This is a genomic window from Winogradskyella tangerina (assembly GCF_003260205.1).
Taxonomy (GTDB): Bacteria; Bacteroidota; Bacteroidia; order Flavobacteriales; family Flavobacteriaceae; genus Winogradskyella; species Winogradskyella tangerina.
In genome coordinates, this window is the sequence record NZ_QERF01000003.1 from 57672 (window position 1) to 115342 (window position 57671).

At 37.1% G+C, this 57671-nt stretch carries 43 protein-coding genes and 1 pseudogene (2 of these 44 cut by a window edge); 26 read left to right on the forward strand and 18 right to left on the reverse strand.

Annotation, left to right across the window (positions count from 1 at the left end):
• The 4 genes from hemC to DDY94_RS05800 all read left to right on the forward strand — a co-directional run.
• Positions 1-598: the 3' end of a hydroxymethylbilane synthase gene (hemC, locus tag DDY94_RS05785; protein WP_111683111.1), read on the forward strand. It extends 980 nt beyond the left edge of the window; 598 of the gene's 1578 nt are visible here — the last part of the coding sequence; its start codon lies off the left edge, out of view; its stop codon occupies positions 596-598.
• A 99-nt stretch (positions 599-697) separates the two neighbouring features.
• Positions 698-1723, forward strand: a complete 1026-nt coding sequence (gene hemE, locus DDY94_RS05790; RefSeq protein ID WP_111683366.1) for a uroporphyrinogen decarboxylase — start codon at positions 698-700, stop codon at positions 1721-1723.
• Between the two features lie 78 nt (positions 1724-1801).
• Positions 1802-2584, forward strand: coding sequence for an EI24 domain-containing protein (locus tag DDY94_RS05795; protein WP_111683112.1), 783 nt, complete (start codon positions 1802-1804; stop codon positions 2582-2584).
• Complete coding sequence (locus DDY94_RS05800; RefSeq protein WP_111683113.1) at positions 2584-3135, forward strand: GNAT family N-acetyltransferase; 552 nt, start codon at positions 2584-2586, stop codon at positions 3133-3135. Before DDY94_RS05795 ends, DDY94_RS05800 begins: the two co-directional genes overlap by 1 nt.
• On the opposite strand, the gene DDY94_RS05805 is transcribed toward DDY94_RS05800, so the two are convergent.
• The gene (locus tag DDY94_RS05805; RefSeq protein ID WP_111683114.1) at positions 3122-4960 is read right to left on the reverse strand and encodes a hypothetical protein; all 1839 of its coding nucleotides are present in this window, start codon (positions 4958-4960) and stop codon (positions 3122-3124) included. The two genes, DDY94_RS05800 and DDY94_RS05805, sit on opposite strands and share 14 nt — an antisense overlap.
• A gap of 180 nt (positions 4961-5140) precedes the next feature.
• Between DDY94_RS05805 and hemF the strand changes: the two genes are divergently transcribed.
• On the forward strand, positions 5141-6043 hold the full coding sequence (hemF, locus tag DDY94_RS05810) for an oxygen-dependent coproporphyrinogen oxidase (protein ID WP_111683115.1): 903 nt from the start codon (positions 5141-5143) through the stop codon (positions 6041-6043).
• Here the strand turns inward: hemF and DDY94_RS05815 are convergent, their stop codons facing one another.
• Positions 6044-8680, reverse strand: coding sequence for a DEAD/DEAH box helicase family protein (locus DDY94_RS05815; RefSeq protein WP_111683116.1), 2637 nt, complete (start codon positions 8678-8680; stop codon positions 6044-6046).
• Between the two features lie 68 nt (positions 8681-8748).
• On the opposite strand from DDY94_RS05815, the gene hemB reads away from it, so the two are divergent.
• The 10 genes and pseudogenes from hemB to DDY94_RS05865 all read left to right on the forward strand — a co-directional run bounded on the left by hemB (position 8749) and on the right by DDY94_RS05865 (position 17382).
• The gene (gene hemB / locus DDY94_RS05820; protein ID WP_111683117.1) at positions 8749-9738 is read left to right on the forward strand and encodes a porphobilinogen synthase; all 990 of its coding nucleotides are present in this window, start codon (positions 8749-8751) and stop codon (positions 9736-9738) included.
• Between the two features lies 1 nt (position 9739).
• Complete coding sequence (locus DDY94_RS05825) at positions 9740-10135, forward strand: c-type cytochrome (RefSeq protein WP_111683118.1); 396 nt, start codon at positions 9740-9742, stop codon at positions 10133-10135.
• Positions 10136-10498: 363 nt separating this feature from the next.
• Positions 10499-11896 carry a sensor histidine kinase gene (locus DDY94_RS05830; RefSeq protein ID WP_111683119.1) on the forward strand — a complete coding sequence of 466 codons (1398 nt, stop codon included), beginning with the start codon at positions 10499-10501 and terminating at the stop codon, positions 11894-11896.
• 12 nt (positions 11897-11908) lie between these two features.
• Complete coding sequence (locus tag DDY94_RS05835; protein ID WP_111683120.1) at positions 11909-12595, forward strand: response regulator transcription factor; 687 nt, start codon at positions 11909-11911, stop codon at positions 12593-12595.
• 107 nt (positions 12596-12702) lie between these two features.
• On the forward strand, positions 12703-13323 hold the full coding sequence (locus DDY94_RS05840) for a hypothetical protein (protein WP_111683121.1): 621 nt from the start codon (positions 12703-12705) through the stop codon (positions 13321-13323).
• 66 nt (positions 13324-13389) lie between these two features.
• Positions 13390-14511: a CNNM domain-containing protein gene (locus DDY94_RS05845; protein ID WP_111683122.1), complete on the forward strand. Its 1122-nt coding sequence runs from the start codon at positions 13390-13392 to the stop codon at positions 14509-14511.
• Positions 14511-14984, forward strand: a complete 474-nt coding sequence (locus DDY94_RS05850; protein WP_111683123.1) for a methylated-DNA--[protein]-cysteine S-methyltransferase — start codon at positions 14511-14513, stop codon at positions 14982-14984. The genes DDY94_RS05845 and DDY94_RS05850 overlap by 1 nt, the downstream gene beginning before the upstream one ends.
• Positions 14984-15499, forward strand: a complete 516-nt coding sequence (locus DDY94_RS05855; protein ID WP_111683124.1) for a DUF4442 domain-containing protein — start codon at positions 14984-14986, stop codon at positions 15497-15499. Before DDY94_RS05850 ends, DDY94_RS05855 begins: the two co-directional genes overlap by 1 nt.
• Before the next feature lie 15 nt (positions 15500-15514).
• On the forward strand, positions 15515-16657 hold the full coding sequence (locus tag DDY94_RS05860; RefSeq protein WP_111683125.1) for a serine hydrolase domain-containing protein: 1143 nt from the start codon (positions 15515-15517) through the stop codon (positions 16655-16657).
• Between the two features lie 13 nt (positions 16658-16670).
• Positions 16671-17382, forward strand: a pseudogene (locus DDY94_RS05865) (3'-5' exonuclease).
• A gap of 51 nt (positions 17383-17433) precedes the next feature.
• Here DDY94_RS05865 and DDY94_RS05870 read toward each other — a convergent pair.
• The 3 genes from DDY94_RS05870 to DDY94_RS05880 form a co-directional block, all read right to left on the reverse strand.
• Entirely contained in the window at positions 17434-22449 is a 5016-nt protein-coding gene (locus tag DDY94_RS05870; RefSeq protein ID WP_111683126.1) for an immunoglobulin-like domain-containing protein, read from the reverse strand.
• A 210-nt stretch (positions 22450-22659) separates the two neighbouring features.
• The gene (locus tag DDY94_RS05875; protein ID WP_111683127.1) at positions 22660-27777 is read right to left on the reverse strand and encodes a GEVED domain-containing protein; all 5118 of its coding nucleotides are present in this window, start codon (positions 27775-27777) and stop codon (positions 22660-22662) included.
• Between the two features lie 185 nt (positions 27778-27962).
• The gene (locus DDY94_RS05880) at positions 27963-31829 is read right to left on the reverse strand and encodes a M14 family zinc carboxypeptidase (RefSeq protein ID WP_111683128.1); all 3867 of its coding nucleotides are present in this window, start codon (positions 31827-31829) and stop codon (positions 27963-27965) included.
• Positions 31830-32052: 223 nt separating this feature from the next.
• Between DDY94_RS05880 and DDY94_RS05885 the strand changes: the two genes are divergently transcribed.
• Both DDY94_RS05885 and bglX read left to right on the forward strand, forming a co-directional pair.
• On the forward strand, positions 32053-33744 hold the full coding sequence (locus DDY94_RS05885) for an ABC transporter ATP-binding protein (protein ID WP_111683129.1): 1692 nt from the start codon (positions 32053-32055) through the stop codon (positions 33742-33744).
• A gap of 3 nt (positions 33745-33747) precedes the next feature.
• Positions 33748-36048, forward strand: coding sequence for a beta-glucosidase BglX (gene bglX, locus DDY94_RS05890; RefSeq protein ID WP_111683130.1), 2301 nt, complete (start codon positions 33748-33750; stop codon positions 36046-36048).
• A gap of 26 nt (positions 36049-36074) precedes the next feature.
• Here bglX and DDY94_RS16305 read toward each other — a convergent pair whose 3' ends face one another.
• The 6 genes from DDY94_RS16305 to DDY94_RS05915 form a co-directional block, all read right to left on the reverse strand.
• On the reverse strand, positions 36075-36200 hold the full coding sequence (locus DDY94_RS16305) for a hypothetical protein (protein WP_262627054.1): 126 nt from the start codon (positions 36198-36200) through the stop codon (positions 36075-36077).
• A gap of 249 nt (positions 36201-36449) precedes the next feature.
• Positions 36450-37103, reverse strand: coding sequence for a 3-oxoacid CoA-transferase subunit B (locus DDY94_RS05895; protein ID WP_111683131.1), 654 nt, complete (start codon positions 37101-37103; stop codon positions 36450-36452).
• Between the two features lie 77 nt (positions 37104-37180).
• Positions 37181-37882: a CoA transferase subunit A gene (locus DDY94_RS05900; RefSeq protein ID WP_111683132.1), complete on the reverse strand. Its 702-nt coding sequence runs from the start codon at positions 37880-37882 to the stop codon at positions 37181-37183.
• A gap of 92 nt (positions 37883-37974) precedes the next feature.
• Positions 37975-40329 carry a penicillin-binding protein 1A gene (locus tag DDY94_RS05905; RefSeq protein ID WP_111683133.1) on the reverse strand — a complete coding sequence of 785 codons (2355 nt, stop codon included), beginning with the start codon at positions 40327-40329 and terminating at the stop codon, positions 37975-37977.
• An 8-nt stretch (positions 40330-40337) separates the two neighbouring features.
• A complete protein-coding gene (locus DDY94_RS05910) occupies positions 40338-40838 on the reverse strand; it encodes a gliding motility lipoprotein GldH (protein ID WP_111683134.1) in 501 nt (166 codons plus the stop codon).
• On the reverse strand, positions 40822-42006 hold the full coding sequence (locus DDY94_RS05915; RefSeq protein WP_111683135.1) for a PSP1 domain-containing protein: 1185 nt from the start codon (positions 42004-42006) through the stop codon (positions 40822-40824). The genes DDY94_RS05910 and DDY94_RS05915 overlap by 17 nt, the downstream gene beginning before the upstream one ends.
• Positions 42007-42209: 203 nt before the next feature.
• Here DDY94_RS05915 and DDY94_RS05920 point away from each other — a divergent pair, with 203 nt between their 5' ends.
• Entirely contained in the window at positions 42210-43622 is a 1413-nt protein-coding gene (locus tag DDY94_RS05920; protein ID WP_198658920.1) for a peptidoglycan DD-metalloendopeptidase family protein, read from the forward strand.
• A 47-nt stretch (positions 43623-43669) separates the two neighbouring features.
• On the opposite strand, the gene DDY94_RS05925 is transcribed toward DDY94_RS05920, so the two are convergent.
• From DDY94_RS05925 to trhO, 3 genes are all read right to left on the reverse strand, one after another.
• Positions 43670-44557, reverse strand: a complete 888-nt coding sequence (locus DDY94_RS05925) for an RHS repeat domain-containing protein (protein ID WP_111683137.1) — start codon at positions 44555-44557, stop codon at positions 43670-43672.
• Between the two features lie 101 nt (positions 44558-44658).
• Entirely contained in the window at positions 44659-45630 is a 972-nt protein-coding gene (locus DDY94_RS05930) for a hypothetical protein (protein WP_111683138.1), read from the reverse strand.
• Between the two features lie 169 nt (positions 45631-45799).
• Positions 45800-46870, reverse strand: a complete 1071-nt coding sequence (gene trhO, locus DDY94_RS05935; RefSeq protein ID WP_111683139.1) for an oxygen-dependent tRNA uridine(34) hydroxylase TrhO — start codon at positions 46868-46870, stop codon at positions 45800-45802.
• Positions 46871-47273: 403 nt separating this feature from the next.
• On the opposite strand from trhO, the gene recA reads away from it, so the two are divergent.
• The 4 genes from recA to DDY94_RS05955 all read left to right on the forward strand — a co-directional run bounded on the left by recA (position 47274) and on the right by DDY94_RS05955 (position 50929).
• Positions 47274-48278 (forward strand): recombinase RecA, encoded by a 1005-nt coding sequence (gene recA, locus DDY94_RS05940; RefSeq protein WP_111683367.1) that lies wholly within the window; start codon positions 47274-47276, stop codon positions 48276-48278.
• A gap of 96 nt (positions 48279-48374) precedes the next feature.
• Positions 48375-48794 (forward strand): hypothetical protein, encoded by a 420-nt coding sequence (locus DDY94_RS05945; RefSeq protein WP_157957261.1) that lies wholly within the window; start codon positions 48375-48377, stop codon positions 48792-48794.
• 51 nt (positions 48795-48845) lie between these two features.
• On the forward strand, positions 48846-49391 hold the full coding sequence (locus tag DDY94_RS05950) for an RNA polymerase sigma factor (RefSeq protein ID WP_111683141.1): 546 nt from the start codon (positions 48846-48848) through the stop codon (positions 49389-49391).
• A 2-nt stretch (positions 49392-49393) separates the two neighbouring features.
• On the forward strand, positions 49394-50929 hold the full coding sequence (locus tag DDY94_RS05955) for a hypothetical protein (RefSeq protein WP_111683142.1): 1536 nt from the start codon (positions 49394-49396) through the stop codon (positions 50927-50929).
• A 60-nt stretch (positions 50930-50989) separates the two neighbouring features.
• Here DDY94_RS05955 and DDY94_RS05960 read toward each other — a convergent pair whose 3' ends face one another.
• Positions 50990-51754, reverse strand: a complete 765-nt coding sequence (locus DDY94_RS05960) for a lysophospholipid acyltransferase family protein (protein ID WP_111683143.1) — start codon at positions 51752-51754, stop codon at positions 50990-50992.
• 93 nt (positions 51755-51847) lie between these two features.
• Between DDY94_RS05960 and trpS the strand changes: the two genes are divergently transcribed.
• Positions 51848-52819 (forward strand): tryptophan--tRNA ligase, encoded by a 972-nt coding sequence (gene trpS, locus DDY94_RS05965; RefSeq protein ID WP_111683144.1) that lies wholly within the window; start codon positions 51848-51850, stop codon positions 52817-52819.
• Between the two features lie 180 nt (positions 52820-52999).
• Here the strand turns inward: trpS and dprA are convergent, their stop codons facing one another.
• The gene (gene dprA, locus DDY94_RS05970) at positions 53000-54109 is read right to left on the reverse strand and encodes a DNA-processing protein DprA (protein ID WP_111683145.1); all 1110 of its coding nucleotides are present in this window, start codon (positions 54107-54109) and stop codon (positions 53000-53002) included.
• 107 nt (positions 54110-54216) lie between these two features.
• Here dprA and DDY94_RS05975 point away from each other — a divergent pair, with 107 nt between their 5' ends.
• The 3 genes from DDY94_RS05975 to DDY94_RS05985 all read left to right on the forward strand — a co-directional run bounded on the left by DDY94_RS05975 (position 54217) and on the right by DDY94_RS05985 (position 56310).
• On the forward strand, positions 54217-55155 hold the full coding sequence (locus DDY94_RS05975) for an HU domain-containing protein (RefSeq protein WP_111683146.1): 939 nt from the start codon (positions 54217-54219) through the stop codon (positions 55153-55155).
• A gap of 98 nt (positions 55156-55253) precedes the next feature.
• Positions 55254-55763 carry an acyl-CoA thioesterase gene (locus DDY94_RS05980; protein WP_111683147.1) on the forward strand — a complete coding sequence of 170 codons (510 nt, stop codon included), beginning with the start codon at positions 55254-55256 and terminating at the stop codon, positions 55761-55763.
• A gap of 328 nt (positions 55764-56091) precedes the next feature.
• A complete protein-coding gene (locus tag DDY94_RS05985) occupies positions 56092-56310 on the forward strand; it encodes a DUF6515 family protein (RefSeq protein WP_111683148.1) in 219 nt (72 codons plus the stop codon).
• Here DDY94_RS05985 and DDY94_RS05990 read toward each other — a convergent pair.
• A complete protein-coding gene (locus DDY94_RS05990; protein ID WP_394347010.1) occupies positions 56307-57524 on the reverse strand; it encodes a murein hydrolase activator EnvC family protein in 1218 nt (405 codons plus the stop codon). The genes DDY94_RS05985 and DDY94_RS05990 overlap by 4 nt on opposite strands.
• Before the next feature lie 5 nt (positions 57525-57529).
• Positions 57530-57671, reverse strand: partial view of a DUF4292 domain-containing protein gene (locus tag DDY94_RS05995; RefSeq protein ID WP_111683150.1) — the 3' end only. It continues 650 nt past the right edge of the window; the window shows 142 of its 792 coding nt (coding positions 651-792); the start codon falls outside the window, past its right edge; it ends in the stop codon at positions 57530-57532.

Sequence of the window (57671 nt, forward strand, 5' to 3'; positions counted from 1 at the left end):
GGTTGTGGCTGAGAGTAACGATGCTATAAAAATTAGTCTCAATCGCCTTTCGAAGAGTATTATTAGAAATGAGATAGAACATGTCATCATCACTAGTAAGAATGCTGTTGAGTCTTTACTCACTAACTATTCTACTCCCGAATTGCAATTCAAAAATATCTACTGTGTAGGTCGAAGAACCAAACGTCTGATAGAGAAGCGTATCGGTAAAGTAACGCATACAGAAGCGAATGCTAAAAAGCTTGCGTCTTATTTGGTAGAACAATCTAACGTGAAAGAGGTTACCTATTTCTGCAGTGATCTTCGATTAGATGATCTGCCCAATATTCTTAGTGAAAACAACATTTCTGTCAATGAAATAGAAGCGTATCAAACAAAATTTGATGCCGATAAAATTGAAGGTCAATTAGACGGTGTTATGTTTTACAGCCCTTCTACTGTTGAAAGTTTTCTGAAGCAAAACAAAGCCCATGGTATTGCATTTTGTATTGGGGAAACTACCGCTAAAGCTGCGAGTGCATATTTTGAAGAGGTGAGAGTAGCTAAAGTACCAACCGTGGAAAGTGTGATTGAATTAGTTAATGAATATTATGTATAGCTGTCATTCCTGCGCAGGCAGGAATCCAAAATGGCTGTTGGTAAATAAATTTAGATTCCTGCTTTCGCAGGAATGACAAAATATGGGATTGAAAGTAAAATGATAAAAAACGATTTATACTTAAGAGCACTAAAAGGAGAAACAGTTGAACGTCCACCAGTATGGATGATGCGTCAGGCTGGTCGTTATTTACCTGAATTCATGGAAATAAAGGCGAAGTACGATTTCTTTACACGTTGTCGCACTCCAGAATTAGCCAGCGAAATTACTGTACAACCTATCCGTCGTTATGGAATGGATGCTGCTATATTATTTTCTGATATTTTGGTGATTCCACAAGCTATGAATATAGAGGTGGAGATGAAACTTAATTTCGGACCATACTTACCAAATCCGGTACGCACTCAAAAGGATGTAGATAATGTTATTATTCCAGATGTACACGTAGAACTCGACTACGTAATGCAGGCTATTAAAGCTACCAAGGAACTACTCAATAATGATATTCCGTTAATTGGATTTGCAGGTTCACCTTGGACTATACTCTGCTACTGTGTGCAAGGACAAGGCAGTAAAAACTTCGACAAAGCCAAGCAGTTCTGCTTTACAAACCCTATCGCTGCTCATCAATTGCTTCAAAAAATTACAGATACAACCATTGCCTATTTAAAGGCAAAAGTTGCTGCAGGATGTAATGCCGTACAAGTTTTTGATTCTTGGGGAGGCATGCTGTCTCCAACCGACTATCAAGAATTTTCATGGCAATACATAAATCAGATTATTGAAGCCTTAAAAGATGATGCGCCAGTTATTGCCTTCGGAAAAGGGTGCTGGTTTGCCTTAGGTGAAATGGCAAAATCTAATGCCGCTGCTCTAGGCGTTGACTGGACCTGCTCGCCGCAAAATGCGAGATATCTCACAGGTGGAAATATTACACTTCAGGGTAATTTTGACCCTTCACGATTATTCTCACCACCTTCAGAAATTAAAAAAATGGTCACCGAAATGATAAATGCTTTCGGGAAAGACAAATACATTGTAAATTTAGGTCACGGTATTCTACCTAATATTCCGTTAGATAATGCAAAGGCCTTCATTGATGCTGTTAAAGAGTATAAGGCTTAATTTCGGAATTAGCGACGTAACAGAATGGAATTTCATGCGTCTTGATTAGTAGTTAATACTGTCAACTAAAACTGAAAAATGATTCAAAATATATTTAGAGGTCTTCAGGTGTATTCAGGAGCCTACGGATTAATTTCAAAATTGAAATTATGGAAGTACTTCGTTATTCCGGTGCTCATTAGCTTTGTAGTTTTTGTATTGATCTTTGTCTCTGCTTACGGTCTTTCCGATAATCTTGGAGAGTGGTTTGCTCAGATCTGGATCTGGGAATTTGGCAAAGAAACATTCACTGCCATTTCTACATTTATTGGAGGTATTATCATATTTGCCATTGGGCTGATAATGTATAAACATATCATTATGGCCTTATCTTCGCCATTTATGGCTCCGGTTTCAGAAAAGATCGAGGCCTATTTTACAGGTAAACCTGCCCAGAATTATGTGAACACAAACTTTACTAAACAACTGGTTAGAGGGATTAGAATTGGTATGCGCAATTTGTTCAGAGAGTTACTTTATACCATTCCTATTTTACTTCTGAAATTTATTCCGGTAGTTAATATTTTTTCAACAGCACTGTTGTTTTTAGTACAGGCCTATTATGCCGGATTTGCAAATATGGACTACACGCTTGAACGCCATTTTAAATATAAAGAAAGTGTTGCGTTCATTAGAAAACATAGAGGTCTTGCTATTGGAAATGGCATTGGATTCTTACTCCTTTTATTCATCCCGGTGATCGGAGTTATTTTAGTACTCCCATTAAGTGTAACCTCTGCTTCGGTTATTGCAGTTGATTTGTTATTCGACGATGATGAGGAAATTGGCTTTGAACCTTTCGATAAGATAGACCTTAACTAATGATCGCTGCGTTCGATGGTTTTGAAATAAGTGCAGTTCACGGAGGTGATGCCTGGAAAATCTGCAACCTCATGGTAGCTAATGAGGAACGTTTCAAACGGTACTTTCCAAAAACATTAGAACAAAACTTATCACCTACCTTATCCCAGTTATTTGTTGAACAAAAAGTGAAACAATTTGAAAGTAAGGAAGAATTTCTATTCACATTAAAACATTCTGAAACCAGAGCACTGGCCGCACTTATCTACATTAAAGAGTTAGACTGGGAAAAGGGCCAAGGCGAATTTGCCTATTGCATCGGCTATACTTTTGAAGGTCGCGGACTAATAACTAAGGCCATCAAGTTTTTAACGGTATATGCTTTTGACGAATTGGGGCTAAAAACGCTTCAAATCATTGTGAATAAGGATAATCCGGCAAGTATAAAAGTAGCCCTAAAAAATGATTTTGAATGGCAAAAAACACTAGCAAAAGCCTATGCACCTCCCGGCGAATCTCCGCTAGACATGGAATTATATGAACGTTACAAATCTGAAGTTAAAAGCTCATAATGTGCTTTTCTAAATCGTCCTTAGAAGAAAGTTCTAGTTTTTTTCGAAGCCTATATCTCGCTTTCTTTACGCCTTCAGTCGAAATATTTAACAAGGAGGCGATAGCGTTTGAGTCATATTTCATCTTTAATAATGCAATTAATCGAATATCATTTTTCGTTAAATTGCTGTAAAGCTGAGTGATATTTTTGAAGAAATCTGGATTCATTTCCATAAACTGGGTTGTAAACTGCTCCCAATTGTCATCGATCTGTTTATCGATATGTAGCTTTCTTATCAAGTGATTTACACTATTACTATTGCTGTCTTTTTTTAGCTGATTGAGATCGCCTTTAAGTTCGTTTAGCATTTCGTTTTTCTGAGCAATATGAAGCGCTTTAGACGCTAACTCTCGTTTTTGATATTCAATTTTTTGATTCAGGTTTTCATTTTCTAATTCCTTAACCTTGGTGATGGCTTTTTGTTTTGTTGCCTTCAGTCTGAACTTATTAATCAAAGCATAGGCAATTGCTGCCAGCAAAAACAATGTGATCAATAAAGCAATGTTTCGATTGTTAGCTGCTCTATTCTTTACCGTTAATAAGTCGTTTTCTTGCTGTTGGATCTTAATTTGATTTTCGCGCTTTTCAGCTTCATAGAATTTTTCTAAAGCGGCAATTTCTTTCAATTTTTCCTCTCCTAGGAGACTGTCTTTTAGTTCAATATAGTCTAAAAATGCGCTGTGACTTTCTTTGTTTTTATTTACTTCATAACTCGATTTTGCAAGAGTTAATAAGCTTTTCAACCGATCATAGCTATTACCAATAAGCACTGACACCGAATCAGATTTTAAGGCGTATACATAGGCCAGTTCTTTATTGTTTTTGGCCTTATAAGATTGCACCAAAAAGTTATATAAGTTCACATTGAGACCACTATCATCAATGGTTTTATTGACTTCTAAACCCTTTTTAAGATCCTTGATCGACTGATCGTATTTACCTAATTGATAATTCAAATTTCCATAGTGTTGATACACATATGCATTGGCCAATTGATGTCTGTTTTCAACAATTTTGTGTGCTATTGGTAAGTATTTAACAACACTGTCGGTCTCTTTCATGTCGAGATAAGACGAACACATATCTATGAGAGCCACAGCATAGTTAAGATCGCGTTTCGCATTTTTATAAATAAAAGCAGCTTTCTTGGTAGCCTCAATAGAGCGAACCTTTTCTTGCAAATTAGAATACACAATAGCTAAATCGAGATTTACCATGGCAATGCCCAAGGAATCCTTTATAGAGCTATAATTCTTTTCAGATTCCAAAAGGTTTTTAAGTGCATTTTTATAATCGGCATCGGTGATATAGGCTGCGCCGACAAAAGATTGCGCGTGTGCTATCTGTTTTAAATCGCCACATTCTTTCGCAATTTTCAAGCCGTGGTTGGCAGATTCAAGTAATTCCGGACTGTCTTGAAATAAGGCAAATCGGGTTAAGTTGAATTGGCTTATTGCAAGTTTACAATTGTCGCCAGACGCTTCAACCCTATCATAACCCATTTTATGAATACCTCTTGAAATACTATCCCAGCGCCCCATATCTAACCTTAAATTGGCAAATTTGTGATAGAAATCTCCAGCTATGGTATCGTTTTTAATTTTTGAAATGGATGGGATGGCACCATCGATCTTTTGAAGTGTTGAATCACTGCGGTTAAGGTTTGCTTTTAGCGATTCGTATAGGTTGTCTAATTCGGCTTTATTATAGGTTTTGTCTTGCGACCAACTCGTTAAAATTGAAAAACAAAAAACTACACAATAAAAAAATCTATTGACAAACATGTATACCTGACCTTAATTAATAGCTCTTTTAAAAATACAGTTTTTTATACAAATGAAAGAAGAACGCTTCAATGCATAACTTCCTATTAGAAATTCAGTCCTATTTTACTCTATTATCGTAATTTTGCAACATTAAATTTTTAGGAGCTAAACGCTCATGCTAACGGTAGAATTATACCCATGAAAGACCATTTTTTCAAATATATACACGAACTTCAAGACACAATTACTTCAAAGCTAGAAGCCATTGATGGTAAAGCTAAATTTAGAGAAGATCTCTGGGAGCGCCCAGAAGGTGGCGGCGGAAGAACTCGTGTTATAGAACATGGAAATGTGTTTGAAAAAGGCGGCGTTAACATCTCTGGTGTACATGGTAAATTACCCGAAAGCATGCAGAGTTACTTCGGTGTAAAGGATGCTGATTTCTTCGCTTGTGGGTTAAGTTTGGTGCTTCACCCTAAAAGTCCAATGGTCCCAACAGTACATGCCAACTGGCGCTATTTTGAAATGTACGATCAGGATGGAAACATTGTAGATCAGTGGTTTGGTGGCGGACAAGATCTAACACCCTATTATCTCTTCGATGAAGATGCCACCCATTTTCATCAGGTTTGCAAAACTGCATGCGACAAACACAATGGAGAGTTTTACGAGACCTACAAAAAAAGATGTGACGATTATTTCTACAATTCTCACCGGAAAGAAGCCCGCGGGATTGGTGGTTTATTTTTCGATTATTGCAAAAAAAGCGACACCATGAGCATGCAAAATTGGTACGATTTTGTGACTGAAGTCGGCAATAGTTTTTTAGAAGCTTATGTTCCTATCGTTGAAAAACGAAAAGACCTCAACTATTCTCAAGCACAGCGCAATTGGCAAGAAATTCGTCGGGGACGTTATGTTGAATTTAACCTTGTACACGACAAAGGAACTTTGTTTGGATTAAAGACTAACGGCCGCATTGAAAGTATCCTCATGAGTTTACCACCTCATGTGCAATGGGCTTACGATCATCATCCTGAAAAAGGAAGTGAAGAAGAGCGCTTGCTTAAGGTTTTAAAAGCACCTGTAGATTGGGTATAACTACTCCCACGCCGTTAAGGTGTCGTGGTCCTTTTTTTGCTCATTGGTGTGGCTGTACAACCTCGCTCTTAATAAAGCACGCCGTCCTTCTTTTTGCCTTGTAAAAATAAGTTCGCTCTTGCCCATTTGTCGTTTCCAATGTTTATGAAAAATTTCAGCAGTTTCTTTGTTCTTTCCAAAGGCTTCTGGGACCGGATAAAAATTTTCGATATTGAATCCTTTTTTAAAAAAATCAGATTTTACAATTATATATCGGGGAGATTTTACGGGCTCCAAAAGTTCTGTTAGCGTATTTAAAAAGAAGGTTTCTTCATATTTAGTAGCACCCTTCAAATTACATACTACCATACCGTTTGCGGTTTTTCTAGATTGAACGCGAACCAAGCTTCGCATGGTATTCAAAATTTGCAATTCATCCATTGTATCTAATAGGGCTTCACCGATGTTTTTCATTCTATATGCCAAAAATCCATGTCTTAAGTAATGAATAGTGTTCTTATATATTTTATAGGCGAAATAGAGTAAAATAGCAATCCCAACAAACTTAAGTCCGGCTATGAAAGATTTATTTATACTCAGTCCTATAGCAGCAATTATAGAACCGAGGAAAAACAACAAGGTCACCAAGATGAATTCTACAAAAATCAATCTATAAATTCTAGAAAAATAATAGCTACGTTCACTTTTGAATGCCGTTTTTTTAGGTTCATGAAGCTTAATCTGTCTGGTGAGTTTACTTCCATTTCCTATGGATTGCCTCCATTGTAAAGATGTATTTTCCCTTTTCTCAGAACGCATAATGGTATTGGCATTCAAACCATCGATGAGATCAGCGTCAATTTGATTCGGAATCCCTAAACGTTCATAGCCATCTGTGATAAATGGTACTTTAGTATTAGTTATTCCAACGAAAGCTTCAAAACGTCGTTTCAGTAGAGCAATTTCCTTTCCTCCCAATTCATCGGTAGGATCAATACAAGCCAAATGCCAGATATTACTTGTTTTATTGGGTTTGTTAGCGTCTGTTCTAATGGCTCTTCCACGCATTTGATTTGAGGATACAAACGAACCAATGAACGACGCTAAAATAAGACTGTTAATTGAAGGTGCATCCCAACCCTCACCTAATAAGGCTTTGGTTCCTATAAGTACTTTAATAATACCATCTTCGAAAAGCTGAGTTATAATACCGACGATGTTTTTATTCGAACTAGAAGATGCCCTAACCACAACAAAGTTGTCATCGGCTTTAAGAGTTGTGAAAATGTACGAGTCCTTTCCGCTGTAGGCTTTGAAAGCATGAATAATAGAATGATGAATCACAACTATGCTTCCCGTAAGAATTGCCAAATCCTTGGTTATGCTTGTACTCGCTCTTAGGAAATGAAAAATTGGCAATACGCCTATTTTGTTAATGCTGCTTACCTCATGGTTTTGAGTATTTAAATATTCTTTTCGAACGTAATCCGTTAAAATAACACAGCTGAGATCATTGCCGAGAGACAAACGTTCTGAATTTACAATTTCTACAATACTCTCTAGTTTACTTGGGCTAAAGGCCAAAGATTTATGCACAGTGTCGTTTCCTGAAAGATTTACTTTACTGCGCTCTAATCCATTGAATCGTTTAAGTTGCTTTTCGAGTTGCGAAAGATAATCTTCATGATCTTCTAAGTTCTCGCGATCGGTAACCAAAAGATTTTGCAACAGAATTTCTAACCATTTAAGATCTAATCTAGGAAACTGAATCAGGTCGGTGTTTTGTATGCCTAAAAACTCAAGTTTACTTTGATCTATGGCTACTCCTATCTCATTAAGTGCAATCAATATAGAGGAGAAGAAAATGGTGTTATTGTAAATAGCATCGCTATTATAGGACGGATTTACGTAAAATCTGTGATCTTCTAGCAGATCACGAAAATTTTCATCCTTCAAAATACCTTCTCTGAATTTATCAATATCACTTCTATACGATCTTATAAAATTGATTTCAGAATCATAAGGCTTAGAAAAATAGATAAAATCCTGATGTGGACTTAGGTCTTTTTCTCTGATCAGGCTAGGTACAGATATTTCGTCATCAACGTCTCCACAAAGCGTAAAATATTTGGTGACTTCTAAGCTACTACTATCATAAGGTGGTGTTGCCGTTAAGGCGACAATAAAATAAGGATTACTCTTTTTTAGTGCTATAAGGCAGGTCCACCATGCATTTTTTAGATGATGGGCTTCATCTAATACCAGTGTTTCTATATTTTGAATTTTGAAAAATTCCAGAAATTGATCTTTATCTTCAAAAGATTTATAGAAAGAATGTAAGGACTGATAGGTGACGAAGGTGACATCACTTGGGTTTTTAATGTCCATTGAAACACCTGAAAAAGGTTCATCATCCGTGAAAAATGTTTGCAACCTATCTCGCCACTGATCTCTAATCGTTAGAGTTGGTGCAAGTACGAGCGCTTTCTTGCCGATTCGCCTTAATATTTCAATTCCCAAAATGGTCTTGCCAGATCCTGGAGGAGCAATAACATGAAAGTGGTTATCTTCAATATGAGTATCAAAATTTTTTAAGAGCTCCTCCTGATAACTACGCCACGAAAACTGAAACTTTAAGGCTTTGAATAGATTTGGCAACAGATAATGGTTATTAATGGTTAATTTTGCATTTGATAAAAATAATCATAATTAGCAAAGACATAAACATGTTTCCAATTCGAAGAAATAGAAGACTAAGAACTAACGACGCCATAAGAAGCCTTGTTAGAGAAACTAGTATTTCACCTAATGATTTTCTGGTGCCGTTATTTGTGGTCGAAGGTAAGGGTGTGAAAGAAGAAATTGCTTCAATGCCCAATTACTATCGCTATAGCTTAGACCTTCTAAAAGATGAGGTGAAATTACTTTGGAATCTGGGATTAAAATCTGTTTTGCTCTTTGTGAAAGTCGATGATAAACTTAAAAACAATAAAGGCACCGAGGCTTTAAATCCAGATGGGTTGATGCAACGCGCCATTAAAACCGTTAAGGAGGTCTGCCCAGATATGTTGGTAATGACCGATGTGGCTTTAGACCCGTTTTCGTCTTACGGCCATGATGGTATTGTTGAAGGTGGTAAAATAGTAAATGATTCCACGGTTGAAGTTTTAGCAGAAATGAGTATTTCTCATGCCGAGGCTGGTGCTGATTTTGTAGCACCTAGCGACATGATGGATGGAAGAATTCTCGGTATTAGAGAGGCTCTGGACCAATCTAACCTAATCGATGTTGGTATTATGAGTTACTCTGCTAAATACGCCTCGGCGTTCTATGGCCCGTTTAGAGATGCTCTAGATTCTGCCCCTGTAGACATGCAAAATGTCCCAAAGGACAAGAAAACCTATCAAATGGATTTTTCCAATAGAGACGAAGCCATTAGAGAAACCGAGATGGATATCAATGAAGGTGCAGATATTGTAATGGTAAAACCTGGTCTGTGCTACTTAGATATTGTCCGTGATATCCGTAACAGTTTTGAAATTCCGATTGCTGTTTACCAAGTGTCTGGTGAATATGCCATGCTCAAAGCTGCAGCTGAAAAAGGTTGGTTAGATCACGATGCTGTAATGTTAGAGCAGATCACTTCAATAAAGCGAGCTGGTGCCAACATTATTGCTAGTTATTTTGCTAAAGACGTTGTAAGACTATTGAAATAATTTGAAAAAATTCATCCTCATATTCATATTTGTTGCTTTAGGAGGATTGTATTTATTTTTTTTCATTCTGAAACCCATTCAACCTGAAGTATGTGGTACAACAGATCCTGACCCTTTTTTCTGCGGAACGAAAAATCTCAGTATAAATGCTCATGAAGGGCGAAGCATTTTTAATGCTAATTGCGCTGCGTGTCATAAGGTTAAACAGGACATGACAGGTCCTGCATTAAAAGATATGGGCAAATCCTACGACACCTTAACCATCGTTAAATATCTTCATGGTGACAAATCTTTGATTGAAAGTAAAAATTACGATTACACCTGTCCTAGATTTCCGCAGCTCACACGAGAGGATATTGCCAATATCATTAAATATACAGATGAAATGTCTTACTGAGTTAACAGACATTTGCTGTAGGTTAATGCTAGGTTAACCTTGTTCATTTTCTTTTTTCATTGAATTCTTCATTCTAGATTTGTCTCATCATCAATTTGTGCTGTTAGATCACACCAAGCTTTTCGAAGTGTAACTACAGCACCTAAAATCAAAAAACAATGAGAACTTTAAACAACGATCAAATCACAGAAAGAGATCAAAGAACTAAAGCTTACGGCTGGAATGCTAAAAGACGTTTTAGATCATGATCACAAAGCTAAAAGCAGAGTTTACAAAATTCATCAATCAAAAAAATAAGCTGAACTACATTCAGCACATCAACTAAATTGTAAACTCTGTTTTATTATTAACTTAGAGCAGCGTATGAAAAGAAAAATCAAAGTATTAATATTAGCATCGGTTCTCGGCCTCATTGCGCTTTCAATTATTCAAGGGTATTTGATCAATAATACTTACGAGCTAAAAAAGAAGGCCTTTATTAATGAGACACGAGCCTCTATTTCACAAATCGATGATTTTTCGCCAACTCTAGATTCACTATCCGATTTTTGGCAGGAAACCTTCATCAACAAAGTTGTTGATTACAAGTTTGGTATTGCTAAAAAAGAAGATGTTGTTAGCAGTTTGGAGTTCGTAATAGACTCCATAAACGACACCTACAAGGCCGAATATCAAAAGGCATTAATTTCAAACGATATTCAATATGGGATCAAATTCCATAAAAAGGTACGGGCCATAATTGTTACAGACTCCATTAAAAGTGATACTCTTTTCAATATTCAAAAGACACCTAAACAGATCGTTTTAGGCGATGAAATTTCCGAAGAAAATAGCATTGGCATCAGTAATACCAATTGGGAAACCGAACATACATCAACTCGTATGATTGATGGTGAAAACAAAGAGATCGGTTTTATTCTACTATTTCAAACCAAAGATGAAATGGATATTGAAGGCTGGCGCAGCATAGTATTTAAACAGATGCTGGGCTTATTATTATTATCGCTATTCATTTTTGTAATGGTTATTGCTTTGCTGTATTATTCTATTAAGAGTCTTATTTCTCAGAAGAAGATCGCAGAAATTAAAACTGATTTCGTCAATAATATGACGCACGAACTTAAAACACCTTTAGCCACATTATCATTGGCGACTAAGATGCTTAAGAATACTGATGTAAAACAACAACCTGAAATGGTTGAAAGCACCATTAGCACCATTGATCGCCAAAACATGCGCTTACAAAAACTGATCGACCAGGTTTTGAATAACAGTATGGGTTATCAAGAAATTCAGTTGAATATGGAGACCGTTAACATTGAGCCTTATTTCAATACGGTTCTCGATGATTTTACTTTAGCCGTTAAATCGAAGGATGTAGTTATCAACAAAAACTTCGAAATAGAACAAAAAACTATTGAACTCGATAAATTTTATATCACGACTGCACTTTTGAATATTCTTGAAAATGCCGTGAAATATTCAAGCGATGACCAAGTGATTATCGATTGCCATATTGAAAGTCATTCATCCTTAAAAATTTCGATAAAAGATAATGGTATTGGCATTTCAGATAAGGATAAAAAGCAAGTCTTTGAAAAATTCTATAGAGCCGGAAATACTGAAATTCATAATGTGAAAGGGCTCGGTCTGGGACTGTATTATACCAGTCAGATCGTAAAAGCACATCATGGTACAATAAACTTAGAAAGTAAAGAAGGTAAGGGTACCACCTTTGTTATAAGTATTCCATTTAATTAAACATTTCCTAGCATGAAACATATTTTATTGGCAGAAGATGATCTCGATTTCGGACATATCCTAAAGCAGTATTTAGAGATTTCGGGCTTTGCCATAACTTGGGCAAAGGACGGAAAAGAAGCCTTGGAGTTATTTCAAAATGGTCGTTTCAATATTTGTGTGTTCGACGTGATGATGCCAAAAATGGATGGATTTACCTTAGCTGAAAAAGTGATAGAGATCGAACCCGAAACGCCTTTCATCTTTTTAACTGCTCGAAAAATGAAAGACGATAAAATAAAAGGCCTAAAGCTCGGTGCGGACGATTATATCGTAAAACCCTTCGAAGCAGACGAACTGGTGTTAAGGCTCAATAATATTCTGAGAAGAACTGAAAAAACAGCAAGCATTCAACCACAGGAAGACCTCATTGAAATTGGGTCTTACACCTTCAATTCGCAACGTTGTGAACTCACTTGCAAAGACTACAAAAAACAACTTACACAAAAAGAGGCTGAATTGATCTTGTTCTTATTCAAACATAAAAACCAACTCCTAAAACGCGAAGAGATCTTAAATGCTGTTTGGGAGAACGACGATTTTTTCTCCGGACGAAGTATGGATGTATTTATCAGCAGACTTCGGAAATACTTCAAATTAGATCCTTCAATTTCAATTGAAAGCATAAGAAATGTAGGCCTAGAATTTAAGGTAAGTTAATACGAATTAACATTGAGGTTAATGCTGGGTTAACGCCTGGCATTTTCTTTTTTAGGCCAAAATTCTGATCTAAGTTTGTACTGTTCAATTATTTAAAATCTATTATCATGAAATTCAAAAAATCAAAAAACGGACAAGACAGTATTAGAATTAATACCGTAAAACACAATCTCTATTTATCATTATTCGCGATTGTATTTACAGCTTTGAGTGTAGCAGCGCAAACAACCCCTGAACCACCAACACCGCCAGAAACACCGAAGACCTCATCGAGTAAATCTTACTCTGTATCTGTAGAAAACGATGACAATGAAAGGCAGAATAGTTCGGTCTCTGTGTCTGTTTCCGACGACAGTTATAAGTTTAGAGCCAGATTTCATAATTCAAAAACTGAAGGGCTTAAAAATATGATCATGGAAAGTCTAAGTGATCAAAACCTCACTGTAAAAGGTAGCACGTATTTATGGACAGATGCTAAAAGCGGTGACGATATCTTTGAATGTAAGCTTAGTAAGGGACAACTTAGAATTTATCTCGACACGGAAGTAGCCTCTAAAGACTTTACAGAGGATATTAAATTACTTGGTGAAGAATTAAAGTATTATATCTCAGGTTCGAGTGCCAAAGTTGCGACTAGAGAATTAGAAAAAGCCGAACGCGAACTAGGAAAAGCAGAACGCGAATTGGCAAGAGCTAAGCGCGAAGCTAAACGCGCTGTAAAAAATTAAACATCAGTCAATCCTAAAGAATATTCTATAATATTCTATAAATTAGCCATTAAATAATCTTGTTTAATGGCTTTACTCGTTTTTTACGCTATCATTTCGATATTCTTTTCTTTTTTATGTTCCATTTTAGAAGCGGTTTTATTGAGTATTACTCCAACATTTATAAATGTTAAGAAGAATGAAGGCAAGGCCTATGCCGAAAATTTAGAAGAATTAAAAAAAGACGTTGATCGTCCATTAATTGCAATACTTACCCTTAATACCATTGCACACACCGTTGGTGCGATCTTGGTTGGTGTACAAGCCAAAGCGGCTTATGCTGAACTTTATGGAAGCACCAAACGAAGTGTTTTAGGTGTAGAATTTACAGAGGATGTAATGGTAGGATTAGTATCTACCATAATGACCATTCTAATTTTAGTGGCTTCGGAAATCATCCCGAAAACTATTGGTGCTACCTACTGGAAACAACTTGCCAATTTCACATCAAAGGCGCTCAATGCATTGATCTTCCCTTTGAAATGGACTGGCATTTTATGGTTGCTACAACTCACTACCAAGCTCATTGGTGGAAAAGGCCATCACGGGAGTGTTCTAAGTCGTGAAGACTTTCATGCTATGACCGATATTGCTCAGGAGTCGGGTGTCTTTCAGGAAAATGAAAGTACAGTCATCAAAAACCTATTGACCTTTCAAGAAGTACAGGCTAAGGATATTATGACGCCACGAACAGTTATGAAAACCGAGGACGAAAGCACGACCATTGAAGATTTTTTCAACGCTAATCAAAATATTCGTTTTTCTCGAATTCCGGTGTATACGGAAGATCCGGATAATATTACCGGACTCGTTTTAAAAGACGAAGTTTTCAAGGAAATGGCGCTCGATAAAAAGTCTAAACTGCTTTCAGAAATAAAACGAAGTATTATTATCGTTAATCGCAGTTTACCAATTCCAACGCTTTTTGAAAAATTAGTAGAAAGCAGAAATCATATGGCCTTAGTGGTAGATGAATACGGTTCTGTAAGCGGATTGGTAACTATGGAAGATGTTATTGAAACACTTCTCGGACTAGAAATTATGGACGAAAGTGATAATGTATCTGACCTCCAATTACTTGCGAGAAAAAGCTGGGAATCGAGAGCTAAACGTCTTGGGTTGATAGATAATGAAAAACCTGAAGACTAATGGATACCTGCTATATTGAAACACCATTGGGTCATGCTAAGATTGTAGGTGATGATGAAGGTATTTCGGCAGTTTCCATATTAGATTCAAAAGAAGAGCTATCAGAAGTGATCCCAGAATCACTCTTAGAATGCGCTACACAATTGAAAGCCTACTTTAATGATCAGCTCAAAACCTTCGATCTTAAATTAAATCCAGAGGGTACTTCATTTCAAAAAAAAGTCTGGCAGCAATTACAATTAATTCCTTACGGTAAAAGCATTTCCTACCTAGAATTATCCAAACAGTTAGGTGATGCTAAGGCGATTAGAGCTGTTGCTAGCGCTAATGGTAAAAACCCACTTTGGATTATAATTCCTTGCCATAGAGTTATCGGAAGTGACGGGAGTCTTACAGGTTATGCCGGTGGACTTCATCGAAAACAATGGCTACTCAATCACGAGAGTGAATTCAAACAACAAACCCTATTCTAATGTATAAGTCTGGTACAGAGTTTCTAAAAAAATACTTTAAAGTATCAACCATTTATAAATACGGTTTTAATTGGTCGCCTATGTATCGCCGTACTACAGCCAAACTCGTTGAGGTAAGCGACGATTTGTACTATGTGAAAATTCGACTTAAACTCAACTGGAAAAACCGAAATTATGCAGGGACTATTTTTGGTGGAAGTATGCTTGCAGCTACTGATCCTATATACATGATACAGTTGCTGCAAATCTTAGGAAATGATTATGTGGTTTGGGACAAAGCTGTAGAAGCACGCTATAAAAAGCCTGCTAAGTCGACTATTTATGGCGAATTTATTTTTTCTGAAGAGGAAATAAAATCAATTAAACAAAAGGTTAAAGCAGAGCAGCAAATCGATATTACAAAAACCATGAATTTGGTTGACAAAGACCAACAAATTGTTGCTACTTTTAATAAAACACTATACATCGCGGATAAGCGTTTTTATAAAGACAAACTGAAAAAACGCAAGTCGTAATTAATATTGAACTAAATGAAAATTATTAAAAAACTACTGAAATGGATTGTAGGTATTATTGCTGTTTTAGTTATTACTGCTTACATATTTGACTATGATTATATTTTGAAAGGTGTGCGCGTGGTTTATTTCACAGGGCATGTCACGGCCTTTATTGATGACTATCCTTATTTTGAAAATGATACCATTAAGAAAGGGAATCGTACCGATGAATGGGACTTACATAAAGATTACAATACGATAGAAGCGACAGATATATTGAAAGACACCAACACAGAATTCGGAACTGTGGCTTTTATGATCATAAAAAACGATAGTATCTATTACGAGTGGTATGCTGATGGTTACAGTGCAGATTCTAAAACCAATTCGTTTTCTATGGCGAAAAGTATCACTACGTCCTTGATGGCAAAGGCCATAATGGATGGATACATCGAAAGTTTAGATCAACCAATAAGTGATTTTTATCCTGAATTCAAAGATTCTAAAACCACAGTTGGAGATCTGTCTTCAATGGCTTCTGGGTTAGATTGGGTTGAGCATTACACGAGTCCGTTTTCAATTACAGCAAGGGCTAATTATGATGATGATTTAGCCGAAACCATTCTCAATCAGAAGGTAATTAAAACACCTGGTCAGGAATTCGAATACTTAAGCGGCAGTACACAACTTTTAGGTATGATCATTGAAAAGGCTACGAACAAAAAACTGGCAGATTACTTATCTGAAAGTTTCTGGCAGCCCTTGGGTGCCAAAAGTGATGCGCTATGGCAGCTTGATGATGATGAAAACCGTCTTGCCAAAGCGTTTTGTTGCATTTCGAGTAATGCCCGCGATTTTGCAAGATTTGGAAAACTCTACAAAGACCACGGTCGTTGGAATGGACAGCAAATCCTCGACTCAACTTTTGTAGCAAAAGCAACAACCAATAGATTTGAAGGCCAACCCTACGGCTATGGTTTTTGGATCAGTGATTACATGGACAAACATATATTTTTAATGCGTGGTATATTGGGTCAGTACGTTATCACAATTCCAGAAGACAATACCATTATCGTTAGACTTGGCCATCATCGTAGTCCGGAGTTGATGGACTCCTTCCCGCTCGATTATTATATTTACTTAGACGAGGCTTATAATATGCTAGATAAAATTTGAAAAACACCATGCCATGATCTCCAAACTTAACCTCGAAAACATACTATTTTTAGACATTGAAACCGTCCCGGAAACTGAATCCTTTTCAGATTTAAACAAGGACAAACAAGAGCTCTGGGAAGCCAAATCCAAATACCAACGTAAAGACGAATTTACGCCCGAGGAATTTTACGATAGGGCCGGTATTTGGGCAGAATTTGGAAAGATCATCTGTATTTCCGTGGGGTATTTCAAAATGAATGGTGATGTTAGAACCTATAGGGTTACCTCATTTCACGGTGATGAAATCTATTCTGAAAGACTTCAAAAATCTGGTTATTTCACACTTCAGTCAAAACAAGCATTTATTGTGTGCGCATAACGGAAAGGAATTCGATTTTCCTTACATCGCCAGGCGCATGATCATTCACAATATTGAACTTCCTTACAAGCTTAATCTCTTCGGAAAAAAGCCTTGGGAAGTACCTCATTTAGACACCTTAGAATTATGGAAATTTGGAGATTATAAAAATTACACCTCCTTAAAACTACTTACAAATGTATTAGGCATACCGTCACCTAAAGATGATATTGATGGTAGTGAAGTATACAAAGTCTATTACGAAGACAAAGACATTGATCGTATTATCACCTATTGCGAAAAAGATACGATCGCTGTAGCACAGGTGTTGCTGCGCTTGCGTGGTGACGAACTACTACACGAGAATGAAATTAAACACATATAAAAAAACCCAGAAGCAAAACTTCTGGGTTTTTAAATGGGCATTTTTATCTAATTAGTTCTTGATAAATTTCTTAGTTAATACTTCATCGCCATCATTGATTTCAATAAAGTACATACCGCCTTCAAGTTTTGAAACATCTACTTTTCCTTCAGAAGTTCCAGTAGCTACTGTTCGTCCTTGAATATTTACAATCTTATATTTGAAGGTTTCTAAACTAGATACCTCAACATTAAGAATGTTTCCTTTAACCGGATTTGGATAGATACTAATATCAGCCTCAGACAGTTCTGGTGATTCATAGTAACCAACAACTTCTAAGTTGTCGCCTCTACCTCTAGAGCCACTAGAAATACCTGTAATTGTTACTTGATCGATAAATATCTGATCATTATTTCCGGAAGCATCACACTGGAATCTAAATCCGGAGTTTGCTGCAAAATTATATTGTGCTGGATTAATGGTCACTGTAGCGTTATAGAAGGTATTGTTATTAATATCAACGCCTCTTGTCCATGTTTGAACCGTGATCCATGACGAACCATCAAAGAATCGCAACCAGAAATCTTCTCCATTTTCCATACTAAATACATAGAAGTAAAAATCAACTTCAACTGATGTATACGGCGTAACATCTACATTGTTTAAACTCATAGATGATGCAACACCAGAATTATCTCTTATACGTATGGAGAAGTTATTTTCAAAAGATCGGGCTGGGTCATTACGTCTTGCACAATCAGATCCTCCGTCTATCCAACCATCGAGTCCACTTTCGAAGAAACCTTCATTCAATATAACATCTTGAGAACTACATGGTGCACATGACGATCCTCCGCAATCAACACCAGTTTCATCTCCATTTTGAATACCATCAGAACAAGTTGGTGCTGCCAGTGTTGTTATACTAGCCGTATTACTCGCCGTAGAACTATTTCCAGCAGCATCATTAGCTATTACATAATAATCATAATTAGTACTCTCTGCCAATCCAGTAGCTGTGTATGAAGTTCCTGTTAGGTTAATTAATAACGAACCGTTTTGATACAAGTCGTAATCAGTAACACCAACATTATCTGTTGCTCCACTCCAAGTTAAATCAACAGAATTCTCAGTGACATTACTCGCTACAATCGTAGCTGGTGAAGGTGCTTGCGTATCTGGTGCCGGTGGACCAACTAAATTTACATCATCAATAGCAATATCTGCTTGCCAGGTACTACCTGTAACACGGTTGAATCGTAATTGTACACCTTTACCTAAATAAGCATTTAAGCTAATACTCGCACTTTGCCAAGAGTTACCAAGGTTGCCAACACTATTCCAAATCGATGTCCATGTCGCACCTTCATCATCAGTAATTTCAAGATCAATGGTTCCCATATCAGCTGCTCCGAACTGGTGATAGCTAAAGTTGAATGTTGCCTCTGTTAAACCACCGAGATCGAAACACGGAGAAGTGATGATTGCTCTTTTATCTGGATAACCTGTTCCGTTACCTGAGGCTTCAACATAAATATAGCTCGAGCCTTCAATTGCTGAAGATGGACCAGTACTGTTAGAAGGCGTGCCTCCCGAATTCACTGACCAGTTGATATCATCAGCTGTTGATTGCGTCCATGCGCCAATGGATCCTTCAAAACCTTCAGAATACGGGAAGGTAGAAATTCCACCAGAGCATCCCGTAGATGGTTCGGATACATTTACTGTTCTTATAACTTGAGTTGCAGCATTTCCAGCGGCATCACTAACGTTATAGGTTACCTGGTAAGATCCTGCTGTATTTGTATCTACGGAACCTCCAATGACAATGTTAGCAGTAATATCGCCATCTAAATTGTCCGTTGCTGTTGCTCCCTGTTCAACATAAGGATCTCCAACAGTCAAATTAATTGTTGATGCGCCAATCAAATTAATCACCGGTGGCGTGGTATCTGCTTCAACATTAACTGTTCTGGTTACCTGAGCAGCGGCATTCCCTGAACTGTCACTCACATTATAATTTACAAAATAAGTCCCTGCTACAGAAGTATTGACAGTTCCTGTGATCACAATATTCGCACTGATGTCCCCATCAAAATTATCAGTTGCCGTTGCACCTAATTCATTATAAGCTTCACCAACATTTAGATCGATAGTTGACGCTCCAATAAGTGTTATAACAGGAGGTGTTGTATCAGGGTTCACATTAACCGTCCTAGTGACTTCTGTTGCTGCATTTCCAGCCGTATCACTCACATTATAAGTTACAACATATGAACCAACAACATTGGTGTTTACAGTATCACCTCCAACGACAATGCTCGAGGTAAGATTTCCATCAACATTATCGGTTGCAGTAGCACCAAGTTCGGTGTAAGTGTCTCCTAAATCAAGATTTATGGTTGAAGCCCCATTTAGCGTAATAACTGGTGCTTCAGTATCAGGTCCACTACCCTGAATAATTACGGTGTAGTCTTCAACTTCACCATAAGTGAAATTATCACATGGTCCAGGAATCTGATTATAACGCAGAGTAACTCTCATTCGAGTGGAATTTTCTACAGCTCCTGCCGGAATGGTAAAACTACCTCCAACTGGAGTTGCCTGAGTTGGTGCTATAGTTAACACCTCTTCACCTGCATCTGTAAAATCTCCATCTCTGTTATAATCAATCCACACACCGTATCCTTCGTTGTATAGCGTACCTGTCCAAGTTGGTGTTATGGTAATTGTATACTGATCACCTTTTGTTAATGTGGTTGAAATATTTGTAAAGTCTGAATAGAATTGTGCACCAGAACTATTATCAATGGTATTCAATTGAACTCTACTGATAAACTCATCATTGACATTTGTACTCGCTGAATTACAATAGTTAAGTTGAACATCGGTTGTGGTGAAAGTCACTGAACTGCTATATGCAGAATTAGAGCCTCCTGAACATTTACTTCTCACCTGAGCTTCATACTCGGTTAATGCTGTCAAACCGGTTAAGTTTGAAGAAATTCCGGTAACCGCATTGGTTGTCCATGTTGAAGTTCCTGTTTGACGGTATCTTAAATCATAAGTAGCGCCCGGAACTGCATCCCAGCTTAAAGTCGCCGTTGTTTCGGCTAAATTTGAAGCAGCCAATCCGGTAGGAACTGTCGCATTACAAACTACCGGCGCACCGATGGTGAAATTTGTATTAGATATATCGAAGAAAATATGATTAGAACCTCTAACCATTATTCTATTCTGATTACCTTGATTATTAGGAACAATAATGTCATGAGAACCATCATTTGTAACACCTGAAGCAATTGTAATTGGATAGGTGTCTCCACCATCAGTTGATAGTAAAATATCCACAGTGGCTGCATTAATTCCATTACCAGTAGTTCCGGCAACATCCCAACTTACATTTTGTGCTGTACCAGCGTTCCAGGTAACATTGGTGTTTGGCGAATTAACTACAAATGGTCCTGCTGAACCACTAACGGTCAACGCCACATCATCACTATTATTTGTTCCTCCTCCCGCAACATTATCTCTAACGGTGAGTCTAAAATTTAAAGTTCGTGCTACGTTAGGTACAGCTTCCCATTGCCAAGATGTTGCACCAGCTTTAATCGTTTCTAACCTCGGAAAATAACGATCTGGATTTGTTGTTGGTTCATAACATCTAAATGCAACCCCTGAAGTTGCTGTAGTACTTGGCAATGTTGTAGACGCATTGTTTTCATCTATTTGCTCCCAAACGTATGATAAAACATCTCCAGCATCAGCATCAGTTGCTGAACCTTCAAGGATAAATGGTGTTCCTCTCGGAATCGTATAGTTTGGCCCTGCATTAACTACAGGCACCGAATTACCAGTGTTTGTATTGGTCTGACAACTAGTTGTCTTAATATAATCTGTAACCTGTTCAATACTAACTGCATGGAAATTTGGAGTTACATTTTGCTCTACATCAGTAGATCCTGTAATACCAGCATAACTCATGATGGTTGTACCACTACCTGGCTCGACCTGTACATTAGTACCTTCATTACCACCGAAGGTCCAGGTATGATTTGCCCCAAATTGGTGACCTAATTCGTGAGCCACATAATCTACATCGAAGAAATCGCCTTCAGGTATTGTAGCAGACGTCCACCCGCTACCTTTCTGTCCGTTTACACAAACACAACCGATACAACCAGCATTACCATTGTTTTGAAGATTAGCAAAAAGGTGTCCTACATCATAATTGGCTTCACCAATAACGGAGGTCAATGTGTTCTGCAATTGCGTATTATAACCACTTGTTGTATTGCCATAAGGATCTGTAGTGGTACTAGTATAAATAACATCGTCTGTATTCGCAATAAGAATCATGGTAACATTGAAGTCTACTTCGAAAATACCATTAACTCTAGTCATTGTTGTATTAATCGCCGCTAAGGCTTGTGCTTTAGTTCCTCCGTGGTACTGTGTATACTCGCCAGTGGTAGAAACCGCAAGACGGTAAGTTCTTAAAATAGAATCATCCGCATTTCTGAATGCCATACCAGAATCCATGGTTTCATTGATTTGTTCTACAACAGAACATTCAAAGTCATCATCATGATTTAGTCTGTGTTTTCTACTGAAAACAATATAGTTATCAGACCCTTGACTCATCGGTTCAATGAATGAATTTCTTCCATCTGTAGACAGAATCATTCCACTAAAACCATATGGTGAAAGACTAAACCTTATAATAGAAGAGGCGTCATCTACACCTTGACCTACATAAGATCTAATGTTAGGGAATCTAGCTTGTAAATCTGGATGCATTACTGACGCCTCCTTTATAGAATAGCGTTCTAACTTTCCTTCTGAATTTGGGAAGGACAATATCGTGTTCGACGAAACCGCAAAATTGTTTCGTTGGGGCACGCCATTTAAGGCTTGCCGCAGTGCGTCAGCATTCAAACTAAATGTTTGAAATTCTTTTAAAGATTGATGATTTTTGTTGGAAATGGTACTGGCATTTGAAGTCTGTTTTTGCCAAAATACCTTACTTTGAGACCATAAAGTGGTCGACGCCATCATAACGATGACGAGCAGCGTTTTAATTTTCATAATGTTGAGGTTAATAGATTAATTAATAGCTTTCTGAAAATTAAGTTAGTTATTTTTTTCTCTTAAAACCTCTTTGTTAATAACTATTGGTACATTAACCGCATAATTGCGGAAAAACCGTAACGATAAGTAGGAATGCATTTACTTATAGCCCAAAAAACCAAAAAAGCTCAGGAAAATTCTGAGCTTTTTAATCATAATTCGTGCTATTTATCTTACAATCAGCTTTTTAGTGATTTTATGCTTCGCGTTATTTATTTCAATCAAATACACTCCATTTAAAAATGAAGCCGTACTTATACTATGATCGATCTGACCTTCATTCAAATTCTGACTAAGAATTACGCGACCTCGTATATCATATAACGTAACCTTAGATGCTTCGAAAAGTTCTCCTTTAATCTCAATTCGCTTCGGATTAGTAAGACTTATAATTTGAAGTGATTCTAGTTCAGAATCATCTATGCCAAGCGTGCCTTGTTCAAATCTAAGGAAGAATCGACCAGTGCCTAACAAGTCGGTATCTGCATTAAAAACAAAATCGGAGTTGTTCAAAAGTGTGAACGTATTATTATCACGATCTTCTAAATACACAGTTACATCGCCAGGCAGTGTGCTATCCGACATACTTACAATTAATTGCTGTCCAGCATTTGCGTTAATTCCTAAAGGTATAATTACGTTATTTGAAATATCGATTTCAGAAAATGCTTGAATGGCCATATCGAGACCAGTATTACCTTCTATTAGTTTAGAATAAATACTGAACTCTGTTGCCGTATCACCAAAAACCGTGGCATCATATCCTGGATCTAAACTCAAGGAAGCGTTGTCAGACACATAGAAATCTGTATGCGAGATATCATTGTCATTTGAAAGGTTTAGTTTGAAATATGAAATACTGTTAGAATTATTTCTTCCCAAAATAAAGTCGTCGGCATTACCATTTGTTCGCATGGCTGTTGTGAAACTTATTGCGCCATTATTATTGGCCGAGCTCACAAAGAATCCTTGGCCTGGTGCAATAATTGCATTTGGATTAGCGTCTGAATACGCCTGATTCCAGATTGTCCATCCATTTGTTGCATCGCCATCATAACCATAGACACCACTACTGAAACTATCAAACTGGGCATTATTCGCGGCTAGAAAATCTGACAACCTTATATATGAAGGGTATGGGTTTCCTATTAAATTCCACTTCGGAAAGGTAGGCCCGCTATTCACAATGTCTACATTGGTATTTTCGGTACTAACTAAACCTGTGAAAGTAAATGTACTCGCATTATTTGAAGCAGTACGATATCCTTTACCAGCATACATAGGAGCCGTCTCCGTATTAGAATATAATTGATAGGTATCCGTTGTTTTATCGAACGGCCCGAACAAGAAAAGTGTGTTTCCGGCGTTACTTACAATGTTAGAATTGGTAGTTCTAAAATCCATGAACGATTCTCCATACACTGGTGGCGAAATAAGATCATTTCCTGTGGTCGCGGAGGTCGTGTTTACATATCGTCTATATTGTACATTTCCAATCACATAATTATTTGCAATTAAACTTGCATACTCGTCAGAATCAGATTCTAATACAACATTGTCCTCTGTAACTAAATTTCCGTTAACTGTTAGTGATTGCGCCTTTTCAATTACCATTGAAGCACCATTGAAAACTGTAAGATCATTGATCTCAACATTTCCTGTTAGTGTATATGTTCCGTCTAATATAAACGCATTGTCAGAAGCTGTTGATGGTGAAGGTGCATATGGTGTCCATGCGCTATTGGTATAGATAAGGTCGTTACTATCAATTATTAGAACTGTATAGTCCTCAACTTCTCCATAAGTAAAGTCTTCACATGGATCTGGGATGTCATTCCACTTTAAAGAAACGCGCATTCGAGTCGCTACTTCTGTTGCACTAGCTGGTATTGTAAAACTTCCAGATACTGGCGAAGTCTGTGTTGGAGCCTGAGTAAATACCTGTTCGCCAATATCCTCAAAATCTCCATCGTTGTTATAATCTATCCAAACCGAATAACCTTCATCATAAACCGTGCTTGGCCAGGTAGGAGTAATGGTTATGGTATAATTTGTTCCTTTACGTAAGGCCGTTGAAATATTTGTAAAATCTGAATAAAACTGTGCTCCAGAAGAGTTGTCTATGGTGTTTAATTGTACTCTACTGATGTACTCATCATTAACATTACTACTTTCAGAAGTACAATAAGTAAGATCCGCAGGCAAGGTCAATATCGCAACTTCATTACTATCACCCGACTCATTATTTGCCGGATCTTTGGCTCTTACCTTATAACTGTACACGGTATTAGGTGATAAACCAGTCACCTGATGCGTTGTACCATTAACATTAACAATAAAACTTCCGTCTTGATAAATATCGTAGGTGATCACACTCAAATTATCAGTTGATGCTTCCCACGATAAATCAACTGAGGTTGAAGTTTCATTAGAAGCTAATAAATTTAAGGGTGTCGTTGGTGCTTCAGTGTCTGGAGCCAGTGTGGTTATATTTTCTGTATTACTTTGAGGCGAACTATTACCGGCCGCATCCTTTGCAATTACATAAAAATCGTAATTGGTAAGTGGAGTGAGGCCTTCGGCGCGATAACCTGTTGTTGAAACTGTGGCGATTAATCCACCATCCTGATATACTTTGTACTCAGTCACTGCAATATTATCAGTTGCTGCATCCCAACTTAGATCTACAGAATTTGCTGTGATATCGGCAGACACTAAATTAGTTGGTGCTGTTGGCGCTTCGGTATCTGGGACTGAAGTTTCAGTAAAACTTGCCGTAAATACACCTCGACCATAGGTAGAGGCTATCACTACATTGTTTGTGTCGTCACCGCTAATATCCCAATAGTCGAATGCTGTAACACTCACATCACTCATGCCATTATAGGCTTGCGTCCAGGTAGGACTACTAGTATCAAAATCTGAAGTTTCCCAAACCCCTAACTGTGTAGCGACTATGGCTTCATTAGGTTCTAATGGGTTTTGAAGAAAATCTCTAACGGGTAGGTTCGGTAAGTCCCCTTCTTTGCTTACCCAAGTACTCCCTTCATCAGGAGAATACCAAATACTTGTTACACCATAGTTATGAATCGTGACTATTAAATCTTGTGAGGTTTCACCAAACCTAACTGAAGAAACAGAACCAACAAACGGTGTGGTAATGGACTGCCAAGTGGCTGAAGAATTTGTTACTGAACTCAATTTAACCAGCTCGCCATTGGCCAAGCCAACAAACCAAGTGTTTGAAGCAAAGGGAGATGCTCTAAAAGCCGTAGGTTTCGAGGTTAATGCCGCGTTCGTTAAGGTACCATTACTATTTGCAGCTACATTAATACTCCTAATAGAATAGCTCGATCCTGACGAATTGTTAGATAATAATCTATTGGCATCATCATCATATCCCATTGGATTTACAAAATCTCCTGTGGTCTGACTATTTAAAAGAGTGGTTGCACCACCATTGATACGGCTTACCCCATTCCAAGGTAAATTAAATCTATAAATAACATTGTAAACATAGGTGGCGATCATGTAATCGCCGTCTTTATCAACAAATGTGTAAAAACCATCTCCGTCACTTAACTCTTCCGAAGAATTAATTCCTGGGGCAGTATTTCCATCTCTAAAGGCTTGCGTTCCGTTATCCTGAGCACCCGCAGAAAATATTCCGTTAGTATCACCCACACCATCTGGCCCAATGCCTGCTTTAACAAACTGTGTTACGTTATACCCATTATTTCTTGTTTCGATGGTAACACCAGCATTTCCAGAGTATGAAATTCCGCCATCATGTCCATACAGAATTCTTGTTGATGATCCATTTCCGAAGGCAATAGCATGCTGATCTGCGTGCACATACTGAAAGCCAAAGCCTCCATACCAATGAGATAATTGCGTATATGAACTACCTCCATTGGTGGTTTTGAATAAATCTATTCCACCCACATAGAAGGTATCGTCATCTGCTGGATCAGCTTCAATTACTAAATCATAAAAGGCTTGGCCTCTACAAAAATCATTGGCAGCAATCCCGGGATCTGCGTCATTTGGCAAATTTAGTGCTGTTATGCTTCCGAAGGCATTTGTAGTTTCATAGATATGTACAGGAGAAGTATTCCCTTCTGTTAGCGCATAAATTTTATTTGCGTTCGTAGCTGAACATTCAAGCTCAACACGATTAGAATCCGTTAAAGGAGATGCTGCAGCTTCAGTCCATGTTGAACCGTTAGTTGAACTATAAACCCTTCCGCCGCTACCACCAATACCTGGTGTTGAAATTGTTCCCATCCACAATTTATTATCAGCGCCAATTTCTAGATCATTTGGTATATAATAATAGGTATTCCCACCAAAGGAGAATTCCATGTTTGAAGATTCAATTCTAGACCAGTTAGATCCGCCATCAGTAGAATGATATAATCCAGCAGATTGTAAGCCTAACCAATTAGCCGGACTTGAAGAATCGCCATAGGCATGAGCACCAACTCCAACAAATAATTCGGTGGAAGTACCGTTGTCCCACGCAATTATATCATTTACATAATAAACACCAGACAAGAATAAATTACTTGCGTTAAAACTAAAATCACCAACACCCGCTGGTGGAATATTAATAGCGTTCCAAGTGGTTCCGCCATCTGTTGTTACATAGACACCATTTCCTACCACGTCACCAGCTGTATACTGTTCACCTGTTCCGACGTACCAAATATTTGAATTTCTCGGATCTACAGTAATTGATGTTACCGATAAATTTCCAGGTACGTTGACTACTCGTGTCCAGGCCGAAGATGCATTACTAATGTCTGTATTTTTCCATAAACCACCACTAACGCCACCAGCATAAACGGTATTATTTGTAAGGTCATTCGGATCGAATAAAAGCACACGTGTTCTACCTCCTACATTATTTGGCCCTCTTTCTTCCCAAGCATTTGATGCATTCCCAGGGTTACGTTGTGTTAATCGCTGTTGCTTTAACTGCTCTCGTAATATGGTGAGTTGACCATCATTTAATTTTCCAGTGGATGGGTTAATGGTAAGTTCCCACATCTGTTCATAATATCGATTTGGTGGAAGACCATTAAGTTTCCTTTTCTTTTTGTCCCAAGTAAGGGTTTCCTTGAATGGGCTTTTCTTTAAATAATTTTGAAGTTGCTGTCTTTGTGCCTCAATAGTAGCTTGAGACTCGTTTATCGTATCATCTTCAATGGTTTGAAGGTATATGAAACCAACACATACAGCAAGAAGCATTAAAAGGGTTAATAGGGGGCGCTTTTTAAGCATAATCGTAGGATTAAGTTTTAATTTGGTGTTCGTTGAGCTTTAATATCTTTTTGAATTTTGGATATACTCACAAAATACAATTTATTTCTAATTATAGTTGAGGCTTTTTCCATAATATTCTACAATCAGTATGAACAAAAATAGCCTGGAGGATCCCAGGCTATTCAAGTTTAAAAATATTATGTTTATCTAACGATTACTTTTTTGGTAATTGTTTTATTTCCGTCGTTAAGCTGAACCAAATACACACCACTCATAAAACTTGAAGTGTTTACTGAATTCACTGTACTATTCAATGCTAATGGTTGACTTATTATCGTCCTTCCTTGAATATCATAAAGCGTCATCTGAGTGTCCTGACTTAGTAGACCTCTAATTACGATCTGTTGTAGATCAGAATCACTATAGATCTGTAATCTATCGAGCTCTGAGTTATCAACTGATAATGATTGCTGCCCAAATCTTAGGTAGAATCTTCCAGTATCTGATAAATTGGTAGTCGGTGTAAATGTATAATCAGACGTAGTTAAGTTTGTCATAGTACTATTTACAGCATCTTCTAAATAGATGTCTTCCGTTACATTAGTGCTTTCTAAACTAATAACTAACTCTTGTCCTGCAACAGCATTAACACCTAATGGAATTACCGTTGATACATCAATATCATTATTGCTTATAGCTTGAATAGCAATATCTAAACCTTGATTGTTTTCAGCTAATTCAGAATAAATTGAATAGTCTGAAGGTGCTCCACCAAAGTGCTCGGCATCGTAACCAATATCTAATCCTAAAGTTGTATTATCATTGAAATAGATCTCAGTTTCAAAAGTATCTGTTGCGCTAGTCATCCTTAAAATAGAATGTCCGATAGTGCTTGAAGCATTTCTTCCTGCTATGAAATCATCAGAAGATCCAATTTCACGCATACCTGGAGTAAATGAAATGGTAGCTCCACCATCTTTAGACGACACAAAGAATCCTTGTCCCGGTGCAATTAATGTACCTGGATTTGCATCAGAGTATGCTAAATTCCAAACTGCCCAGTTGCTACCGTTAGAATTATCAGCATCATATCCATAGACAGCTGCACTAAATAAATCTAATTCTGAAATATTTGCAGTTAAGAAATCTGCTAAAGATATATAAGTGGTATATGGATTACCTATAAGATTCCATTTGTCATAATTAGTACCTGTTTTCTGAATAGGAATATCTACGTTTCCAGTGCTTACAGATCCCGTAAACATGAAAGTACCATTATCCGTAGAAGCCACTCGGTAACCAGTTCCTAAATCTAAAGTCGCCGTTTCCGTATTTGCAAATAATCCATAGTCATTAGCTGGTTTTTCAAATGTTCCAAATAAATACACTGTGTTTGTACCGTTAGCAAAAACATTGGTATTGTTCGATAAGAAGTCGACAAAAGACTGTCCACCAACTGGAGGCGCGATTAAATCGTTTCCTCCCGCCTGAGAATTGGCATGTCTATTATATTTTACGTTACCACTAACGCTACCTGTAACCATTAAACTTGAAAATTCATTTGAATCTGAATTTAGAATAAGATCACCGTTGTTAATTACATTTCCATTTACAGTGATATCATCACCTTTATTTACATTGATGGTTGCTCCTGAATTAACCGTAAGGTTATTCATGCTTACTGATGCATTTACGGTATAGGTACCATCTTCAATATATACGTTATCCGCACCTGTTGAACCAGAAGGCGCATTTGGTGTCCACACACTACTACTGTAAACAAGTCCATCAAAAAGATTAATGGTATAATCTTCTACTTCACCATAATTATAACCTGTACTACAAGCTGGTGGACGTGTGTTATATTGCAATGCCACACGCATTCTTGTATTTCCTTCGCTTATAGTACCTGGTACGGTGAATGTTGCATTTACAGATGCACTATTTGTAGGTGCAAGATTCATAACACGTTCTGCTGTTGAGAACGTACCATCTCTATCGTAATCTATCCAAACTCTATAGCCTTCATTATATACGGTACCTGTCCATTGTGGTGTAATGGTAACTGTATACTGAACACCAGCAACTAAAGTAGTTGATATGTTTGTAAAATCTGAATAGGACTGCGCTCCAGAGGTATTATCGATTGTATTTAACTGAACTCTTCCAATATATTCATCAGAAACACTACCTCCTGCATTTGCACAATATGAAACTGCAGATGTTGTAAAACTGTAAGAACCAGAATAAGATGAAGTATTTGCATCACAAAGTGAGCGTACTTCAAACTCGTAGTTGGTATCTGAAGTTAATCCTGTTAAATCATAACTACTAGATGTTAAACCTAAAACATCAATCCAAGTAGGCGAACCTACTTCTCTATATCTTAAGTCGAATGTTGATCCTGTTGACGTCCATGTCAATGTTGCTGAGGACATGGTAATCGACGTTGCATTCAAACTACTTGGGACAGATGGAGTTAAAGGGGTTAACAATATGTCTGATAAATCGAAAATTGCATAATCGGCAATTGTTTGACTACTCAAAGTAACCGACTGAAAACAAGGTGCACTTACCTGTAGGGTATATGTTCCTGCTTTGATAGGTCTATAGAAATCACCGTTAGTATCAGAAGATACTTCAGATCCATAGGCATCATGACCTACAACTGTAATGGTAGCTCCTTCAATAGGATTAGATGTTGAAGCATCTTTTACAATACCTCTAAAACCGTAAGTTCCTTGCGTAAGGTAATCTAACAATGCATCTCTATTATAATACCAGTAGTCAATAAGTGAACTTTCAGGTAAAATTTTAGTATCAGACAACTCAATTGTTGTTTCTCTACATTGTTGGTAAACATTCATATAATCTTGGCGTCCACCAAATACTCGGTACCATTCAGCACCATGAGTTACACCTGGACTCTCTCTCCAATCGTTATGCCAAGCTTGGCTACCTGCGCTCTCATCCCAATCGTCGTCATCTGTCATATAAGACGCTTTATTCGTGTATGTCGGAGTAGATGTACCACCTGCGTTTGCATCTGCTTGGCAATGCGTGGCATATTCAACACCGATAAATTCATACCAATCTGTATCGGCATGCGTGTATTGTGATGATGCATATGCATTATCAAAAGGGTAGTTTACAAGTTCAGTTCCACCATGGAAGTTTGCTGCAATCACAAAATTATGACTGTCGGCAAAATTCATAAATGCTATAGTTTCCGTCTGGTATGCTTGCCCGTCTGGGTGGTCACCCGCTACATTATCTGGATAGTTTCTATTAAGGTCAATGTTATTCCCATTTCCTCTTCTGGCATTCACAACAGATGTATTTGTAGCACTATTATGATAGGTTCCGTCTGGATTCGCACTTGGGTTAATCCAGATCTCAGCATTTTCTACTAAATTCTTTACTCTGGCGTGATCAGCATGACCAGTATCAGCATAAACAGTTAAAATGTAATCGATCAAGGTTAACATCATAGGGTAACCAGCAATCTCATCACCATGCATGGATGACGTATACATTAACTTAGGTTCAGCTTCATCAACCGATACATTATCAGAGATCTTTACGAACAGTAATTCCTTGTCGCCTTGGCCCGTTGTACCAATACTTACTAGCTCTACTAACGCAGGATAATCATCTTCAAAATCTTGCATTTGCTGGGCATATTCAGCATAGGTTGGATAACTTCCTAACGGGAAGGTTAATGTAGACATCATACTTCTGCTTTCTAATGGTCTAACATCATAAATAACAGATTCATCTACTTCATTTAAATCTTTAGGAACAACATAAGGGATGTTAAAAGATTCGAAATCTCTAAACTGATCTTCATTTGCCCAAGCCTTAACGGTATTAGTGCTTGGATCGTAATGCACAATAGAGAGTCTGTTTTCAAGACTTTTTAATGTATTGGCATCACTAATTTGAAAAGTGAAGGTTAACTCACCTTGTTTGTCGAGGTAATTCTCCGCCTTTTGTTTTTCTGAATTTTGTGCACCTAGGGTAAGTAAACACAATAACAAAGCGGTTAAGGTTAAAGTAATTTTTTTCATTTGTTTGGGGCTTTCAATGAATTTATGTGAGGGCTAATATATTGTAAAATATGTTAAAACACGGATTAAATGCATAAATATTCGATGAAATGCACAATTTAAATTAACTCGAAAAACTTAAATCCCTATTTATCAATTTATTATGAAGATTATCAAAAAACGACCGATTTTAGAATAAATGGCACAAATCGGGTTTGATTGCACATTTTAACTATTTTTACGTATGCAGGAGCACCATCTACTCGACGTCAAAAATCTTTCAATTTCCTTTTCTAATAATAAGAAGGAAGTTCCTATTATAAAGCAAATATCCTATCAGATAAATAGAGACGAAATTATAGCTGTTGTTGGCGAATCGGGATCGGGTAAATCTGTATCATCCTTGGCTTTAATGGGACTATTACCAAAAGGCATCTCAAAAATAACTTCAGGATCAATTGTATTTGAGAATAAAGATCTGGTTCAATTTTCGGATAAAGAATTCAAATCATTAAGAGGGAATGACATTGCTATGATATTTCAAGAACCTATGAGCTCACTAAATCCGTCCATGCGATGTGGTAAGCAAGTTGCAGAAATATTAAGGCAGCATACTTCACTTTCAAAATCAGAAATTAAAGAGGAAGTGCTTTCACTTTTCGAAAAGGTGAAACTCCCTCACCCAAAAAGAATATTTTCGTCCTATCCTCATGAAATATCTGGCGGACAGAAACAGCGTGTAATGATTGCTATGGCCATTGCTTGTCAGCCAAAACTCCTTATTGCGGACGAACCAACAACTGCTTTAGATGTTACTGTTCAGAAAGAAATCCTAGAGTTGCTTAAAGACCTTCAAAAGGAAACAAAAATGAGCATCTTGTTCATTTCCCACGATCTATCTCTAGTTTCAGAATTCGCCGATAAGGTTATTGTTATGTATAAAGGTGAAATTGTAGAACAAGGCAAAACCGTTTCGATATTTAAAAAACCTCAACATAACTATACTAAAGCACTGATTGGTGCCAGACCATCTACTGATGTTCGATTAAAAAAGCTTCCCACCATCAAGGACTTTATGAAGGAGACGGTAGATTTATCAGTCATTTCAAAGGAAGATCGCGCACAGAATCACAAAAATTTGTACAAGCAAGAACCCCTTTTGGAAATTAGTGATGTTGAAAAAACCTATTTCAAACAAACTGGGATTTTTTCAAAAGACATTCCTTTCAAAGCGGTTAATGGTGTGAGTTTTAAAATATTCCCTGGGGAAACCATCGGACTTGTAGGCGAGTCAGGCTGCGGAAAATCTACACTTGGTAATGCTATTCTACAACTCGATAAGGCTACCTCCGGAATTATTAAGTACAAAGGAAAAGATATTACGAATCTTGATACTTCTGAATTACGTCGACTTCGTAAAGACATTCAGATCATTTTTCAAGATCCATTTGCATCACTGAATCCAAGATTAACGATCGGTAATGCCATTATGGAACCCATGAAAGTTCATCAAATTGGAAATTCAGATTCTGAGCGCAAAGACAAGGTGATGGCTCTCTTAAAGAAAGTTGACCTCCAAGAATCTGACTTTTATAAATATCCTCACGAATTCTCTGGCGGGCAACGTCAGCGCGTAGGCATAGCCAGAACTATAGCTCTCGAACCTCAGCTCATTGTTTGTGACGAATCGGTTTCGGCACTCGATATTTCGGTTCAGGCTCAGGTGCTCAACCTATTAAATGATCTGAAATCACAATTCGGTTTTACCTATATATTTATATCACACGATTTGGCGGTTGTTAAATATATGGCAGACCAATTATTAGTGATGCAAAATGGAAAAATCGAAGAAATGGGTGATGCCGACGAAATTTACGCTTCACCTAAAAAAGAATACACTAAAAAACTAATTAACGCAATACCTAAAGGACTATAAATTATGATTTCAAAAAATAATCGAATAATTTTAAGTAGTATATGCTTAATCATCCTAATGACAACGTTTAATTGTACCACAAAAGAATCTACCAATACTGGTGATGGAAACGATTTGATAAACCAGAAAGTCGACTCGCTTTTGGCTTTAATGACTATTGAAGAAAAAGTAGGACAAATGAATCTCTACAACGGTTTTTGGGAGGTCACAGGGCCAATGCCTGATGGTGATAACGCCAAAATTAAATACGAACATTTACGAAAAGGCTGGGTTGGCGGTATGCTCAGTGTTAGAGGTTACGACAACGTCATGAAGATGCAACAAATAGCCGTAGAAGAATCGAGGTTAGGTATTCCTTTAATTATTGGTTTTGATGTGATCCATGGCTATAAAACGCTTAGTCCAATTCCATTAGCTGAATCTGCAAGCTGGGATCTAGAGGCTATAGAAAACTCAGCAAGAGTTGCGGCTACTGAAGCTTCTGCTGCAGGTATCAACTGGACCTTCGCTCCAATGGTTGATATTTCAAGAGATCCTCGATGGGGACGCGTTATGGAAGGTGCTGGTGAAGATCCATATTTAGGCAGTAAAATTGCTGTAGCAAGAGTGAAAGGATTCCAAGGTGAAGACCTCAGTCAGCCTAATACCATTGCCGCTACAGCCAAGCATTTTGCAGGTTACGGCTTTGCTGAAGCAGGACGAGAATACAACACGGTAGATATCAGCGTTTCTAAACTTCATAACGTTGTATTACCTCCATTTAAAGCTGCTGCTGAAGCTGGAGCAAGATCATTTATGAACTCCTTTAATGACCTCAACGGTGATCCAGTGAGTGGCAGTACATATTTACAACGCGATATCCTTAAAGGTGAATGGAATTTTGATGGCTTTGTAGTGTCTGATTGGGCATCAATTAATGAGATCATTTATTGGGGGCGTGCTAAAGACAAAAAGGAAGCCGCAGAAATAGCGTCCATCGCTGGATCGGACATGGATATGGAAGGTCATGTTTATGTTTATGAGCTAGCAAATTTAGTTAAAGATGGCATTGTTGATGAAAGCATTATTGACGATGCCGTTAGTAGAATCTTAAGGGTGAAATTTGAATTAGGATTATTTGATGATCCTTACAGGTATTGTAATAAGGAGAATGAAGCCAAAGTTATTGGCCAGCAATCGCACCATGATGCTGTTTTGGATATGGCTAAGAAATCTGTGGTTTTACTTAAAAACGACAACAACCTTTTACCACTTAAAAAAGAAGGTCAAAAAATTGCTTTGATCGGTCAGTTAGCCAGTGATAAAAACAGCCCTCTAGGAAGCTGGCGAATTGCTTCCGACGATAATACTGCTGTCTCTATTTTAGAAGGCATGCAAGCTTATGACGGCAATCAACTTATCTATGAAAAAGGGGTAGATGTTTGGGTTGGTAATACGGCATTTACAAAAGAAGTAAAGATCAATTCAACCGATAAGTCAGGGATGACTGAAGCCTTAAATGCGGCTCGAAATGCTGACGTTGTGGTTATGGTTCTTGGTGAACATGGTTTCCAAAGTGGTGAAGCTCGAAGTAGAACAGAAATTGATCTCCCTGGCCTTCAACAAGAACTTCTTGAAGCGGTATATGCAGTTAATAAGAATATTGTATTGGTTTTACAAAACGGAAGACCCTTGGCCCTTGAATGGGCTGCCGAGCATATTCCGACTATAGTTGAAGGTTGGCACTTAGGAACACAAACAGGGAACGCCATTGCTCAGGTCTTATATGGCGATTACAACCCAAGTGGTAAACTACCGATGACCTTCCCAAGAAACGTAGGGCAAGTTCCGATCTATTACAATCATAAAAATACTGGGCGCGCTACGAACAGAGAAGGAAATGTTTTTTGGTCGCATTATATTGATCAAAAGAATACGCCGCTCTATCCTTTCGGACATGGCCTAAGCTATACCAAATTTGAATATTCAGATTTTAAAATTGAAGGTTCAGAATTTATAATTGATAGTGATATTGAAGTCTCCGTTACAGTTTCTAATGTTGGTAATTTTGACGGCAAAGAAGTAGTACAATTGTATATTAGAGATCTTGTTGGTAGTCTTGTTAGACCGGTTAAAGAACTGAAGGGCTTTGAATTAGTTAGCCTGAAAAAAGGCGAATCTAAAACAATAAAATTTATACTAACGAGTAAAGAGCTAGGCTATTACAATAACTCCGGAGAATTTGTTATTGAATCTGGAGAATTCGAAATTTTTGTAGGTGGTAGCTCTGATACGAAGCTTAAAGGAGGCTTTACATTGAAGTAAAAAATATTCATGCTAATCGAAATCGATTAAAACATGAATATTTTCTTTGTTAACTTCAATACACCTGAAACAACGCGTGCCATATCTTTAAGGTTTGAAAGAAAAACACTGTCGTTTAAAGTAGGTTCTGGTAGATCTGATTTGGTTTTCATAAGTTAAAGTTTATGGTAGATTTGGGGCAAAAAAGTTAGACATTAAGCTTATGGTAAATCCGGGTTAATTTAGTTTTTGATTTGGGATTGCTAATATGGGATAATATTTTAATTTATCTGTTGTAATACATTATAAATCGACGAAATGCACATATTTTTAACATTTGTAGTCCTATTCGATAATTTTTCCTACAAAAAAACCACATTCTAAATGTGGCAATTTATATTCTCGGTTTTATTAAAACTTAATTAGAGATTCATTTCCGGTATGTCTCCTTCCACAATTAGATGACCTTCAGTAGCCTCCTTAATGGTATCGACGGAGACACCCGGAGCACGTTCAAGTAATTTAAAACCCTTTTCAGTTACCTCGATAACTGCCAGATTTGTAACCACCTTTTTTACACATCCAACACCAGTTAATGGTAAAGAACATGTTTTAAGCAATTTAGAAGCTCCTGCACGATTGGTATGCATCATGGCAACAATTATATTTTCTGCACTTGCTACCAGATCCATTGCGCCACCCATTCCTTTTACCATTTTACCAGGAATTTTCCAATTGGCAATATCACCGTTTTCGGCAACCTCCATCGCTCCAAGTATGGTAAGATCAACATGCTGTCCTCTGATCATTGAAAAACTCATAGCAGAATCAAAAAATGAGGCACCCGGTAAAGTAGTTATGGTTTGTTTTCCGGCATTGATAACATCAGCATCTTCTTCACCTTCAAATGGGAAAGGCCCCATTCCTAGAACACCATTCTCGCTCTGAAACTCAACTTCAATATCTTCTCTTACAAAATTGGCAACCAATGTTGGAATGCCGATTCCAAGATTCACATAATAGCCATCTTTGACTTCTTTAGCTATTCGTTTTGCTATTCCGTTTTTATCTAACATTACACTTAGTTTTAAGTTAGAAAGTGCCTAAAGTATTTAAAGTCTAAACCTAATTGCACTTCAAGTACTTTATTAATTTAACTCCTTTGTCTAACCGTACGTTGTTCAATTCGTTTTTCATAATGTGCGCCCTGAAATATACGCTGCACAAATATGCCCGGTATATGAATTTCATTTGGATCTAATTCCCCAACAGGAACTAGTTCTTCGACTTCGGCAACTGTAATTTTAGCTGCTCCACACATGTTTGGATTAAAGTTCCTAGCCGTTCCCTTAAAAATCAGATTTCCTGCAGCATCTCCTTTCCAAGCTTTGATGAATCCAAAATCGGCATCAAAGGCATGTTCCAAAACATACATTTTTCCATTGAATTCTCGTGTCTCCTTGCCTTCGGCAACTTCGGTACCGTAACCTGCAGGTGTATAAAATGCTGGAAAGCCTGCCTGTGCTGCTCTAGCTCGTTCTGCTAGAGTTCCCTGAGGAATTAATTCAACTTCTAATTCTCCTGACAGCATTTGGCGTTCAAACTCGTCATTTTCACCAACATAGGAGGATATCATTTTTTTGATCTGCTTTTGCTGTAGTAATAAACCCAATCCAAAGTCATCCACACCAGCATTATTTGAAACACAGGTGAGTCCCTTAACATTGAGCTTTACCAATTCTGCAATTGCGTTTTCAGGAATACCCGAAAGCCCAAAACCGCCAAACATAAAGGTCATATTGTCCTTCACGCCTTGTAAAGCTTCAGTAACACCTGCCACTTTTTTATTTATCATAAACTAGTAAAATTAGCTTCTGAAAAGTACAAAAGACTGAGCAGATTTCATACTAAAAAAACATGAAATATAAGTGGAATTAAGAATGAGCCCTACCTGAAATCTACTTTAATTTCATCAGACTTATCCTTACTTGAATCAGCACCTAAATCACCTTCATCTACTGCAGTACAATCTACATTTATTGAAAGTTCTTTTGGCTTTTCAAATTCATCTTTAGAGACATTAAGCGTTTCATCCTCGTAACAGGCTTTCATGTATAAAGCCCAAATAGGTAAGGCCATAGAAGCCCCTTGTCCGTAAGTTATAGAACTGAAATGTGCTGCTCTATCTTCGGCCCCAACCCAAACGCCGGTCACTAAATTTGGCACCATTCCCATAAACCAACCATCACTTTGATTTTGAGTTGTACCCGTTTTACCTGCGATGGGATTATCAAACTCATAAGGATAGCCTGTAATTATCTCTTTGTAAACTGGCACTTTGGTTGCCCAATTATGGCGTAGGCGTCTACCCGAACCTGCATTGGTAACACCTTCCATCAGATTGACGGTAACATAGGCCACTTCCTCACTTAAAACATCTCTACTTTCAGGAGTTACCTGATATAAAACAGTTCCGTTTTTGTCTTCAATACGCGTTACCATAACGGGCTTATTGTAAACCCCTTTATTAGCAAAGGTTGAATAGGCCGCTACCATTTCGTATACACTTAGGTCTGGTGTTCCTAGAGCTATTGCCGGTACAGGTAAGATATCTTCTTCAACACCAAGGCTTTTTGCCATATCAGCAACTGGTTGTGGACCGATCTCATTCATTAGGCGTGCTGTTATGGTATTTGTTGAACTCGCTAAGGCATCTTTTAAGGTTTGAATCCCTGAATAGTTTCCGTCTGAATTTTTAGTCGTCCAAGCTTCTGGGTTGCCAAATTTATTTGCCTCTATGGTAATTGGCGTCCTTGGGAAAGAATCGCAAGGTGACACCTGAAGCTGATCGATGGCGGTTGCATATACAAAAGGTTTGAAGGTTGAGCCTACTTGGCGTTTACCTTGTTTTACCATATCGTATTGGAAGTGCTTATAATTCATCCCACCAACCCAAGCTTTTACATGTCCTGTTGTTGGGTCCATAGACATCATACTTGGATGCAAGAACGACTTGTAATAACGCATGGAGTCAATAGGTTTCATAACCGTATCAACTTCACCTGCTTTGCCATCAATCCATTTAAATACGGTCATTTCAACTGGTTCGTAAAATGAGGCCTCAATTTCCTTTGCAGTTTTGCCTTGCTCTCTTAAAATTCTCCAACGCTCGCCTCTGCGCATAGCAACTTTTAAGAGTTGGTCAATTTCTTTTCGGTCGAGTTCTAAAAATGGTGCTGTTGGATTTCGTTTTGGTGTATTCTGATGATCAAATTCTGCTTGCAATCTTGGCATATGCATTTTCACAGCATCCTCAGCATACTTTTGCATTCTAGAGTCAATGGTAACAAATACCTTCAATCCATCACTATACAGATCATATTTAGAACCGTCTGGTTTTCTGTTATTTTTATTGTTTGCCCAATCTTTCATGAACCCTCTTAGGTATTCCCTGAAATAGGTTGCAATACCTTCACGATGAGTTTCGGGCGTAAAATTTAGATCGAGCTCCGTGGCCTTTAATGAGTCTTTTACTTCTTCAGAAATGTATTCGTATTTATGTAACTGAGATAAAACAACGTTTCTTCTATTTTTTGTTCCCACCGGATTTCTGGAAGGAATTGGGTTGTATAATGACGAATTCTTAAACATACCTACCAGCATGGCAGATTCCTTCATGTCTAAATCTTTAGGTTCTTTACCAAAATATATTCTGGCTGCTGAACGAATGCCGTCACCATTATTTCCGAAGTCATAGATATTGAAATATTGAGCAATGATCTCTTCCTTGGTATATTGCCGTTCTAGGCGAATTGCAATAATCCACTCTCTTACCTTTTGAAGCCCTCTTTGAAACTTATTTTTTGAAACCTGATCAGTAAATAATTGCTTGGCTAATTGCTGAGAAATAGTACTAGCTCCGCCACCACGACCTGTTAAGGCTCTTAAAAAGCCACGGGCATCAATTCCTGAGTGGTCATAAAACCGAATATCTTCAGTAGCTATCAAAGCATCGACTAAATTTTTTGGTAGATCTTCGTAGGCGACAGGTGTTCGGTTATCATTAAAATAAAACTTTCCTAAGGTGACACCGTCTGAAGAAATAATCTCCGTAGCTAAATTAGTTTCAGGATTTTCCAAGCGCGTATGGTCTGGCATCTCTCCTAAAAATCCCCAGGACGCACACAAGAATAGTAAAGCAATGGCAAGAATTCCACCTGTGAAAAGGATCCAAAACCATCTAACGTATTTTGAAAAGTCTAAGACCTCAGCTTTTGTTTGTTTTGTTTTCTTTTTTGCCATAATACTAATTATTGCGCTTGTTCTACTCGAAATCCGATGTCGGTAACACCTTCTAAATTATCAACGCCGTTGACGTTTCCATTCTTCCGCATGGCATGCTGAATATCAACTCTATAATCGCCTTCTTCACTAAATTTGAATGAGGTATCATGTCCTCTGTACCACAATTTATTTTCCTTCAAATCTGAAAATCCAGAGCCTAACAATTCGCCATTCGGTGCTGCCATTTTATATTCCAATGTGTCTCTGACGGCCTTTCCATTTGGATAATTTAGCTCCACTATGAGAAACAAATTACTGAAAGGATAGTCATTTGTATTTCTGAGATTGACAAATAAGTTATAGTTTCTAAGTGTGTCGGGCGCAGTGAAATTAAAACTTGCTATAGAGTCTTTATGCCATTTGCTCGGAACTGATTTATATTCATCGAATACTGCGTTAGAATCGCAACTTGTAATACACCATAAACTAACAAGTACTAAAAGTAAATAACTAGTTCTTCTTTGCATTTTGCTTTTGATTGCGATTTCTGTTTCGATTTTTATTTCGGTTCCTATTGTTTTTACGTTTCTTTTTTGATTTTGGATTATCGAAACGTGTTAAACTGTCCTGACCTACAACGTTTTCAAATTCGTTTTTAGTGTCTAATACGTGCTCTGCTGCGTATTCTTCGAGGCTTACAACTTTCTCTTTTTTCTTGTTTTTTGAAATAATTTCGTTGGCTTGTTCAGTAGTAATAACGTGCCAGTTCATCCATTCACCTTCATAGGCATACCACATTAATCCTTTGAAAATATCCGTCTTTTGGCAAACAGCAGTACCCTTTTCGGTGTAAAGTTTGGTGTCGTTTTTCGGAAATTCTTTTAGCGCATCTAGGTATGCATCTAACTCGTAATTCAAACAGCATTTTAGCTTCCCACATTGACCTGCTAGTTTCAATGGATTAAGTGATAACTGCTGGTATCTTGCTGCAGATGTACTTACGGACCTAAAGTCTGTTAACCAAGTAGAACAACACAATTCTCTTCCACATGAACCTATACCTCCAAGTCTTGCTGCTTCTTGCCTGAAACCAACCTGACGCATTTCAATACGAGTTCTAAACTCACGGGCAAATACTTTGATAAGCTCTCTAAAATCTACACGCTCTTCAGCTGTATAGTAAAATGTAGCCTTACTTCCATCGCCTTGATATTCGATGTCTGATATCTTCATTTTTAGATTTAGGTCGATAGCAAATTGCCTCGCTTTCACCTTCATCGGTTCTTCCTTGTCTCGAGATTTAGACCAAATATCAATATCTTTCTGAGAGGCTTTACGATATATTTTTAACACATTTTCGGCATCGTCGATATCAATTTTTTTTCGCTTCATCTGAACGCGAACCAATTCACCGGTGAGTGTTACCATGCCAACATCATGACCAGCTTTTGCCTGCGTGGCCACAATATCACCAATGCTTAATGTAAGATTTTCAGTGTTTTTATAATACTGCTTCCTTCCGTTTTTATAACGAACCTCAACCCCTTTGAAGGGTTCCTGTCCATTTGGAAGCGACATATTGGCTAACCAGTCAAAAACCGTGAGTTTATTGCAGCTATCGGTGCCGCAAGTTCCATTGTTTTTGCATCCTTTTGGTTGACCGTCTTTACCAGTTGCGCAACTGTTACAAGCCATAAAAAGTTATATATATAATCTAAACCATGAGGCTTAGATAAAGGATTCATTATTTATTAGAGAGTAAAGATACTATTATTTCTTAACTAAATAATCTGTTGATTTTCAATTATTTATCATAATTTTTATAACTTAATGCTCACATCTTCAGTCAAACGCCGATGTTGATTAAAGATGATGCTTTAACCAATTCTCACATTATTATGAAAACAACAATTACATTTTTGCTATTACTTATCGTAATCTTTGTTTGCCACGGCCAAAATCCACCTGTCGAAGCTGTAGGTGGAGAATACATTAGGAACGTCGACCAGACCCAATGTCTTACACATGAACAACGTCAAGAAATTTTTTCAGAACTCAATTCAAATATTCTTAATCTACAACAATCAAATCGATTAGCCTTCAATGAAAGTGCCAAAGGTACGCACCCATTTTTTGAATGGCCTGTTCAAAAAGCAACAAATACGCCTTATAATCAAGTTTGGGCTATTTCAAACTATGTAGATCACAATCCTAGCACACCTAATCAATTAACAGATTATAATTGCGGAACAAGAAGTTACGATACCAATAGCGGCTATAATCATCAAGGCCTTGATGTTTTCTCATGGCCATTTAGTTGGTTTATGATGGATAACGACGAGGCAGAAATTGTTGCTGCTGCACCAGGACAGATTATTGCAAAAAGCGATGGCAACTTTGATCGCAGTTGTGATTTTAGCACAACAACACCTTGGAATGCGGTGTATGTGCAACATAGCGATGGTAGTATTGCGTGGTATGGACATCTTAAAAATGGTTCCTTAACCACTAAAAATGTTGGTGATATGGTTTCAGTAGGAGAATTTTTGGGTGTAATGGGTAGCTCTGGAATTTCTACAGGACCACATCTTCACTTTGAGGTATTTACAGATAACACTTATACGCAACTGGTAGATCCGTATTCTGGTACTTGCAACACTATGAATACTGAAACTTGGTGGCAAAACCAGAAGCCATATCTCAATCCTGCAGTTAATGCCGTTTTAACACATTCGGCTCCTCCTGTTTTTAATACCTGTCCAACAACAGAAACAACAAATAGAAGTGATGATTTTGACACTAATGATGTTATTTATTTTGGATTATACCTAAAAGATCAAGCTACTGGTACATCAGTAAATTTAAAGGTTATCAGACCAGATAACTCCGAACTTTATAATTGGAATTTTAATCTTACAGCAGACTACTATGCTTCTTGGTGGTATTGGAATTTTTCAAATGTATTTGATATGAACGGTGCCTGGAAATGGGAAGCCACTTATAACGGGCAAACCGTTACACATGTGTTTAATATAACTGGTGCACTCAGTGTTGATGAATACACGTTAGATGATGTTACTATTTATCCTAATCCGGTAAATGATATTGTGAGTATCAAATCGAAGGCTAAGATCGTAGAAGTTTCAATAGTAAATACGTTAGGAAAAAACATATTAACTCTAAGTGATACTACTTCTGGTGAAGGGATTCGTCAAATGAATTTAACTGAATTGGCAAATGGTGTTTACTTTGTAACCTTTCATGGCGAACAAAACCAAAAAAGTACCATAAAGTTGATTAAAACAAATTAAAACTGCTATGATACTTTTTTGAATGTATTTTCAGATGGGTTCAATATTTAATCTACGTAGTTGAAGGATTCCTCTAATTCGAGACCACTTACATCAGCAGAAGAAATGGTTCCGAAGCGCGATATAATTCGATTTGAAGAATCAAAAACAACTTCAATATCATAATTTATATGATCACCGTTGGCTTCAATCCAGTTATTTGGACTGCCATAAGTGGCAATATATACGCCAAGTTGTTCTGCAGGAGGATTTATGAAAATGTCATAATAATCATGGATATGGAACGGTTTAACCAACGGATTAATGGATGAATCGTAAATGAAATGAGTCTCTTGAGCAATGATAGATAACGGATCACCACTAAGTGTTGTTGAAATGAGGTTGCCCTGAGCATCGTACTCGAGCTCTTCGAGTTTAAATGCCTCATCGCCAACAAATTCTTCAGCACTTATAAGTTGATTGTTGTCATTAAACGTATATACAGTGGTATAATTAGAGTAAGAATCAGATTTTATTACTTGGTTACCGTTGTACGTAAATATATAGTCGAAGTTTTGAGAACTTTGAAAGTCTTCTTGAGTAACTTGAGCTATTTGTCCAGAACTATTGTAGCTCACTGTATTTTCTAAGATTAAATTACCTGCACTGTATTCTTTCGTATTGATGATGTTATTATTGGCATCGCGAATAATTTCTATATTTTTATTGTAAACCACGCTGTTAATTTCTATTTCCTCAATTAAATTATCGGAATTCATAATAAAATCTTTGTCGTGATTCCAAGTGCCTGCAAATAGACTTACATCATTAGAATATCGCGATAAATTATAATTGACTTGGTTTTCCTCAGCACCTGGTGAATAAGAATTAGTAGATTCTTCAGAACAAGCCATTAAACAGGTTATTGCTAAAAGCATTAGAATAGGTTTTTTCATTTTTTTGGTTTTTGTAATTATTGATTTGATTTAAAAGTTCTTTTTTCTTAAGTGTGAAGAGCCACCAATTGCCCAAATTGTAATGAGCGTCTAATTGAGATCTATAAATACATTCTGAATTCGTATCGCGGAATTAACGCAGTAGATGCTAAAGTTTTGCTCCATTCAATCCTTTTGCAGTAGTCCTTAAATGTTTCTTCTCTCCACATAAAATCATCTTTCCAGAATTTGCTGGGAGAGATGTAGCAAAACGTATAGTCGAAAACCGTTTTTAGGATTTGTTCTCTATAATATTTTTCTAGATTTTTAGGGGCCTTCAGGATTATTTTGTGCTTTAGACATTCTGTTTTTATAATTGAAAAAACATCTAAATAGTCCTCATAAAAGGAAAATTGAGTATCGTCATTTAAATGAGATCTGTTTAATCTTTTGTCAGGAATTAATTGAAGCACATCTGCACATGAAATGTCGAAGTAGGAGAATAAATACTGCAGTTCAAAAATATTGTCACTGTTGAAATTAATATCAATTTTAACCTGAAAATCATGGGACTTTTTTAAAGTTTTAAGCGCTGAAAAAACCGTCTGAATTCTTTCATGATTTGCTCTATGCATAAAACTTTTTTCATTGCAATTGGGGTTTTCTACGCATACAATAATTTCATCTAAACCAGCCTGAATTAATTTTTCAATACTTAATTCACACACATTAGATGAACTTATCTTTAGGGTAATAAATGGCATTTTATATTGTTTACCTAAAGCAACAATTTTGATTAGCATAGGATAATTTAAGGGCCCTGAAACACCACCTAATTGTATTTTAGATGCGCGCTTAAAAACACGGTTTGCAATAAGTTTTAAGTCTTCCTCATTAAATCGTTTGTCCGAGATTTTTGAGTTTTGAGTTGTGAAACTCCCTAAGCTATTTACGCTAATTGTACTTTCAATTGAAGGATCTAAATGAATTCTTAGATAGCGTTGGTTTAGCCTATGTTGAAAGTAAATAGTTAAAAACTTAATTCTGTGCCTAACTATTTTTCTTATAACATCTAATTGTTTTTTAATGTTCATACTGAGCTCCTCAAATTTTTTTCAAATAAAAATGAATTCACTCAGGGCTATCAGTATGATGTAATAAGTGTACCTTTTGAATTAATTTATGGTTGATAAAATGTCTTCTGTAAGAAAAAAGACGTCCTTTATAATTAAAAAAGGCTCTAGAATCTAGAGCCTTTTTTAATTATTTAGAAGATTTTATGGTATCGAAAATATTCCTCAGATCTTTTTTATAGGGCAAATGATCTGCTCTACCTTTTTTAAAGATGTCATTGCTATTTCCCTGTCCTCTTCGTAATGCCTTCTGCTCTTCATAAGGTAAATGAATAACCTCCTGACATTGCGATGAGCAACAGTTTTCCATTTTTTCTTTGCATTCGTCACATTGAATAAACAATAAATGGCAAGCTTCATTTGCACAGTTAGTATGAGTATCTGCGGGTTTACCACATTGATGACAACTAGCAATAATGTCGTCGCTAATGCGTTCTGAACGCCTTTGATCGAACACAAAATTCTTTCCTATAAATTTATTCTCTAAACCATCAGCTTCAACCTGTCTGGCGTAGTTTATAATACCGCCTTCAAGCTGAAAAACATTTTTGAATCCTTTATGCTTATAATACGCGCTTGCTTTTTCACATCGAATTCCTCCGGTACAATACATCACCAGATTTTTGTCTTCTTTGTGCTCTTTTAGATCCTCTTCAATAAGGTCTAAAGATTCCCTGAAGGTATCTACATCTGGAGTGATCGCATTCTTAAAATGTCCAATTTCACTCTCGTAATGATTGCGCATGTCCACCAAAACTGTATTCGGATCCTCGATGAGCTCATTAAACTGTTCTGCACCCACATGAACTCCTTTATTTGTAACATCGAAAGTGTCATCGTTTAAACCATCTGCCACGATCTTGTGGCGCACTTTAACTTTCAACTTAAGAAAAGCGTAGTTATCATGTTCAATTGCAATGTTCAGCCTAACATTTTCTAGAAAGGTTATGGTGTCTAAATGCGATTTAAAAGCATCAAAATTTTCTGCAGGAACAGATAACTGAGCATTAATACCTTCATTGGCGATGTATATGCGACCAAGAACATCGAGTTCTGCCCATGCCAAATACATATGGTTTCTGAAGATTTCGGTATTTCCGATTTTGGCGTACTTGTAGAAAGAGATCGTTAAGCGTTCTTTTCCCGCTTTTTCAATCAATTCGGCTCTTTCTTTAGCACTTAAGTTATTGTACAGTTGCATGCTATACTAATTTTTAAGGTTAAAGATATGATTCTCCGTTATCTAAACTTCGAAGATTCTGAGGCAAAGGTATTATTTTTAGCGAATTACAATAAAAAAGCACCCATAATTTCTATAGGTGCTTTTCTAACTAACCACTAACTTAAAACTAATTGAAAAAGTGATTAAACTTGGTTGAACGGCTGCGGAGATAGCCAACAGCCGAATAACCTTGTACCTTGCTAAATGGTTGATAAAAAGTAAAACTTCCTGATGCCTAAGCTTACTTTTTCAAGATAATCATAGCAATTTTTTCCTTTTTCGTTTATAAGATGTGAAAAGTGTAAAATGGTTGCGTCAGAAAATTGAAAAAAATAAAATAAGTGGTATTTTTGGTAACAATTTAATTCAGAAAATAGTAGAGATGAGTAGTGAAAAAGACGCAAAATTAAAAGCCTTAAAATTAACCTTAGACAAGCTAGATAAAGCTTACGGAAAGGGCACCGTAATGAAAATGAGCGATCAGGCGATCGAAGATGTGGATGCCATTTCATCGGGTTCACTAGGTTTAGATATTGCTTTAGGTGTTGGAGGATATCCAAGAGGGCGAGTTATAGAAATTTATGGGCCAGAATCTTCTGGTAAAACCACATTGACGCTTCATGCAATTGCAGAAGCACAAAAAGCTGGTGGCATTGCTGCCTTTATTGATGCTGAACATGCATTCGATAGGTTTTATGCTGAAAAGTTGGGCGTAGATCTAGAAAACCTAATTATTTCACAACCTGATAATGGAGAGCAAGCTTTAGAAATCGCAGATAATTTAGTGCGTTCAGGCGCTATCGATATCATCGTTGTTGATTCTGTGGCAGCCTTAACTCCAAAAAGTGAGATCGAAGGTGAAATGGGAGATTCTAAAATGGGACTACATGCCCGCTTGATGTCTCAAGCTTTAAGAAAGCTAACTGCATCGATTAGTAAAACCAATTGTACAATGATTTTTATTAATCAGTTACGTGAAAAAATTGGTGTGATGTTCGGTAACCCAGAAACTACCACTGGTGGTAATGCACTTAAGTTTTACGCTTCAGTGCGTTTAGATATAAGACGATCTACACAGATCAAAGACAGCAACAGTAACGTAATGGGTAACAAAACTCGAGTTAAGGTTGTGAAGAATAAAGTGGCACCACCATTTAGAACTGCAGAATTCGACATTATGTATGGCGAAGGTGTATCTAAGGTTGGTGAAATTTTGGATTTGGCTGTTGAACACGATATTGTTAAAAAGAGTGGTTCATGGTTTAGCTATGAAGACACTAAACTTGGGCAAGGTCGTGATGCTGTAAAGTCCCTCATTAAAGATAATCCAGATTTAATGGATGAACTTGAAGAAAAAGTTAGGGCGTTAATCAATGATAATCAATAAGTTAATTAAAAATCCTAAATTTTTTTAGGATTTTTTTGTTTTTAGACGCAACCCTTTTGGGAATCCTGCATCTAAACATTAAGAATTTAAATGTTTATGAAAAAATTATATTACATAGCGGTTTTATTCACACTGACATTATTCTCTTGTGACATAGGAGATGGAGATCAGCAATTTCAATTCGAAGTGATGCCAATCACAAGCGTACAAGTCCCAGACGAATTTCAACTTGGTAGTACCTATGAAATATCTGTGTCTTACAACAGACCTAATGATTGTTATGAATTTAACGATTTTCTTTACTCGGTAAATGGTGCGGAAAGATCTGTTGCGGTTGTAAATACCGTTTATGCAACATCTAACACAGGTTGTGGTGGAAGCCCTGAAAGTGAAACTGTAGGATTCGATTTTACAGTGACCTCAATTGAGACACATATTTTTAAGTTTTTCCAGGGAACTGACAGTGCTGGTATTGACCAGTATCACATTGTAGAAGTGCCTGTAGTAGAGGATTGATCTTTGATCAACCCTTTTAGAAGCTATTAATCATAAACAAACTAAAAGCATGTGAGTTTAGAGAGACTCATAGAAAACTGTATAAAACAAGATGCTCAAGCTCAAAGTCAATTATACAAGCAATACGCAAGTAAATTATTTTCACTTTGTCTTAAGTATTCTAAAAATTATGCCCAGGCAGAAGACAATCTGCACGATGCTTTTATTACTGTATTTAGTAAAATAGATCAGTATAAAAACAAAGGTTCTTTCGAAGGTTGGTTAAAACGAATAGCCATAAACACGGCTTTACAACGCTATAGAGATAATGTAGGTGTTTATGATATTGTTAATGAAGGTCAGATTGAAGACGTAACCGTCGATCTAGATGATAGTGATCTTAGCATAGATTTTCTATTAAAGATCATTCAAGAATTGCCTGACAGGTACAGATTGGTTTTCAATTTATACGTTCTAGACGGCTATTCACATGTTGAAATAAGTGAATTGATCAATATTTCTACTGGGACCTCAAAATCAAACCTAGCGAGAGCACGGATGATTTTAAAAGATAAAATTGAAGATTATAAGGCGAATAAAAATTCGCGATCATTATAATAATGAACGAAAAGAAAAATATAGACAGACTTTTTCAAGAAAAGTTTAAAGATTTCGAGATGGCTCCTCAAGATGCCGTTTGGGATCGTATAAGCGAAAGTCTACCTAATAAGAAGAAAAAGCGTAGAGTCATTCCGATATGGTGGCAAATTGGAGGTGTTGCTGCAACTATTGCTTTACTTCTCACTATTGGTTTCTTAGTTTTTGATTCGGATGAAAATCTTACCGATAAACCAGTAATTGTAGAGACTGAACAAAACGACCCTTCAAACAAGACCCTTGAAAACACACACGAAGAGCCGGCACAAAATGATCTTAATTCAAGTAACGAATCACAAGAGACTCAGTTAGTGGAAACAGAGAACACAATGGACTCCACTAATGACGATACTGAACCGAATTCTAGATTAAACGAAGTAAATACATTTAATAATCTTATTTCGAATCCTAGAGCACATAAAGATGCTGTGGCAAATCGCACAGATAAAACTGAGCACAATTCGCAGCAGCCAAAGTCTTTGGTAAATAATCCTTCAAATAAACGCTCAACCGTAGCCTCTAATAAAGAGGATGAAAATTTGAAAGACAAAAATCCACAGAACGATCTTGAATTGAAATCTACAATTAAGAATGCTATTGTAGATCCAAAAACAGCCGTTGCAGAAAATTCTAATTCTGAAAATAAGACAAATAACACTGCATCTGAAGATTTAGAAAAAGACAAAGAAACACTTGTAAAAGAAGACCCAAACAAGACATCTATTATAGATGCTATTGCGGAGAACACTAACCTCATTGATGAAAAAGAAAAAGAAGATGAACAGAACAGGTGGAGCATTCAACCTAATGTTGCGCCTGTTTATTTTAGTTCTCTAGGTCAAGGGTCTACTATTCATAATCAATTTAGCGATAACTCAAAAAGCAGTGAAATAAGTATGAGCTACGGAATCTCTGGTAGCTATGCAATTTCAGATAAATTGAGAATTCGCGCCGGTATTAACCGCGTTAATCTCAATTACGCAACTTCAGACGTAATTGCTTTCAGTGGTGCTAATACAGCTGCCAGAAATGGTTTTTCCCAAGGAAATATCAACTTCAAAAACGGTAATGTAGTTTCGTTGGTAAGCTTAGAAACGCTTATCAATTCTACGACTCCGGAGGCCTTCAATACGAAAATTACGGGTGATATCGATCAGCGTTTCGGGTTTGTTGAAGTTCCTTTAGAGTTAGAATATCGACTATTAGATAAAAAGTTTGGACTTAATGTTATTGGTGGGTTTAGTACGTTTTTCTTAAACCAGAATGAAATCTATGCAGACATAGACGGTAATTCAACCTTAATAGGTGAAGCCAGTAATATTAATTCAACAAGTTTTAGTGCCAATTTCGGTTTAGGATTGGATTACAACTTGTCTAAACGATGGAATATAAATCTTGAACCGCAGTTCAAGTACCAGATAAATACATTCAATAACACCTTTGGAAACTTTAGACCATTCTTTATTGGTGTATATACTGGAGTAAGATTTAAGTTTTAGGTTAATTTAAATTCGGTTAAGTTATTGCAAAAGCAATGATGAATGCAATGATGACAAAAGCTACTCGTGGTTAGGGTAGCTTTTTTTTATGTCTGAATTGCCACTCAACTCTTCAAGAATAATAGCTCTAGCTTCAGTGTTTAGAGATTTGGTGTCTTCAATTTTTAAACCTTCCGTTTGAAGGAATTTATGAATCTTAGATTTCATTCGTCCGGGGCCACCACTAAAGAAGGTATAAGAAAATCGTTTTTTATTATCGTAAAAAGTGATAGGTACTACCGGAATTTGATGGTTTATTGCCAGCCGGAAGGCACCATCTTTAAACTCGTCTAAAACTATATGTTCTTCGGGCACACCACCTTCAGGGAAAATGCAGATGCTAAGACCTTGGCGTAACCGACGCTGTGCTCTCAAAAAAACCGCCTGTCGACTTTTAGCACTACTGCGATCTACCAAAATACAGGTGCGTTTATAAAAGAAGCCAAACAATGGGATTTTAGCCAGTTCTTTTTTTCCGACGAAAACAAAAGGATTTTTAACCGAGACTAGCATTAGCATAATATCAGTCATTGAAGTATGATTGGCAATAAACATATAACTCTTTTTGGGGTCTGGTGTTTCTTCCCTTTCAATTTTGTAATTGAACCCCATTCCAATTAAAATGAACTTAGCCCAAAAGCGTGCTAATTTAAAAAACTGCGGATACCATTTTTCTCTAGAAATAGATATTAAAAGAATAGGGAGCAGTACTATAATTGGCAAGGCAACCAATATATAAAACCAAATACGATATAAAACCCAAAAAGGATATTTTAATATGGCCATGGCACCAAAACTAAGTAAATAGTTCTACTAAAAAAATTATCTTTGCGCATCGTTTAATTTTTAAAGTAATTCCTGCTGAAGCAGGAAGTGAACATGGCACGAATACTAACAGGCATACAAAGTACAGGCACGCCGCACTTAGGGAATATTTTAGGTGCAATTTTACCTGCAATAGAAAAAGCGCAAGACCCAGCTAACGATTCGTATTTATTTATTGCAGACTTGCATTCTTTAACTCAGATCAAAGACGCAGAAACACTTCGAAACAATACCTATTCTACGGCTGCAACTTGGTTAGCCTTCGGACTCGATATAGACAACAGTGTGTTTTACAGACAAAGTGATGTGCCTCAAGTAACAGAATTAGCTTGGTATCTCAATTGCTTTTACCCATTCAAACGATTAGTACTTGCCCATAGTTTTAAGGATAAAGCTGATCGCTTAGACGACGTAAATGGTGGCTTATTTACATATCCGATGTTAATGGCAGCCGACATTTTAATGTATGATGCCGATATTATTCCTGTTGGAAAAGATCAGGAACAACATATAGAAATGACGCGCGATGTGGCTTCGAGATTTCATGCAAAAATGGGTGGTGAAACTTTTGTGTTACCTAAAGCTGATATTCAAAAAGAAACTATGCTTATTCCAGGTACTGACGGTGCCAAAATGAGTAAGAGCAAAGGCAATATCATTGATATCTTTTTACCTGAAAAGAAATTACGAAAGCAGATCATGTCTATTCAAACAGATAGTACACCATTAGAAGAACCTAAAGATTGGGCAACGTGTAACTGTTTTGCTTTATACGCTTTATTGGCTTCTGAATCACAGATTGCCGAAATGAAAGCCAACTACGAAGGCGGAAACTACGGTTATGGCCATGCCAAGCAAGCTCTTTTTGAACTCGTTTTAGAACGTTTCTCCGAACCAAGAGAACGTTACGATTACTATATGAACAACCTCAACGAGGTCGATGCTGCTTTGGCCAAAGGTGCTTCAAAAGCTAAGGTTGTAGCAGATGAAGTATTGCAGCGCGTAAGAACTAAGGTTGGGTATTAAACTGATATGTTTACTAAATGAATAAAAAAGCAATTAGTCCGCTGCTGATTTTAATAGCAATGGTTTTAGTTTCAATCAACCAATATGATTCAGAAACTAAACAATTTCATCTGCTTGGTTACGTGGCGATTGTTGTTGCAATATTGGCAATCGTTGGCCTAATAAATATTTACAGGTCATCTAAATAATTTCAAACAATTTACCAGGCAAAGGCCTTACCACACCTTTTAATTCCATGTTAAGTAATATCCCTGCAAGTTTATAGGTTGGTATTTCACATTCTAAAGCGATGACATCGAGTTGTTGTTTTTCATTGTTTTTAAGATGGTTGTAAATGCGTTTTTCCTCTTCTTCTAATTCCACGAACAACTGTTTTTGTACTGGTGTATTTAAGCCAGACTCAGATTCTAAACGCCAATTCAGAATATAGGGAACATCCAAAGGATTCGACAATAAATGTGCCTTCTGATATTTTATGAGATTGTTACAACCTATGCTTTGACTGTCGGTAATTCTACCCGGAACCGCAAAAACCTCTCTGTCGTAAGAACTCGCAATGTCTGCAGTAACTAAGCTCCCGCCTTTTTCCGCAGATTCTATTACAATTGTGGCTTCGCTTAGCCCAGCTATGATCCGATTGCGTTTTAAAAAATTATTTCTGTCGAAGCTGTCGGTACTCCAGAAATCCGTGAAAAACCCTCCATGACGCTCTATATCGGCAACGTAGGTTTTATGCACCTTTGGATAGATCTGATTTAACCCATGTGCTAAACAACCAATGGTTTGAAGATTGTGTTTTAAGGCGGCTTTCTGGGCAGTGATATCTGTTCCGTAGGCAAATCCCGAAACAATAATCGGATTATAGGGCGACAGATCTTCTACTAGTTTTTCGCAGAATGCAATTCCACTCGAAGTTATTTTTCTTGTACCAACAATACTTATAATCGGCTGTTGCTTTACATTTATATTTCCAGATTGAAAGAGTAAAATAGGACCGTCGATGCAGTGTTTGAGCATTTCAGGATAACTGTCCTCGGTAAAATAATGTGCTGAAATAGCATTATCCTTCATAAAAGCCAATTCCTTTTCAGCTTCATCCATATGGCTTGGGTCTAAGAGACCTTTAACCGTAAGTTGACCAATGCCATCGATCTTTAAAAGGTTAGCGGCTTTTTCATTTAATACGGCTTCTGCAGAACCGCAATGCGCAATTAACTTTTTAGCGGTAGTTGCGCCTATTTTTGGGACGTGTTGTAAGGCTAAAGCATGAATTAATTGAAGGTCGTTCATGTTTATTTATCTGATTTGGAACATACAAGAAACTAAATTTTTTCGATGTTAATAACTATACTACCTTAAACTTCGTTCACTTTCAAAAATTTTTAACTTTGTCTTGTATGCAGTTAGAAACCTACATAAGCGACCTTCTATACCGTTACGATTGTGTAACAGTGCCAAACTTTGGTGCTTTTTTAACCAATCGTGTTTCGGCGAAAGTTCATGAAACGACGCATACCTTTTATCCTCCGAAAAAGGTGTTGTCTTTTAACGAACAATTACAAAGCAATGATGGTCTGCTAGTTAATTATATTGCTGAGATCGAAAAGATCCCTTATGCAACTGCTAAAGACAAGGTTTCTAAGCAGGTAAAAGCCATCAAATCTTACCTAATTGAAGGGGAAACCATTCAACTTGAACATATAGGTGAATTAATGCTTAATAATGAAGGAAGTATTGTCTTTCATCCGTCGAGTCATATCAATTATCTAACTGACGCTTTTGGGCTTTCGCACTTTATTTCTTCAGACATAAAACGTGAAGTTTATAAAGAAGAAGTTGAAACTATTGAAGCTGCCGCACCAATCGTATTAACACCAGAAAAACGTTCAAATAACAATTGGTTAAAATATGCCGCTGCAGCAGTTATTGTGCTTGGTTTGGGAGGTTACTTCGGAGCAAATTATTACAGCAATTCTATAGAAAATCACAATCAATTGGCACAAGAAGAGGCCAACGCTCAGTTAGATGCTAAAGTGCAAGAGGCAACATTTGTGATTAGTAATCCTTTGCCAGCTGCTACTTTATCTATTGCTAAGCAAACAGGAAATTACCATATCGTTGCTGGTGCTTTTCGCATTGAGGCCAATTCAGATAAAAAAGTAGAACAGCTTAGAGATTTAGGTTATAAAGCGAGAAAGATTGGTAAGAATCGCTACGGCCTTCATGAGGTAGTTTATGCCAGTTATACAACACGCCTCGAAGCTCACAAAGCCCTTTACAAAATAAGACGCGAGCATAACAAAGACGCTTGGTTGTTGATCAAAAAATTAGATTGATCTCAAAAATCTAATTCTATTCTCCTTTTCTTATATAAATCTAAAATTGTAGGTCTACAATCTAATTCGACTTATCTTTGCATAAATTTTGAAAAGTTATGCAACCCAGAACGGCATTTCAGTCTAAAACCGTAGTAACAGACCTTGTTTTACCAAGTGAAACAAATCCTATTAATAATCTTTTTGGTGGCGAATTACTCGCACGAATGGACCGCGCAGCGAGTATTGCGGCCAGACGTCATTCACGTCGAATTGTAGTTACCGCTTCTGTCAATCACGTGGCATTTAACCGCTCTGTTCCCTTGGGTTCGGTAGTTACTATTGAAGCTAAAGTATCGCGTGCGTTTTCCTCGTCTATGGAGGTATATATGGATGTATGGATCGAAGATAGAGAGTCTGGGGAATGCATAAAGGCAAATGAGGCCATATACACTTTTGTGGCAGTTGACGAGACCGGACGCCCTGTAAAAGTACCAGAGCTTATTCCTGAAACTGAATTAGAGAAGGAGCGTTATGAGGCTGCCTTGCGTAGAAAACAATTGAGTTTGGTTTTAGCAGGAAAAATGAAACCTTCAGAGGCTACTGAACTCAAAGCTATTTTTGAGTAATATTCGACGTTATTCCTGATATGGATTGGTACTGCAATACCAATTTCGAATTGTTACTGTCATTCCTGCGTAGGCAGGAATCTAATCGATATTTGTTTCATACTATGAGATTCCTGCTTTCGCAGGAATGACAAAACACGTGCAAGAATGACAAAACGTGTGCAGGAATGACAAAACACGTGCAAGAACAACAATAAGTTTACAACAACGTGGATAGTGCACAGTATTGGCAATAGGCTCGGTGGATTAACGAAAAGTGCGCAGTCCTAATCAACAACATTAAACCTTTTTGATATCCCTTAGTCTTATCATAGAACCAAATTTATTTATGATGAGATATTTAGTTTATACCCTAGTTTTTGTTTTTGCATTAAGTACAAGCTCTTGTGCAAAACGTGTGGTTGTTGCACAACCTGCTACAGTTACGGTGGTAAAAAAATTACCTAGACAATACAAAGTTGTGAGAGTTAACGGGAAACGATATTATTTCTTTAACGGGAGACATTACAAGAAAACTAGAAACGGCTATGTTGTAGTGCGGGTTTAATTCTTTGCTAACCAAGATTCAGGGTTAAGAACCTGATTGTTTTTATTTATCCTGAAACCAAGAAGCGTTTCTCCCCTGATCTTATTGGTAAATACTTGTCCGATGACTTGCCCGGTTGAAATGATATCACCTTTCTTTACATATACTTTGGAAAGATTCATGTAAATGGTAAGGTAATTACCATGTCTTATCATTACAGCTGGGTTGCCATTCTTAACGATCAGAATTTCTGAAACCTCACCCCTAAATACAGCCTTAACCTCAGCATCGCTCTCTGTGGCTATCTGAATACTTTTATAATTATTGGTTACAGCAGCATCCGTTAACGAACGTCTTTTACCAAATTTCCCTTTGATGACACCTCGAGAGACAGGCCAACCTAATTTACCTTTATTGGCTTCAAAATTCGATGCTAATTTCTTAGCTTCTGGTGTGAGTACAAATTTGCCGGTCGATGTTTTCTTTCCTGCTTTTTTATTAGAAGCGGCAATAGCTTCGCGTATCAATCGATTTATTTCGCGATCTAAACGATCGGCTTCTTGCTTTTTCTTTTTGATCTGAGCAGCAAATTTATTCATGTCTGCTTTAATAGATGCCATTAAGACTTCGCGCTCCTTGAGTTCTTTTTCTAATTCACGCTTCGCAATTCTATTCTCTTCAATTAGCTTTTGCTTGTCTTCTTTTTGTTGATTCAACTCAACATTAAGCGCTTCTAATTCCTTTGTTTTCTCCTTAATGGTTTCACCTTGCTCTTTCTGATAATTGGCATATTGCCTAATATACTGCAGTCGTTTATAAGCCTGTTTAAAATTATTAGACGACAATAAAAACATCACCTTGCTCTGTTCAGATTTACTTTTATAGGATTTTACAACCATAGCTGCATAATCCGCTTTAAGCTCTTCTAATTGATCTTTAAGGCTGGAGATTTCATTTTCATTAGCATTGATCTCTCGTGTAAGCAAATTGGCTTGTTCGTTTGTAATTCGGATCAGATTTTTCCGTTTATTCACCTTATAATTGAGATCTTCGATTAAGGTAATTTCTGAACGCTCTTCCTTTTCCTTATCGAATAGCAGCGCTCTAAATTGCTTCATCTCCTTTAGAATCTGCTGACGCTGAGCTTCAAGCTTTTTTTGCTTATCGCTCTGACCGAAAAGTGACGTAAAGGATACCAAGCATCCTATTAGAACTACAATATGTAATCGTTTCAAATTCATTATTTAATGACTATCTCTTTATAACCTGAAGGAATTTTAAATGGAAAACGCACTTCCTCATTTAGAGACATGGATTTAAACTCCATTGTAATTGCTACCTCATCGGTGTCTTCAACAGCGATAATTTTAATGTTTTTTGGT

Excerpts from the sequence above, each read along its gene's own strand:
- DDY94_RS05985 (WP_111683148.1), top strand. The coding sequence starts at position 56,092 with ATGATGAGATATTTAGTTTATACCCTAGTTTTTGTTTTTGCATTAAGT.
- dprA (WP_111683145.1), bottom strand. The coding sequence starts at position 54,109 with ATGAACGACCTTCAATTAATTCATGCTTTAGCCTTACAACACGTCCCA.
- DDY94_RS05955 (WP_111683142.1), top strand. The coding sequence starts at position 49,394 with ATGAACGAAAAGAAAAATATAGACAGACTTTTTCAAGAAAAGTTTAAA.
- hemB (WP_111683117.1), top strand. The coding sequence starts at position 8,749 with ATGTTTCCAATTCGAAGAAATAGAAGACTAAGAACTAACGACGCCATA.
- DDY94_RS05900 (WP_111683132.1), bottom strand. The coding sequence starts at position 37,882 with ATGATAAATAAAAAAGTGGCAGGTGTTACTGAAGCTTTACAAGGCGTG.
- DDY94_RS05835 (WP_111683120.1), top strand. The coding sequence starts at position 11,909 with ATGAAACATATTTTATTGGCAGAAGATGATCTCGATTTCGGACATATC.
- hemF (WP_111683115.1), top strand. The coding sequence starts at position 5,141 with ATGAAAGACCATTTTTTCAAATATATACACGAACTTCAAGACACAATT.
- DDY94_RS05795 (WP_111683112.1), top strand. The coding sequence starts at position 1,802 with ATGATTCAAAATATATTTAGAGGTCTTCAGGTGTATTCAGGAGCCTAC.
- DDY94_RS05860 (WP_111683125.1), top strand. The coding sequence starts at position 15,515 with ATGAAAATTATTAAAAAACTACTGAAATGGATTGTAGGTATTATTGCT.
- DDY94_RS05895 (WP_111683131.1), bottom strand. The coding sequence starts at position 37,103 with ATGTTAGATAAAAACGGAATAGCAAAACGAATAGCTAAAGAAGTCAAA.
- DDY94_RS05800 (WP_111683113.1), top strand. The coding sequence starts at position 2,584 with ATGATCGCTGCGTTCGATGGTTTTGAAATAAGTGCAGTTCACGGAGGT.
- DDY94_RS05910 (WP_111683134.1), bottom strand. The coding sequence starts at position 40,838 with ATGCAAAGAAGAACTAGTTATTTACTTTTAGTACTTGTTAGTTTATGG.
- DDY94_RS05975 (WP_111683146.1), top strand. The coding sequence starts at position 54,217 with ATGCAGTTAGAAACCTACATAAGCGACCTTCTATACCGTTACGATTGT.
- DDY94_RS05875 (WP_111683127.1), bottom strand. The coding sequence starts at position 27,777 with ATGCTTAAAAAGCGCCCCCTATTAACCCTTTTAATGCTTCTTGCTGTA.
- DDY94_RS05870 (WP_111683126.1), bottom strand. The coding sequence starts at position 22,449 with ATGAAAATTAAAACGCTGCTCGTCATCGTTATGATGGCGTCGACCACT.
- DDY94_RS05960 (WP_111683143.1), bottom strand. The coding sequence starts at position 51,754 with ATGGCCATATTAAAATATCCTTTTTGGGTTTTATATCGTATTTGGTTT.
- DDY94_RS05845 (WP_111683122.1), top strand. The coding sequence starts at position 13,390 with ATGGCTTTACTCGTTTTTTACGCTATCATTTCGATATTCTTTTCTTTT.
- DDY94_RS16305 (WP_262627054.1), bottom strand. The coding sequence starts at position 36,200 with ATGAAAACCAAATCAGATCTACCAGAACCTACTTTAAACGACAGTGTT.
- DDY94_RS05850 (WP_111683123.1), top strand. The coding sequence starts at position 14,511 with ATGGATACCTGCTATATTGAAACACCATTGGGTCATGCTAAGATTGTA.
- DDY94_RS05930 (WP_111683138.1), bottom strand. The coding sequence starts at position 45,630 with ATGAACATTAAAAAACAATTAGATGTTATAAGAAAAATAGTTAGGCAC.
- DDY94_RS05905 (WP_111683133.1), bottom strand. The coding sequence starts at position 40,329 with ATGGCAAAAAAGAAAACAAAACAAACAAAAGCTGAGGTCTTAGACTTT.
- DDY94_RS05885 (WP_111683129.1), top strand. The coding sequence starts at position 32,053 with ATGCAGGAGCACCATCTACTCGACGTCAAAAATCTTTCAATTTCCTTT.
- DDY94_RS05980 (WP_111683147.1), top strand. The coding sequence starts at position 55,254 with ATGCAACCCAGAACGGCATTTCAGTCTAAAACCGTAGTAACAGACCTT.
- DDY94_RS05855 (WP_111683124.1), top strand. The coding sequence starts at position 14,984 with ATGTATAAGTCTGGTACAGAGTTTCTAAAAAAATACTTTAAAGTATCA.
- DDY94_RS05840 (WP_111683121.1), top strand. The coding sequence starts at position 12,703 with ATGAAATTCAAAAAATCAAAAAACGGACAAGACAGTATTAGAATTAAT.
- DDY94_RS05945 (WP_157957261.1), top strand. The coding sequence starts at position 48,375 with ATGAAAAAATTATATTACATAGCGGTTTTATTCACACTGACATTATTC.
- recA (WP_111683367.1), top strand. The coding sequence starts at position 47,274 with ATGAGTAGTGAAAAAGACGCAAAATTAAAAGCCTTAAAATTAACCTTA.
- trhO (WP_111683139.1), bottom strand. The coding sequence starts at position 46,870 with ATGCAACTGTACAATAACTTAAGTGCTAAAGAAAGAGCCGAATTGATT.
- trpS (WP_111683144.1), top strand. The coding sequence starts at position 51,848 with ATGGCACGAATACTAACAGGCATACAAAGTACAGGCACGCCGCACTTA.
- DDY94_RS05920 (WP_198658920.1), top strand. The coding sequence starts at position 42,210 with ATGAAAACAACAATTACATTTTTGCTATTACTTATCGTAATCTTTGTT.
- DDY94_RS05805 (WP_111683114.1), bottom strand. The coding sequence starts at position 4,960 with ATGTTTGTCAATAGATTTTTTTATTGTGTAGTTTTTTGTTTTTCAATT.
- DDY94_RS05830 (WP_111683119.1), top strand. The coding sequence starts at position 10,499 with ATGAAAAGAAAAATCAAAGTATTAATATTAGCATCGGTTCTCGGCCTC.
- DDY94_RS05915 (WP_111683135.1), bottom strand. The coding sequence starts at position 42,006 with ATGGCTTGTAACAGTTGCGCAACTGGTAAAGACGGTCAACCAAAAGGA.
- bglX (WP_111683130.1), top strand. The coding sequence starts at position 33,748 with ATGATTTCAAAAAATAATCGAATAATTTTAAGTAGTATATGCTTAATC.
- hemE (WP_111683366.1), top strand. The coding sequence starts at position 698 with ATGATAAAAAACGATTTATACTTAAGAGCACTAAAAGGAGAAACAGTT.
- DDY94_RS05925 (WP_111683137.1), bottom strand. The coding sequence starts at position 44,557 with ATGAAAAAACCTATTCTAATGCTTTTAGCAATAACCTGTTTAATGGCT.
- DDY94_RS05880 (WP_111683128.1), bottom strand. The coding sequence starts at position 31,829 with ATGAAAAAAATTACTTTAACCTTAACCGCTTTGTTATTGTGTTTACTT.